Source organism: Ferrovibrio terrae (genome assembly GCF_943371255.1).
GTDB classification, from domain to species: Bacteria; Pseudomonadota; Alphaproteobacteria; order Ferrovibrionales; family Ferrovibrionaceae; genus Ferrovibrio; species Ferrovibrio terrae_B.
The window spans coordinates 1-55398 of record NZ_CALRUC010000012.1 but is presented as its reverse complement, the minus strand read 5'-3'; the positions used below and the strand labels follow the sequence as shown (position 1 = coordinate 55398).

Annotated in this window: 60 protein-coding genes (1 of these 60 only partly in view); 41 read left to right on the top strand and 19 right to left on the bottom strand. The window is 64.2% G+C overall.

Annotated features, from left to right (window positions below; genetic code table 11):
- The 21 genes from rplV to rplQ form a co-directional block, all read left to right on the top strand.
- Positions 1-164, top strand: the 3' portion of a protein-coding gene (rplV, locus tag AAG799_RS04810) for a 50S ribosomal protein L22 (RefSeq protein ID WP_341894665.1). 283 nt of this gene lie to the left of the window's left edge; the window shows 164 of its 447 coding nt (coding positions 284-447); its start codon lies off the left edge, out of view; the stop codon is at positions 162-164.
- Positions 164-868, top strand: a complete 705-nt coding sequence (gene rpsC / locus AAG799_RS04805) for a 30S ribosomal protein S3 (RefSeq protein WP_341894664.1) — start codon at positions 164-166, stop codon at positions 866-868. Before rplV ends, rpsC begins: the two co-directional genes overlap by 1 nt.
- A gap of 17 nt (positions 869-885) precedes the next feature.
- Positions 886-1305, top strand: coding sequence for a 50S ribosomal protein L16 (gene rplP, locus AAG799_RS04800; protein ID WP_341894663.1), 420 nt, complete (start codon positions 886-888; stop codon positions 1303-1305).
- Between the two features lie 3 nt (positions 1306-1308).
- Positions 1309-1509, top strand: a complete 201-nt coding sequence (gene rpmC / locus AAG799_RS04795) for a 50S ribosomal protein L29 (RefSeq protein WP_341894662.1) — start codon at positions 1309-1311, stop codon at positions 1507-1509.
- Positions 1510-1520: 11 nt separating this feature from the next.
- Complete coding sequence (gene rpsQ, locus AAG799_RS04790; RefSeq protein ID WP_341894661.1) at positions 1521-1757, top strand: 30S ribosomal protein S17; 237 nt, start codon at positions 1521-1523, stop codon at positions 1755-1757.
- A gap of 35 nt (positions 1758-1792) precedes the next feature.
- Positions 1793-2161, top strand: a complete 369-nt coding sequence (gene rplN / locus AAG799_RS04785; protein ID WP_144257933.1) for a 50S ribosomal protein L14 — start codon at positions 1793-1795, stop codon at positions 2159-2161.
- Between the two features lie 3 nt (positions 2162-2164).
- A complete protein-coding gene (rplX, locus tag AAG799_RS04780) occupies positions 2165-2488 on the top strand; it encodes a 50S ribosomal protein L24 (protein WP_341894660.1) in 324 nt (107 codons plus the stop codon).
- 11 nt (positions 2489-2499) lie between these two features.
- On the top strand, positions 2500-3045 hold the full coding sequence (gene rplE, locus AAG799_RS04775; RefSeq protein WP_341894659.1) for a 50S ribosomal protein L5: 546 nt from the start codon (positions 2500-2502) through the stop codon (positions 3043-3045).
- Between the two features lie 20 nt (positions 3046-3065).
- Positions 3066-3371 (top strand): 30S ribosomal protein S14, encoded by a 306-nt coding sequence (rpsN, locus tag AAG799_RS04770; protein ID WP_341894658.1) that lies wholly within the window; start codon positions 3066-3068, stop codon positions 3369-3371.
- Between the two features lie 12 nt (positions 3372-3383).
- The gene (rpsH, locus tag AAG799_RS04765) at positions 3384-3779 is read left to right on the top strand and encodes a 30S ribosomal protein S8 (protein ID WP_341894657.1); all 396 of its coding nucleotides are present in this window, start codon (positions 3384-3386) and stop codon (positions 3777-3779) included.
- Positions 3780-3789: 10 nt separating this feature from the next.
- The gene (rplF, locus tag AAG799_RS04760) at positions 3790-4323 is read left to right on the top strand and encodes a 50S ribosomal protein L6 (RefSeq protein WP_341894656.1); all 534 of its coding nucleotides are present in this window, start codon (positions 3790-3792) and stop codon (positions 4321-4323) included.
- Positions 4324-4352: 29 nt separating this feature from the next.
- Positions 4353-4706 carry a 50S ribosomal protein L18 gene (rplR, locus tag AAG799_RS04755; RefSeq protein ID WP_341894669.1) on the top strand — a complete coding sequence of 118 codons (354 nt, stop codon included), beginning with the start codon at positions 4353-4355 and terminating at the stop codon, positions 4704-4706.
- Between the two features lie 16 nt (positions 4707-4722).
- Entirely contained in the window at positions 4723-5298 is a 576-nt protein-coding gene (rpsE, locus tag AAG799_RS04750) for a 30S ribosomal protein S5 (RefSeq protein ID WP_341894655.1), read from the top strand.
- A gap of 5 nt (positions 5299-5303) precedes the next feature.
- Positions 5304-5513, top strand: coding sequence for a 50S ribosomal protein L30 (rpmD, locus tag AAG799_RS04745; protein WP_341894654.1), 210 nt, complete (start codon positions 5304-5306; stop codon positions 5511-5513).
- A gap of 48 nt (positions 5514-5561) precedes the next feature.
- A complete protein-coding gene (gene rplO, locus AAG799_RS04740) occupies positions 5562-6077 on the top strand; it encodes a 50S ribosomal protein L15 (RefSeq protein WP_341894653.1) in 516 nt (171 codons plus the stop codon).
- Positions 6078-6160: 83 nt separating this feature from the next.
- A complete protein-coding gene (gene secY / locus AAG799_RS04735) occupies positions 6161-7507 on the top strand; it encodes a preprotein translocase subunit SecY (RefSeq protein ID WP_341894652.1) in 1347 nt (448 codons plus the stop codon).
- Positions 7507-8157, top strand: coding sequence for an adenylate kinase (locus AAG799_RS04730; protein WP_341894651.1), 651 nt, complete (start codon positions 7507-7509; stop codon positions 8155-8157). Before secY ends, AAG799_RS04730 begins: the two co-directional genes overlap by 1 nt.
- 188 nt (positions 8158-8345) lie before the next feature.
- Positions 8346-8723 carry a 30S ribosomal protein S13 gene (gene rpsM / locus AAG799_RS04725; RefSeq protein ID WP_341894650.1) on the top strand — a complete coding sequence of 126 codons (378 nt, stop codon included), beginning with the start codon at positions 8346-8348 and terminating at the stop codon, positions 8721-8723.
- Between the two features lie 36 nt (positions 8724-8759).
- Positions 8760-9152 (top strand): 30S ribosomal protein S11, encoded by a 393-nt coding sequence (rpsK, locus tag AAG799_RS04720; protein WP_298727782.1) that lies wholly within the window; start codon positions 8760-8762, stop codon positions 9150-9152.
- 144 nt (positions 9153-9296) lie between these two features.
- Positions 9297-10313: a DNA-directed RNA polymerase subunit alpha gene (locus tag AAG799_RS04715; protein WP_341894649.1), complete on the top strand. Its 1017-nt coding sequence runs from the start codon at positions 9297-9299 to the stop codon at positions 10311-10313.
- A 38-nt stretch (positions 10314-10351) separates the two neighbouring features.
- Positions 10352-10774 (top strand): 50S ribosomal protein L17, encoded by a 423-nt coding sequence (rplQ, locus tag AAG799_RS04710; RefSeq protein ID WP_341894648.1) that lies wholly within the window; start codon positions 10352-10354, stop codon positions 10772-10774.
- Positions 10775-10852: 78 nt separating this feature from the next.
- Here the strand turns inward: rplQ and AAG799_RS04705 are convergent, their stop codons facing one another.
- A complete protein-coding gene (locus AAG799_RS04705) occupies positions 10853-11308 on the bottom strand; it encodes a PAS domain-containing protein (protein ID WP_341894647.1) in 456 nt (151 codons plus the stop codon).
- A 125-nt stretch (positions 11309-11433) separates the two neighbouring features.
- Here AAG799_RS04705 and AAG799_RS04700 point away from each other — a divergent pair, with 125 nt between their 5' ends.
- From AAG799_RS04700 to AAG799_RS04680, 5 genes are all read left to right on the top strand, one after another.
- On the top strand, positions 11434-12828 hold the full coding sequence (locus AAG799_RS04700) for a Do family serine endopeptidase (protein WP_341894646.1): 1395 nt from the start codon (positions 11434-11436) through the stop codon (positions 12826-12828).
- A 2-nt stretch (positions 12829-12830) separates the two neighbouring features.
- The gene (locus AAG799_RS04695) at positions 12831-14183 is read left to right on the top strand and encodes a replication-associated recombination protein A (RefSeq protein ID WP_341894645.1); all 1353 of its coding nucleotides are present in this window, start codon (positions 12831-12833) and stop codon (positions 14181-14183) included.
- A gap of 143 nt (positions 14184-14326) precedes the next feature.
- Positions 14327-14701 carry a hypothetical protein gene (locus AAG799_RS04690; protein WP_341894644.1) on the top strand — a complete coding sequence of 125 codons (375 nt, stop codon included), beginning with the start codon at positions 14327-14329 and terminating at the stop codon, positions 14699-14701.
- 31 nt (positions 14702-14732) lie between these two features.
- Positions 14733-15716, top strand: a complete 984-nt coding sequence (locus tag AAG799_RS04685; protein WP_341894643.1) for an RluA family pseudouridine synthase — start codon at positions 14733-14735, stop codon at positions 15714-15716.
- On the top strand, positions 15701-17032 hold the full coding sequence (locus AAG799_RS04680; protein WP_341894642.1) for a DUF3422 domain-containing protein: 1332 nt from the start codon (positions 15701-15703) through the stop codon (positions 17030-17032). Before AAG799_RS04685 ends, AAG799_RS04680 begins: the two co-directional genes overlap by 16 nt.
- Here AAG799_RS04680 and AAG799_RS04675 read toward each other — a convergent pair.
- Entirely contained in the window at positions 17029-17898 is an 870-nt protein-coding gene (locus tag AAG799_RS04675; protein WP_341894641.1) for a LysR family transcriptional regulator, read from the bottom strand. The genes AAG799_RS04680 and AAG799_RS04675 overlap by 4 nt on opposite strands.
- An 81-nt stretch (positions 17899-17979) precedes the next feature.
- On the opposite strand from AAG799_RS04675, the gene AAG799_RS04670 reads away from it, so the two are divergent.
- Positions 17980-18600 carry a cysteine hydrolase family protein gene (locus AAG799_RS04670; protein WP_341894640.1) on the top strand — a complete coding sequence of 207 codons (621 nt, stop codon included), beginning with the start codon at positions 17980-17982 and terminating at the stop codon, positions 18598-18600.
- Here the strand turns inward: AAG799_RS04670 and AAG799_RS04665 are convergent.
- Positions 18575-19384, bottom strand: coding sequence for a hypothetical protein (locus tag AAG799_RS04665; RefSeq protein WP_341894639.1), 810 nt, complete (start codon positions 19382-19384; stop codon positions 18575-18577). The genes AAG799_RS04670 and AAG799_RS04665 overlap by 26 nt on opposite strands.
- Before the next feature lie 10 nt (positions 19385-19394).
- Positions 19395-19898 (bottom strand): preQ(1) synthase, encoded by a 504-nt coding sequence (queF, locus tag AAG799_RS04660; RefSeq protein WP_341894638.1) that lies wholly within the window; start codon positions 19896-19898, stop codon positions 19395-19397.
- A gap of 136 nt (positions 19899-20034) precedes the next feature.
- Between queF and AAG799_RS04655 the strand changes: the two genes are divergently transcribed.
- The 8 genes from AAG799_RS04655 (at position 20035) to AAG799_RS04620 (ending at position 31569) form a co-directional block, all read left to right on the top strand.
- On the top strand, positions 20035-20379 hold the full coding sequence (locus tag AAG799_RS04655) for a hypothetical protein (RefSeq protein ID WP_341894637.1): 345 nt from the start codon (positions 20035-20037) through the stop codon (positions 20377-20379).
- 143 nt (positions 20380-20522) lie between these two features.
- Positions 20523-21245, top strand: a complete 723-nt coding sequence (locus AAG799_RS04650) for an HAD-IA family hydrolase (RefSeq protein ID WP_341894636.1) — start codon at positions 20523-20525, stop codon at positions 21243-21245.
- Positions 21246-21257: 12 nt separating this feature from the next.
- Positions 21258-23330 carry an AsmA family protein gene (locus tag AAG799_RS04645; protein ID WP_341894635.1) on the top strand — a complete coding sequence of 691 codons (2073 nt, stop codon included), beginning with the start codon at positions 21258-21260 and terminating at the stop codon, positions 23328-23330.
- 22 nt (positions 23331-23352) lie between these two features.
- The gene (locus tag AAG799_RS04640; RefSeq protein ID WP_341894634.1) at positions 23353-24054 is read left to right on the top strand and encodes an ATP12 family protein; all 702 of its coding nucleotides are present in this window, start codon (positions 23353-23355) and stop codon (positions 24052-24054) included.
- 114 nt (positions 24055-24168) lie between these two features.
- A complete protein-coding gene (locus AAG799_RS04635; RefSeq protein WP_341894633.1) occupies positions 24169-25404 on the top strand; it encodes a pentapeptide repeat-containing protein in 1236 nt (411 codons plus the stop codon).
- Between the two features lie 159 nt (positions 25405-25563).
- Positions 25564-27096 (top strand): acyl-CoA carboxylase subunit beta, encoded by a 1533-nt coding sequence (locus AAG799_RS04630; protein WP_341894632.1) that lies wholly within the window; start codon positions 25564-25566, stop codon positions 27094-27096.
- 11 nt (positions 27097-27107) lie between these two features.
- Positions 27108-29123 carry an acetyl/propionyl/methylcrotonyl-CoA carboxylase subunit alpha gene (locus AAG799_RS04625; RefSeq protein ID WP_341894631.1) on the top strand — a complete coding sequence of 672 codons (2016 nt, stop codon included), beginning with the start codon at positions 27108-27110 and terminating at the stop codon, positions 29121-29123.
- 208 nt (positions 29124-29331) lie between these two features.
- A complete protein-coding gene (locus tag AAG799_RS04620; RefSeq protein ID WP_341894630.1) occupies positions 29332-31569 on the top strand; it encodes a methyl-accepting chemotaxis protein in 2238 nt (745 codons plus the stop codon).
- 191 nt (positions 31570-31760) lie between these two features.
- Here the strand turns inward: AAG799_RS04620 and recG are convergent, their stop codons facing one another.
- Positions 31761-33872: an ATP-dependent DNA helicase RecG gene (recG, locus tag AAG799_RS04615; RefSeq protein ID WP_341894629.1), complete on the bottom strand. Its 2112-nt coding sequence runs from the start codon at positions 33870-33872 to the stop codon at positions 31761-31763.
- 108 nt (positions 33873-33980) lie between these two features.
- Between recG and AAG799_RS04610 the strand changes: the two genes are divergently transcribed.
- Entirely contained in the window at positions 33981-34247 is a 267-nt protein-coding gene (locus tag AAG799_RS04610) for a succinate dehydrogenase assembly factor 2 (RefSeq protein WP_341894628.1), read from the top strand.
- Positions 34248-34251: 4 nt separating this feature from the next.
- On the top strand, positions 34252-37788 hold the full coding sequence (gene mfd, locus AAG799_RS04605; RefSeq protein ID WP_341894627.1) for a transcription-repair coupling factor: 3537 nt from the start codon (positions 34252-34254) through the stop codon (positions 37786-37788).
- Here mfd and AAG799_RS04600 read toward each other — a convergent pair whose 3' ends face one another.
- Positions 37789-38310 carry a PAS domain-containing protein gene (locus AAG799_RS04600; RefSeq protein WP_341894626.1) on the bottom strand — a complete coding sequence of 174 codons (522 nt, stop codon included), beginning with the start codon at positions 38308-38310 and terminating at the stop codon, positions 37789-37791.
- 3 nt (positions 38311-38313) lie between these two features.
- Positions 38314-38961 (bottom strand): DsbA family oxidoreductase, encoded by a 648-nt coding sequence (locus AAG799_RS04595; RefSeq protein ID WP_341894625.1) that lies wholly within the window; start codon positions 38959-38961, stop codon positions 38314-38316.
- 111 nt (positions 38962-39072) lie between these two features.
- Between AAG799_RS04595 and AAG799_RS04590 the strand changes: the two genes are divergently transcribed.
- From AAG799_RS04590 to kefC, 3 genes are read left to right on the top strand one after another with little or no spacing between them, the layout of a single operon-like run.
- Complete coding sequence (locus AAG799_RS04590; protein WP_341894624.1) at positions 39073-39834, top strand: SDR family oxidoreductase; 762 nt, start codon at positions 39073-39075, stop codon at positions 39832-39834.
- Positions 39835-39856: 22 nt separating this feature from the next.
- Entirely contained in the window at positions 39857-40468 is a 612-nt protein-coding gene (locus tag AAG799_RS04585) for an NAD(P)H-dependent oxidoreductase (RefSeq protein ID WP_341894623.1), read from the top strand.
- Position 40469: 1 nt separating this feature from the next.
- The gene (kefC, locus tag AAG799_RS04580) at positions 40470-42275 is read left to right on the top strand and encodes a glutathione-regulated potassium-efflux system protein KefC (protein WP_341894622.1); all 1806 of its coding nucleotides are present in this window, start codon (positions 40470-40472) and stop codon (positions 42273-42275) included.
- A 16-nt stretch (positions 42276-42291) separates the two neighbouring features.
- On the opposite strand, the gene AAG799_RS04575 is transcribed toward kefC, so the two are convergent.
- The 12 genes from AAG799_RS04575 to AAG799_RS04520 all read right to left on the bottom strand — a co-directional run bounded on the left by AAG799_RS04575 (position 42292) and on the right by AAG799_RS04520 (position 53635).
- Complete coding sequence (locus tag AAG799_RS04575) at positions 42292-42969, bottom strand: hypothetical protein (RefSeq protein WP_341894621.1); 678 nt, start codon at positions 42967-42969, stop codon at positions 42292-42294.
- A 61-nt stretch (positions 42970-43030) separates the two neighbouring features.
- Positions 43031-44548 (bottom strand): AMP-binding protein, encoded by a 1518-nt coding sequence (locus tag AAG799_RS04570; RefSeq protein WP_341894620.1) that lies wholly within the window; start codon positions 44546-44548, stop codon positions 43031-43033.
- Complete coding sequence (locus tag AAG799_RS04565; RefSeq protein ID WP_341894619.1) at positions 44545-45099, bottom strand: ureidoglycolate lyase; 555 nt, start codon at positions 45097-45099, stop codon at positions 44545-44547. Before AAG799_RS04565 ends, AAG799_RS04570 begins: the two co-directional genes overlap by 4 nt.
- Positions 45099-46328 carry an MFS transporter gene (locus AAG799_RS04560; protein ID WP_341894618.1) on the bottom strand — a complete coding sequence of 410 codons (1230 nt, stop codon included), beginning with the start codon at positions 46326-46328 and terminating at the stop codon, positions 45099-45101. Before AAG799_RS04560 ends, AAG799_RS04565 begins: the two co-directional genes overlap by 1 nt.
- A gap of 59 nt (positions 46329-46387) precedes the next feature.
- The gene (locus AAG799_RS04555) at positions 46388-48109 is read right to left on the bottom strand and encodes a RimK-like ATPgrasp N-terminal domain-containing protein (RefSeq protein WP_341894617.1); all 1722 of its coding nucleotides are present in this window, start codon (positions 48107-48109) and stop codon (positions 46388-46390) included.
- A gap of 23 nt (positions 48110-48132) precedes the next feature.
- Entirely contained in the window at positions 48133-48585 is a 453-nt protein-coding gene (locus AAG799_RS04550) for an N-acetyltransferase (protein WP_341894616.1), read from the bottom strand.
- Positions 48585-49460, bottom strand: coding sequence for an MBL fold metallo-hydrolase (locus tag AAG799_RS04545; RefSeq protein ID WP_341894615.1), 876 nt, complete (start codon positions 49458-49460; stop codon positions 48585-48587). Before AAG799_RS04545 ends, AAG799_RS04550 begins: the two co-directional genes overlap by 1 nt.
- Positions 49461-49463: 3 nt before the next feature.
- Positions 49464-50672 carry a gephyrin-like molybdotransferase Glp gene (gene glp / locus AAG799_RS04540; protein WP_341894614.1) on the bottom strand — a complete coding sequence of 403 codons (1209 nt, stop codon included), beginning with the start codon at positions 50670-50672 and terminating at the stop codon, positions 49464-49466.
- Positions 50669-51151, bottom strand: a complete 483-nt coding sequence (gene moaC / locus AAG799_RS04535; RefSeq protein ID WP_341894613.1) for a cyclic pyranopterin monophosphate synthase MoaC — start codon at positions 51149-51151, stop codon at positions 50669-50671. Before moaC ends, glp begins: the two co-directional genes overlap by 4 nt.
- Positions 51148-51954: an indole-3-glycerol phosphate synthase TrpC gene (trpC, locus tag AAG799_RS04530; RefSeq protein WP_341894612.1), complete on the bottom strand. Its 807-nt coding sequence runs from the start codon at positions 51952-51954 to the stop codon at positions 51148-51150. Before trpC ends, moaC begins: the two co-directional genes overlap by 4 nt.
- Complete coding sequence (trpD, locus tag AAG799_RS04525; RefSeq protein ID WP_341894611.1) at positions 51951-53027, bottom strand: anthranilate phosphoribosyltransferase; 1077 nt, start codon at positions 53025-53027, stop codon at positions 51951-51953. The genes trpC and trpD overlap by 4 nt, the downstream gene beginning before the upstream one ends.
- Positions 53024-53635 carry an aminodeoxychorismate/anthranilate synthase component II gene (locus AAG799_RS04520; RefSeq protein WP_341894610.1) on the bottom strand — a complete coding sequence of 204 codons (612 nt, stop codon included), beginning with the start codon at positions 53633-53635 and terminating at the stop codon, positions 53024-53026. The genes trpD and AAG799_RS04520 overlap by 4 nt, the downstream gene beginning before the upstream one ends.
- 176 nt (positions 53636-53811) lie before the next feature.
- On the opposite strand from AAG799_RS04520, the gene AAG799_RS04515 reads away from it, so the two are divergent.
- A partial coding sequence (locus tag AAG799_RS04515) for a HAMP domain-containing protein (RefSeq protein ID WP_341894609.1) occupies positions 53812-55398 on the top strand: 1587 nt, incomplete at its 3' end.

Here is a 55398-nt window from a genome sequence, read left to right as displayed (position 1 = left end):
GGCGTTTCCACGCCCGCGCCCGTGGCCGCGGCGCGCCGATCCTGAAGCCGTTCAGCCACCTCACCATCGTGGTGCGCGAGCGCGAAGAAGAGAAGAAGGCTCCGGCCCAGTCTAAGCCCAAGCGGGCCAAGAAGGCTGAAGTGCAGAGCGGGGAGCAGGCGTAATGGGTCAGAAAGTCAATCCGGTCGGGCTTCGTCTCGGCATCAATCGCACCTGGGATTCCCGCTGGTACGCCAGTGACAAGGAATATGCCGGTCTGCTGCACGAGGATCTGAAGATCCGCGCGTATCTTGAGCAGCGCCTGGCCCAGGCCGGTGTCGCCCGCATCGTCATCGAGCGTCCGGCCAAGAAGGCCCGTATCACCATCCACTCGGCGCGTCCGGGCGTGGTGATCGGCAAGAAGGGCGCCGACATCGAGAAGCTGCGTTCCGATCTGGCCAAGATGACCAAGTCGGAAGTGCACCTGAACATCGTCGAAATCCGCAAGCCGGAACTCGACGCCAAGCTGGTGGCCGAGAATATCGCCCAGCAGCTGGAGCGCCGCGTGGCCTTCCGCCGCGCCATGAAGCGCGCCGTGCAGTCGGCGATGCGTCTGGGCGCCGGCGGCATCCGCATCAACTGCGGTGGCCGTCTCGGCGGTGCCGAAATCGCCCGCGTTGAGTGGTATCGCGAAGGTCGCGTGCCGCTGCATACGCTGCGCGCCGATGTCGACTTTGCCCGCGCTACCGCCAAGACTGCCTATGGCAGCTGCGGCGTGAAGGTGTGGGTGTTCAAGGGCGAGATCATGGCGCATGACCCGATGGCGCAGGACAAGCGCATGGCCGAACAGGTCCAGGGCCATCAGGGCCATCAGGGCCGCCAAGGTTGAGCCGGGAGTAACGAGAGATGTTGCAACCGAAGCGTACCAAGTTCCGTAAGGCCTTTAAGGGTCGTATCAAGGGCGTTGCCAAGGGCGGCACCGACCTTAATTTCGGCGCCTTTGGCCTCAAGGCCCTCGAGCCGGCGCGCGTCACCGCCCGCCAGATCGAAGCCTGCCGCCGTGCGATCACCCGCCACATCAAGCGCCAGGGGCGCATGTGGATCCGCGTGTTCCCGGATGTGCCGGTGTCGAAGAAGCCGGCCGAAGTCCGCATGGGCTCCGGCAAGGGCTCGCCCGAATTGTGGGTGGCCCGCGTCAAGCCCGGCCGCATCATGTTCGAACTCGACGGCATCCCGGCGAATCTCGCCAAGGAAGCCTTCCAGCTCGGCGCTGCCAAGCTGCCGATCAAGACCAAGGTCGTCACCCGCCTGGGTGAGGGAGCTTAAGCCATGAAGAACAGTGAACTGGTCGGTAAGACCAAGGATGAGCTGAATACCAAGCTTGTCGACCTGAAGAAGGAGCAGTTCAATCTGCGCTTCCAGAAGGCGACGGGTCAGCTGGAGAACACCGCGCGCGTGAAGCAAGTGCGCCGCGACGTCGCCCGAGTGCGCACCGCCCTGCATAAGCAGGCCGGCGCCAAGAAGGCGTAAGGAGAGAAAAGATGCCGAAGCGCGTATTGCAGGGCGTCGTGGTGAGCAACAAGGGCAACAAGACCGTCGTCGTCAAGGTTGAGCGGCGGATCATGGACCCGGTGTACAAGAAGTTCATCCGCCGTTCGAAGAATTACCACGCCCATGACGAGACCAATTCTCGGAAAGAGGGCGAGGTTGTGTCGATTCAGGAATCGAAGCCGATCTCCAAGCTTAAGCGCTGGATCGTCGTCGAAAACGCTTCCTGAACCGCACCAAGATAGTTTAGCGAGGTACAGGTCCAATGATCCAAGTGGAAACCAATCTCGACGTCGCCGACAATTCGGGCGCACGCCGAGTCCAGTGCATCAAGGTGCTGGGTGGCGCGAAGCGCCGGACTGCCCAGGTCGGCGATGTGATCGTCGTGTCCGTCAAGGACGCGATCCCGCGCGGCAAGGTCAAGAAGGGCGACGTGCATCGTGCCGTCATCGTCCGCACGGCGAAGGAAATCCGCCGCGCCGATGGCAGTGCCATCCGCTTCGACCGCAATGCCGCTGTCCTGATCAACAAGCAGGAAGAGCCGATCGGCACCCGTATCTTCGGGCCGGTCACCCGCGAGCTGCGCGGCAAGGGCCATATGAAGATCATTTCGCTGGCGCCGGAGGTGCTCTGAGCCATGGCTGAAGCTATGAAGATCAAGAAAGGCGACAAGGTTGTCGTCATCACTGGTCGCTCCAAGGGTGTGACCGGCGAAGTGCTGAGCGTGAGCCGCGAGAGCAATCGCGTGACCGTGCAGGGCGCCAACAAGGTGATCAAGCATGTCAAGCCGAGCCGCACTGCGGCCGGTGGCATCGAGCAGCGCGAAGCCCCGCTGCATGTTTCCAACGTGATGCTCGCCGACCCCAAGGACGGCAAGCCGACCCGCGTTGGCGTCAAGTTCCTCGAAGATGGCCGCAAGGTGCGCGTTGCAAAGCGCTCCGGCGAAGTCATCGATCGCTGATGGAGGCTGAGATGGCCAATCCGCGCATGAAAGACATCTACGAACAGCAGGTCCGCAAGCAGCTGACCGAGAAGTTCGGCTACAAGAATTCCATGGAAGTGCCGAAGATCACCAAGATCGTCGTCAACATGGGTGTGGGCGAGGCTGCCCAGGACTCGAAGAAGCTGACCGCCGCGGCCTCCGAAATGGCTGCGATCACCGGCCAGAAGCCGATCCTGACCAAGTCGCGCAAGGCGATCGCGAACTTCAAGCTTCGCGAAGGCCAGGGCGTCGGCTGCAAGGTGACGCTGCGTCGCGAGCACATGTATGAATTCCTGGACCGCCTGATCAACATCGCCCTGCCGCGCGTGCGCGACTTCCGCGGTGTGAACGGCAAGAGCTTCGATGGCCGCGGCAACTACGCGCTCGGCCTGAAGGAGCAGTTCATCTTCCCGGAAATCGACTACGACAAGGTCGATTCAACCCGCGGCATGGACATCATCATCTGCACCACGGCGAAGACGGACGAGGAAGCCAAGGCCCTGCTGGCCGGTTTCCGCATGCCGTTCCAGAACTGAGCCGAGAAGGGACACCGGATATGGCTAAGACCAGTGCTGTTGAGAAGAATGAGCGTCGCCGCAGGATGTCGGTGCAGTTCGCCGCCAAGCGCGCGAAGCTGAAGGCGACGATCAAGAACAAGACGATCACCCCGGAAGAGCGTTTCGAGGCGGCCCTGAAGCTGGCCGAACTGCCGCGCAACTCCGCAAAGATCCGTGTGCGCAACCGTTGCGAACTGACCGGCCGTCCGCGCGCCGTTTATCGCAAGCTGAAGTTGTCGCGCAACATGCTCCGTGAACTGGCCTCGAGCGGCCAGATCCCGGGCATGACCAAGTCGAGCTGGTAAGGAGAGCAACAGATGGCTCTGACCGATCCCCTGGGCGATATGCTTGCCCGTATCCGTAACGGGCAGCAGGCGGGTAAGGCGGCAATCGCTTCCCCGGCTTCGAAGCTGCGTATGAACGTGCTCGAAGTGCTGAAGAAGGAAGGCTATATCCGCGGCTACGAGCTGCAGGAAGATGGCAACAAGCGCAACCTGCGCATCGAGCTGAAGTATTTCGAAGGCGAGCCGGTCATCAAGACCATCGATCGCGTTTCGAAGCCCGGCCGTCGCGTGTATTCGGCAATCAAGGACCTCGGCAAGGTGCGTGGCGGTCTCGGGATCTCGATCCTGTCCACCCCGCGCGGCGTGATGTCCGACACTGAGGCTCGCGCTGCCAATGTCGGCGGCGAAGTCCTCTGCCGCGTGTTCTAAGGAGCTGATCATGTCGCGTATCGGCAAGCATCCGGTTCCCGTGCCGCAGGGCGTGCAGGTCCAGTTGGCCGGCCAGACCCTGACGGCAAAGGGCCCGAAGGGTGAGCTGAAGCTCACCATCGTTGAAGATCTCGACGTCACGCTGGTTGACGGCAAGATCACCGTCAAGCCGCGTCAGGTCACCCGCCGCGCCCGCTCCATGTGGGGCATGCAGCGCACGCTGGTGAACAACCTGGTCAAGGGCGTCAAGGACGGCTTCAACGAAGAGCTGGAAATCAACGGCGTCGGTCTGCGTGCGGCGATGCAGGGCAAGAACCTGCAGCTGAACATGGGCTTCAGCCACGAAGTCATCTATCCGATCCCGGCCGGCATCGAAATCAAGGTGGAAAAGCCCACCTCGATCAAGATCTCGGGTGCGGACAAGCAGTTGGTCGGCAAGGTCGCAGCGGACATCCGCGGCATCAAGCCCCCGGAGCCCTACAAGGGCAAGGGCATCAAGTATGTTGATGAGACCATCCTGCGCAAGGAAGGCAAGAAGAAGTAAGGGATGCCGCTATGAGCCTGAAGACTCGCCTGAACGCGCTGAACGAGCGCCGCAAGCAGCGCAACCGCACCAAGATCATTGCGGCAGCGCATGGTCGTCCGCGCCTGAGCGTGCATCGCTCCTCGCGCTACATCTACGCCCAGGTGATCGACGACGTGAAGGGGGTGACTGTCGCCGCCGCCTCGTCGCTCGAAGCTGGCCTGCGCGGTTCGCTGAAGACCGGTGCCGACAGCAAGGCGGCCTCCGAGGTCGGCAAGCTGATCGCCGAGCGTGCCAAGGCCGCCGGCATCACCGATGTCACCTTCGACCGCGGCGCCTATCTCTATCACGGCCGCATCAAGGCGCTCGCTGACGCGGCGCGTGAAGCCGGTCTGAAATTCTAAGAAAGGTTTGGGTACAATGGCTGCTACTCAACGGGGTGAACGGGGCGAGCGTGATCGTGGCGACCGCGGTGGTGATCGCGAGCGCGGCGAGAACGAACTCGTCGACAAGCTCGTAAGCATCAATCGCGTTGCCAAGGTGGTGAAGGGCGGCCGTCGTTTCGGCTTTGCCGCTCTCGTCGTCGTCGGCGACCAGAAGGGCCGCGTCGGTTACGGTTCGGGCAAGGCCCGTGAAGTGCCGGAAGCGATCCGCAAGGCGACCGAGCATGCCAAGCGCAACATGATCCGCGTCAACCTGCGCGAAGGCCGCACGCTGCATCACGACATCGAGGGCCGTCATGGCGCCGGTAAGGTCGTTCTGCGCACGGCTCCGGCCGGTACCGGCATCATCGCCGGCGGCCCGATGCGCGCCGTGTTCGAGACGCTCGGCGTTGCCGACGTGGTGACCAAGTCGCTCGGTTCGTCGAATCCGCATAACATGGTGAAGGCGACCTTCGAGGCTCTCAAGGGCCTGAACGCCCCGCGCCATATCGCGTCAAAGCGCGGCAAGAAGGTCTCCGACCTGCTCGGCCGCCGTACCGAGACCGAGGAGTAATCTCCATGGCTGCTGCTAAGAAGACGGCCAAGCCGGCCGGCAAGACCGTGAAGGTCACCTGGGTGCGTTCGGCCAACAAGCGCACTGCCGATCAGCAGGGCACGCTGGTCGGTCTGGGCCTGCGCAAGCTGCATCAGACCCGCGAGCTGGAGGATACCCCCTCGGTGCGCGGCATGATCGCCAAGGTGCAGCATCTGCTGCAGGTCGAAGGCTAAGGATCACAGGACTGGCTTCAGGCCGGTCCGAGCGGAAGGGTTAGGAACATGCGTCTCAATCAGATTGCCGACAACGAGGGCGCCCGCAAGAACCGGATGCGCGTCGGTCGCGGCATCGGCTCGGGCAAGGGCAAGACCTCGGGCCGCGGCGTCAAGGGTCAGAAGGCCCGCACCGGCGTCAGCATCAGTGGCTTCGAAGGCGGTCAGACCCCGATCTATCGTCGTCTGCCGAAGCGTGGCTTCAATCCGTTGAACCCGGTCCATTTCGAGACCGTGAACATCGGTCGCCTGCAGTCAGCCATCGACAAGAAGAAGATCGATGCCACCAAGCCGATCGACGAAGCGGCGCTGAAGGCTGCGGGCCTGTGCTCGCGCAAGGCCGGCGGCGTGCGTCTGCTCGGCACCGGCGAGCTGAAGGCCAAGGTCACCATCACCGTCAGCGGCGCCTCGGGCACCGCCAAGGCGGCGGTCGAGAAGGCTGGCGGCAGCATCACTGTGCTGATCGCCCCGAAGGCCGAAGCCGAGCCGAAGGCCGAGAAGAAGGCCAAGGGCAAGAAGAAGTAAGACAGACCTTTCAGGTCACAACGGCGGGGCGCGAGCCCCGTCGTCCGTATCAGGTTCACGCGGTCGGATTTTAGGGCTCGCATATGGCATCGGCAGCGGAACGCATGGCAGGCAGCCTCAATCTTGGGGCATTTGCCAAAGCGACCGAATTGAAGAAGCGCATCTGGTTCACGATCGGCGCGCTGATCGTGTACCGGCTTGGCACCTATATTCCGCTGCCTGGCATCGATCCGCAGATCATGGCCGATATCTTCCGCCAGCAGTCCGGCGGCATCCTCGGCATGTTCAACGTGTTTGCCGGTGGCGCGCTCGAGCGCATGACCATCTTCGCGCTCAACATCATGCCGTATATCTCGGCCTCCATTATCGTGCAGCTGCTGACTGCGGTAACCCCGCAGCTGGAAGCGCTGAAGAAGGAAGGCGAGTCCGGCCGCAAGAAGCTGAACCAGTATACCCGCTACGGTACCGTTTTCCTGGCGCTGATCCAGTCCTACGGCATTGCCGTCGGCCTTGAAGGCATGGCCGGTACACGCGGCGGCGCCGTGCTCGATCCGGGCATGTTCTTCCGTCTCACCACCGTGGTCACGCTGACCGGCGGCACGCTGTTCCTGATGTGGCTGGGCGAGCAGATCACCCAGCGCGGCGTTGGCCAGGGCATCTCGCTGATCATCTTCGCCGGTATCATCGCGGAACTGCCGCGGGCTTTCGCGGCCACGATGGAACTCGGCCGCACCGGCGCGCTCAGCACCTTCTTCATCCTGTTCCTGCTGGTCCTGATCGTCGGCGTCATTACCTTCATCGTGTTCATGGAGCGCGCCCAGCGCCGCATCCTGGTGCAGTATCCCAAGCGACAGCAGGGCGCCCGCATGTTCGGCGGTGAAAGCTCGCATCTGCCGCTCAAGCTGAATACGTCCGGCGTCATCCCGCCGATCTTTGCCTCGTCGCTGCTGCTGATGCCGGCGACGGTTGCCCAGTTCACCGCTGGTGCGGGCGCGCCGGGCTGGGTCACCACCGTGACCACGCTGCTGGGCCATGGTCAGCCGCTGTATATGGCGACCTATGTCGCATTGATCGTATTCTTCTGCTTCTTCTATACCTCGGTCGTGTTCAATCCGAACGAGACTGCGGATAACCTGAAGAAGTATGGCGGCTTTGTGCCGGGCATCCGTCCGGGCCAGCGTACCGCCGAGTATTTCGATTATGTGCTGACGCGCCTTACTGTCGTCGGTGCCGCCTATATCGCCGGCGTCTGTCTGCTGCCGGAGTTCCTGATTTCCCAGTACTCGGTCCCGTTCTACTTCGGCGGCACCTCGCTGCTGATCGTGGTCAGCGTGACCATGGATACCGTTGCCCAGATCCAGTCGCATCTGCTGGCACACCAGTATGAGGGCCTCATCAAGAAGGCCAAGCTGAGGGGAGCGCGGAAATAATGAGACTCATTCTGCTCGGACCGCCCGGCGCCGGCAAAGGCACCCAGGCCCAGCGCCTGACAGCCAAGCATGGCCTGGTCCAGCTTTCGACCGGCGACATGCTGCGTGCCGCCGTCAAGGCCGGCACCGCCACCGGTCTCAAGGCCAAGGCCGTGATGGACAGCGGCGCCCTGGTCTCCGACGAGATCGTGGTCGGCATCATCGCCGAACGCATCGATCAGCCGGACTGCCGCAAGGGCTTCATCCTGGACGGCTTCCCGCGCACCACCAAGCAGGCGGAAGCGCTGGACAAGATGCTGGCCGAACGCAAGCTCAAGCTCGATACCGTGATCGAGATGCAGGTCGATGACGGCATCCTGGTTGAGCGTATTACCGGCCGATTCACCTGTGCCAAGTGCGGCGCGGGCTATCATGACAAGTTCCAGCCGACCAAGCAGGCAGGCGTCTGCGACCGCTGTGGCTCGACCGAATTCACCCGCCGTGCGGATGACAAGGCCGAAACCGTGGTTCCGCGTCTGAAGGCCTACCACGAGCAGACGGCACCGCTTCTCCCGTATTACGAGGGGCGGGGCATCCTGCGGAAGGTGGATGGGATGGCTGAAATCGACGAAGTGACGCAGCAAATCGAGGCCGTTTTGGCTTCGCTTTAAGCCCACTTAAGTAGTTGACTGAGTGAAGGAAGTTTCTATAATCGCGCCCCTTGGCAACGGGCGCGAGCGAAAATTAAGGCTGCGAATCCCGACGTAAGTCATTGACTGCGTTGGTTTTCTGTATGTCTTAACTGTGCCAAGGTGAACGCTCCGGTCGTGCCGGAGCGGGTGATTCGAGGAGAAAAAGCGTGGCGCGTATTGCTGGCGTGAACATTCCGACCAACAAGCGGGTCGAGATCGCACTGACCTACATCTACGGTATTGGCCGGGTGAAGGCGAAAGAGATTTGCGAAAAGGTGGGCCTCCCGTCGGAGCGCCGGGTCAATCAGTTGACCGACGCCGAGGTTCTGCAGATCCGTGAGACCATCGACCGCGATTACAAGGTTGAAGGCGACCTGCGCCGTGAGATCGCCATGGACATCAAGCGCCTGATGGATCTGGGCTGCTATCGTGGCCTGCGTCATCGCAAGGGTCTGCCGGTCCGTGGCCAGCGTACCCATACCAACGCCCGTACCCGCAAGGGCAAGGCGGTCGCCATCGCCGGCAAGAAGAAGGCCGCGCGCTAAACCGTTAGCCCCCGTTTTAAGGACTGCAGGATACTCATGGTCAAGGACAAGGCCGCGCGCCCCCGGCGCAAGGAAAAGAAGAACATCACATCTGCCGTTGCGCATGTGAATGCTTCGTTCAACAACACGATGATCACCATCACCGACGCCCAGGGCAACACCATTGCCTGGTCGTCGGCTGGCAGCCAGGGCTTCAAGGGTTCGCGCAAGTCGACCCCGTATGCCGCCCAGGTCGCCGCTGATGTTGCCGGCCGTCGCGCTGCCGAACATGGCGTGCGCACGCTGGAAGTCGAAGTGAAGGGCCCGGGTTCGGGCCGCGAGTCGGCGCTGCGCGCTCTGCAGGCTGTCGGGTTCGTCATCACCAGCATCCGCGACGTCACGCCGATCCCGCACAACGGCTGCCGCCCGCCGAAGCGTCGCCGCATCTAAACGGTCCGCGTCGGATTTAGGTCCGGCGCAGAACAAAGAACATGAGGCCGGCCGCTACCCACTTACTGGGGCGGCCGTTGCCGCACCCGAGGTGGTCTAGGCGGAGAGTTGCTTAGTTCCCGCCGCAACCGAACGAGGTTACAGGTGATCCAGAAGAATTGGACCGATCTGATTAAGCCGAACAAGCTGGTGATCGAGCCGGGCGCCGTGCCGGGCCGGACTGCCACCATTGTCGCCGAACCGCTGGAGCGCGGCTTCGGTCTTACCCTGGGCAACGCGCTGCGTCGCGTGCTGCTGTCGTCGCTGCAGGGCGCCGCCGTCACGTCCATCAAGATCGATGGCGTGCTGCATGAATTCTCGTCGATCCCGGGCGTGCGTGAAGACGTCACCGACATCGTCCTGAACATCAAGTCGATGGCGCTCAAGATGCACGGCGAAGGCCCCAAGCGCATGCATCTGAATGCGCAGGGTCCGTGCGAAGTCACCGCCAAGATGATCGAGACCGGCCATGACATCGAAGTCATGGATCCGAATCACGTGCTCTGCACGCTCGATGCCGGCGCCACCATCCGCATGGAACTGACCGTCGAAACCGGCAAGGGCTATGTGCCGGCCTCGGCCAACCGTCCGGAAGATGCGCCGATCGGCCTGATCCCGGTCGATGCGCTGTACAGCCCGGTGCGCAAGGTCTCCTACAAGGTCGAGAACACCCGTGAGGGCCAGATTCTCGACTATGACAAGCTGACCATGCAGCTCGAGACCAACGGCGCGATCAAGCCGGAAGACGCGGTGGCCTACGCCGCCCGTATCCTGCAGGATCAGCTGCAGCTCTTCATCAACTTCGAAGAGCCGAAGGCCGAGAGCCGCGAGAAGATCACCAGCGAGCCGGAATTCAATCCGAACCTGCTGCGTCGCGTCGACGAGCTGGAACTGTCGGTGCGTTCGGCCAACTGCCTGAAGAACGACAACATCGTCTATATCGGTGATCTGATCCAGAAGACCGAGGCGGAGATGCTGCGGACGCCGAATTTCGGCCGCAAGTCGCTTAACGAGATCAAGGAAGTTCTGGCTCAGATGGGTCTGCATCTCGGTATGCATGTCCCCAACTGGCCGCCGGAGAATATCGAGGAACTGGCGAAGAAGCTGCAGGATCAGTACTGATCCTGCCCGCCTAAAGAAGAAGATCGAGGAGAGTCCCTATGCGCCACCGTAATGCCGGCCGCAAACTCAATAAGACCAGCGCTCATCGTCGCGCCATGTTCGGTAACATGGCTGCTTCGCTGATCAAGCATGAGCAGATCACGACCACGCTGCCCAAGGCCAAAGAGCTGAAGCCGCTGATCGACAAGCTGATCACGCTCGGCAAGCGCGGTGATCTGCATGCGCGTCGCCAGGCGCTGTCCTTCCTGCCGGAGAAGGCAGCGGTGGACAAGCTGTTCTCCACGCTCAACACCCGCTATGCCGACCGCAAGGGCGGCTACAGCCGCGTGCTGAAGGCCGGCTTCCGCTATGGCGATGCCGCGCCGATGGCCGTGGTCGAGCTGGTGGATCGCGATCCCGCCGCCAAGGGCCTGGATTCGGGCCCGGTGCAGGAAGCCGCCGAGGCCGAAGCGGCAGCCTGATCGGCTGACGTCACCATCCTTTGAAACGGCGGTCCGGTTTCCGGGCCGCCGTTTTCATTTGAGTGCCGGATTTGCGTGTCAGTCCGTCTCGGTCTGCGGCGTGAACACCACGCCGATCAGCAGCATCTCCACCGTGGCATGCCCGAGCGGCAGCACCAGCGACTGATGAGAGACATACTGCTCGCCGACCAGGCCGCGGCGCTGGATCAGGGCCGGCTGATGGCTTTCCATCACGCTGATATAGGTCTGGCGGGCCATGGCGGCCAGTTCAGGCCAGGGATGCTGGTCCAGGTATTTGCCGGTCATGTCGAAGCCCTGGCGCTGGGCGATATCGGTACCGAACAGGCGGTAGCGGAAGCGCAGGGGTGCCGGCTCGATATCCACCAGCAGCAGGCTGCCGATCACGAAGCGCAGGTCGAGCGGATCGATATCCTCGCGCCCCGGATAGGGGCGGCCGGCCCGTTTGGTGTCCCAGTAGCTGTGCAGCTGTCTCAGAGTCGGCTTGTCGAGTTCCATGGTAGGGAGAATCGCCACCAAGGCGTGAATACGGAGTTAATCCGTTCGCCAACACAGGCTCCCCATTGAAAACACTTTGCAAACATCCCTATCTAACCGGAACCATGATACGCCCCTCAGCCTCCCGCGGATTCCTCGCACTGGTGCTCACCACCTTGGTGGCGCTGGTTCCCTTCATCGCCTCGGCCCAGCAGACCCAGAACCGCCTGCCGGCCAGCCGCACCGAGATCCAGCTCAGCTTTGCGCCGCTGGTGCAGCATGCGGCGCCGGCGGTGGTCAATGTCTACACGCGACGGGTGGAGAAGGTGGCGCAGCCGCGCTCGCCGCTGTTCGACGATCCGTTCTTCCGCCGCTTTTTCGGTGACCAGGCGCCCTTCGGTCCGCCGCGTGAGCGCGTCGCCCAGTCGCTGGGCTCCGGCGTCATCGTCGATGCCGAGGGCGTCATCGTCACCAACAACCATGTGATCGACGGCGCCACCGAGATCGTTGTCGCGCTGAGCGACCGGCGCGAATTCGAGGCCAGGGTGATTGCCGCCGATCCGCGTTCGGATCTCGCCGTGCTGCGTATCGATACCCGCGGCGAGACATTGCCGTATCTGGAATTCCGCGATTCCGACGAGCTGCAGGTCGGCGATCTGGTGCTGGCCATCGGCAATCCCTTTGGCGTCGGCCAGACCGTGACCCAGGGGATCATCTCGGCTGTCGGTCGCGCCATCTCCGACGACCTGACCGCGCAGTCTTTCATTCAGACCGATGCGGCGATCAACCCGGGCAATTCCGGCGGCGCGCTGCTGGGCATGGATGGCAAGCTGGCCGGCATCAACACGGCGATCTTCTCGCGCTCTGGCGGCTCGATCGGCATCGGCTTCGCCATCCCGGCCAATCTGGTGTCCTCGACCGTCGCCAGCGCCATGGCGGGCAAGGGCATCCGGCGGCCGTGGTTCGGCGCCAGTGGCGAAGTGGTGACCAGCGAGATCGCCCAGGGGCTCGGCATGCCGCGGCCCAATGGCGTGCTGGTCGGGGAAGTGTATCGCGGCGGTCCGGCTGATCGGGCCGGCCTGAAGGCAGGCGATGTGGTGCTGGCGATCGATGGCCGCGAGGTCAACGATCCGCAGGCGCTGCGCTTCCGCATCGCCACCCGCAAGCTGGGTGAGACGGCCGCCCTGGATGTGCAGCGGCGCGGCCAGCGCGTGGCGCTGAAAATCGCCCTGCAGGATGCGCCCGAACTGCCGCCGCGCGATCTGACCCGGCTGAGCGGCAACCAGCCGCTTGCCGGCGCCACCGTCGGCAATCTGTCGCCGGCTTTCGCCGAGGAGCTGGGCGTCGATACGCTGATGCGCGGCGTCATCGTCACCGAGATCGTGCCGGGCTCGCCGGCCAACCGGCTGCGCGTGCGGCCGGGCGATGTGATCGTCAAAATCAACGACCGCGATGTGTCCGATGCGAAGGGCTTGCAGGGCCTGTTGCAGGGCAGCAGCCAGTGGACCGTGGTGCTGCGGCGGAACAAGCAGCTGCTGTCCTTCTCGGTGCGGGGCTGAGCATGGCCAAGCGGGGCGATCCTGCAGCGGGGGGCACCGGCGAAAGCCTGTTCGTTGCCGCCGGCATGGATGCCTCAGCCGTGGCGCCGCTGGCCGACCGCCTGCGGCCGCGCACGCTCGCAGACATCATCGGCCAGGATCATCTGCTGCAGGGCGAGGGGCCGCTGGCCCGCATGGTGCAGGCGAAAAAGCTCGCCAGCCTGATCCTCTGGGGCCCGCCGGGCACCGGTAAGACCTCGATTGCCCGCCTGCTGGCCGATGCGACCGGACTGGAATTCGCGCCGCTCTCGGCGGTGTTTTCCGGCGTCGCCGATCTGCGCAAGGTATTCGAGACCGCGCGCGCGCGTCGTGCTACCGGCAAGGCGACGCTGCTGTTCGTCGATGAAATCCATCGCTTCAACCGCGCGCAGCAGGATGGCTTCCTGCCCTATGTGGAAGACGGCACCGTGGTGCTGGTCGGCGCCACCACCGAGAATCCCAGCTTCGCGCTCAACTCGGCGCTGCTCTCGCGCTCTTCCGTCGTGGTGCTGCACCGGCTTGATGATGCGGCGCTCGAATCCCTGCTGCAGCGCGCCGAAACCATCGAGAACCGCGCCCTGCCGTTGAGCGTCGAGGCCCGCGCCGCCCTGCGCGCCATGGCCGATGGCGATGGCCGCTATCTGCTCAACATGGCCGAGCAGATCTATACCCTGCCGGCCGACACCGTGCCGCTCGATCCCGCGCGGCTGGCCGAAACCCTGCAGAAACGCGCGCCGCTTTACGACAAGACCCAGGACGAGCATTACAACCTGATCTCCGCACTGCATAAGTCGCTGCGCGGCTCCGATGTCGATGCCGCGCTCTACTGGATGGCGCGCATGCTGGTGGGTGGCGAAGACCCGCTCTACATCCTGCGCCGGCTGGTGCGCTTTGCCGCCGAGGATATCGGCATGGCCGATCCGAACGCGCTGCTGCAGGCACTGGCCGCCAAGGACATGTATGATTTCCTCGGTTCGCCCGAAGGCGAGCTCGGCCTGGTGCAGGCGGTGATCTATCTCGGCACCGCGCCGAAATCGAATGCCGCCTACAAGGCCGAGAGCGGCGCCAAGCGTGCTGCCCGCGAACACGGCTCGCTGATGCCGCCGATGCATATTCTCAATGCGCCGACCAAGATGATGAAGCAGATGGGCTACAACGCCGGCTATGCTTACGACCACGACACGGCCGAAGGCTTTTCCGGGCAGAACTATTTCCCTGACGGCATGGAACGGCAGACTTTTTATCGCCCGGTCGAGCGCGGCTTTGAGCGCGACATCATCAAGCGACTCGACTACTGGCAGAAGCTGCGCAGCCGTCGTCAGGATGACGAAGCCTGAACGTAGAACCGGCTCGCTTTACTCGCGGCACGGGCAACGTTAACCAAGCTCTTACGCTGACCCGTCAATAATTATGGTATAAACTCAAAACAATGGCACAGCCTCTCAGCAGATCGTCGGCCAAGACGCCATTGGCCTCATTCATGGAGCGCTTCTCCGTGTTGCAGAAGCTGAGTGTCGTTGGCTTGCTTGCCCTGCTGCTACTGGTCGCAGCGGGACTCTACAGTTTTATGGTTCTCGCGCCGAAGGAACAGGTTTTCTACACGCCGGGCAGCGTGCCGAAGCGCGAAGACTGCTTCTATGCCAAGCTGGCGCAGTACAAGAACGTGACAAAGCAGATTCTGTTCAGCGCGGCGCAGGAATGCGAGCTTGAGGTGCAGTCGATCGAAGGCCATGAGAATATGCGCCAGGAATGGATCGACCGTCAGGCGGAGAAGGCCCGCGAGCGCGCCGCCAACCCGCCGCCGGTCCAGGAAGAACCCAAGGAACAGGACCGCGTGCGCCGTGTCTGGCGCTGACAGGTCCGTCATCACACCGTAGAGTATCCCCATGTCTCAGGTTACCACCCGTACCGTCGGTGCCGACGAAGCCGACCTGCGCCTTGACCGCTGGTTCAAGCGCCATTTCCCCTGGCTCGGCCATGCCAAGCTGGAAAAGTTGCTGCGCACCGGCCAGGTCCGCATCGATGGCGGCCGTGCCAAGGCGGCGACCCGGCTCGAGGTCGGCCAGGCGATCCGCATTCCGCCGCTCGGTGATCCGCCCAAGGACGATGAGCCCCGTGTCTCCAAGCCGGCCAAGGCCAGCCCGGAGCGCATTGCCGAGCTGGAAGCCGCCGTCCTGCACAAGGACGACGCCGTCATCGTGCTGAACAAGCCGGCCGGCCTGGCCACCCAGGGCGGTACCGGCCTGACCGAGCATCTGGATGGCCTGCTCGGCTTCCTGAAATTCGGCAATGCCGAACGGCCGCGCCTGGTGCATCGCCTGGACAAGGACACCTCCGGCGTGCTGCTGCTGGCGCGCACTGCCTCGGCCGCGGCGAAACTGGCCGAGGCCCTGCGCAAGCGCGATGCGCACAAGCTCTACTGGGCGCTGGTGATGGGCGTGCCGATCCAGCGCATGGGCAAGATCGAGCTGGCGCTGTCCAAGCTGCCCGGTGCCGCCGGCGAACGCATGGTGGCGGATGAGGAAGATGGCAAGAATGCCGTCACGCTCTATCGCACCATCGAAACAGCCGGCCGCCGCGCTGCCTGGCTCGGCATGGCGCCGCTCACCGGGCGCACGCATCAGCTGCGCGTGCATGCCGCCGCCATCGGAACGCCGATTGTCGGCGACGGCAAATACGGCGGTGCCGAAGCTTTCCTCACCGGTGGCGTCAGCCGCAAGCTGCATCTGCATGCGCGCGGCATCAAGCTGGCGCATCCCGATGGCGGCAAGCTGGAAATCCGCGCGCCGCTGCCGCCGCATATGGCCGCCACCTGGGACTTCCTCGGTCTCACGCTCGACAAGAGCGCCGACGCATGGCTGGAAGAATAACCCCGCCGCCATTGTTGCCCGACGATCTGCGGGGCCGCGCGCACCCGCTGCGCGCCGGCTTGGCTGCCGAGGTGCATGCTCGGCCGCCGCTGCCGCTCGCGGCGCCGGCCCGCGTGCTGCATCTCGCCATGATGCTGAAACCGGAAGATGGCGCCGCCGAACATGCCCATCTCGCGGCCCTGTGCCGCAGCTGCGGCATGGCCGAGCCCGAGCTGGGCACCAAGCATGTCGCCGTTGCCCTGTCGGGGGCCGGACACCTGATCTGGGAGCGGCGCACCGAATTCTCGACCTACACGCTGTATCTGCCGCGCAGCGCCGGCACGCCGCTGGATCGTCCCGCCACGGACCTGCCGCTGCCGGCCGGCTGGCTCGATGCGCTGCCGGGCAGGCTGATGGTGGCGGCCGATGTCACCGTGTTGGATGCCGGCGAGGCCGTGCCGGGGCAGGCGGAACTGGAAAGCATTTTCGATGGCCCGACCATGGTGGCGAGCCGGGTGGCCAGCGATCACGCCACGGTCTGGACCGATTTCCATCTGGGCGCCGATGATGCCGTGCGCTTCGTGCTGCATGGCGGCGCGCTTACCGATGCCCAGCGGGGCCGCATCGTCATGCGCCTGCTGGATATCGAGACCTATCGCATGATGGCGCTGCTGGCACTGCCGCTGGCGCAGCAGGTGGCGCCGCGCATTACTGCGCTGGAGCAGGGGCTGGCGAAACTGTCCGGCCGCATGGTCGATGTCGAGCATGAAAGCGAGCAGAGCCTGCTGCTCGAACTGGCCGGGCTCGCCGCCGAGGTCGAGACCCTGGCGGTGGAAACGCCCTATCGCTTCGGCGCCGGGCGGGCCTATCACGCGCTGGTCGAACGCCGCATCGCCGAGCTGCGCGAGACCCGCATCGAAGGCATGCCCACCATCGGCGAATTCATGGAGCGGCGGCTTTCACCGGCGATGCGCACCTGCATCACCATGGCCGAACGGATCGAGGGCCTCTCCCGTCGTGCCACCCGCATGGCCAACCTGCTGCGCACCCGCGTCGATGTCGCGCTGGAGCGGCAGAATGTCGGTCTGCTCGATACGATGAACCAGCGCTCGCGGCTGCAGCTGCGCCTGCAGGAAACCGTCGAGGGCCTGTCGGTCGCTGCCATCACCTATTATGTGGTCGGCCTGGTCGGCTATGCGGCGCAGGCGCTGCATGCGGTCGGCCTGCCGGTCGACAAGGAAATCGCCATCGGCGTGGCAATCCCGGTGGTAGCGCTGCTGGTCTGGTGGGGCCTGCGGCGTTTCCGCCGCTCGCTGCAGAAGGAAGGCCTGCACTAGGCGGGTTGACGCAGCGCGCGCTTGATCCCGTCTGCCAGGTAATCCGCCACCGCGCGCACGCGTGGCGTGTTGCGCAGATCGCGATGCAGCACCAGCCATAATTCCCGCGTCACCGGCGGCTTGCCCGGCTCGGCCACCAGTTCGGGATACTGCCCCGCGATATATTCCGGCAGCAGCACGGCACAGGCGCCGGCGCGGGCGGCGGCCACCAGCGGCAGCATGCTGTTGCTGCGGATCATCTGCTTCAGCCCTGACTTTTTCAGCCACAGCGATTCCGGCAGATCGGCCAGGCTTTCATCGAAGGCCGCGACAGCAGTGCGGTCCGGTGCCGCCGGATTGCGGAACAGCCGGTAGGGCACGGCGCCCAGGCGGCTGGCATAGAGTTCGCCGGTCTTGGGCCGGGCCCAGCGGATCGCGATATCGGCCTCGCGCCGCGCCAGGCTGAGCGAGCGATGCTCGACAGCGATCTCGATCTGCAGCGCCGGCCAGCGCTGTCGCAGGCCGGTCAGCTGTGGCGCAATCGTGTGGCTGGCAACGCCCTCGGTGCAGGTGATGCGCACGGTGCCGGAAATCTGTTCGCCGCGACTGGCATCGCCCAGACGACCGAGCCGCAGCAGCGGCGCCTCGATCTGTTCGGCGGCGGCCAGCACCGGGGCAGCGGCCGGGGTCAGCACATAGCCGCGCGCCCGGCGCTCGAACAGCGTCAGTTCCAGCGTTTCCTCCAGCGCGGCGATGCGCCGAGACACCGTTGCGTGATTGACCTTCAGAAAACGGGCCGTGGCCGACAGGCTGCCATGACGGGCCAGGGCCAGCACATAGCGCAGGTCGTTCCAGTCGAGATCATCTGTGCGTTTTTGCAAAGCCATGGCGCGATCTTATGGAATATGCACAGAGGGCGCCAGCGGCTAAACCGGTACCTGTACGGTGTCCTGTCTGGAGTATGCAAAATGACCCGCCCGAAGACCCTGCTCGAAATGGCCGGTGCCGCCGGCATCCCGGTGGCCTGGGAAAAGTCCACCCTTCTGCTGGTCGATCACCAGAATGAATATCTCGCCGATGGCGGCCTGCCGCTCACCGGCATGGACGCGGCAGTGGCCGAGATCGGCAGGCTGCTGGCGGCAGCGCGCGCCAATGGCGCGCCGGTCGTGCATGTGCGCCATCACGGCCGCCCGGGCGGCGCGCTGTTCAACCCCGAGGGTCCGAAGGCTGATTTCATTGCCGGCGTACAGCCGAAGGATGGCGAGCGCATCGTCACCAAGGGTCTGCCCAACAGCTTTGCCAAGACCGATCTGGATGCGGTGCTGAAGGATCTGGGCCGCAGCGATCTGATCATCGCCGGTTTCCAGACCCATATGTGCATCAGCGCCACGGCGCGCAGCGCCATCGATCATGGCTATCGCGGTGTGGTGGTGGCCTCGGCCTGTGCCGATCGCGATCTGCCCGATCCGACCGGGGCCGGCACGATTGCGGCGACCGAGATGCACCGCATTACGCTGGCGGCGCTGAATGACCGCTTTGCGCTGGTGATCCCGGATGCGGCGGCTATCGCGGCGCGGGCAGCGGCGTAGCGTTCACGCCGCCGCGCGGCGCGGCATCCATCGCAGGCACCGGCATCACGCCGCCACCGGTGGCGGATGGCCGCGCCCGTGTACGGCGGTCGGCCGGCAGCGTGTCCCACACGCGGTCGGCCTCGGCCACGTTCAGCTTCTGATCACCCGGCCGGCAGGCGCGGCTGCGATACAGCACGCTGCGGCCGGGGAAGAAGCACCATGAGGCCTCGGCCAGCTGCGCGCGCTGTAGCAGCTCGGCCTCGTCGCTGTTGATCCAGCGGCTGCCCGGCGGGCAGCTGGGCGCCTCGAAGACATGGCCTGAACTGTCGTTGTAGCAGAGCGCGAAAATGCCTTCGCCGACGCGCGCTTCGTTGCTGCGATAGGGCTGGCTGGGCGTGCCACCGGGGCCCGATGGCGGGGTGTTGGATTGCGGCACGGCGCCCACTGCGCCGGCCGTGGCCGGTGCCACGCTGCGGGACGGTGCCGCTGCGATCTCCGGTGCGCCACGGCCGGCGACCGGCGCACGCTGGGTGGAGGCCTGGAACTGCTGTGTGGCCTGATCGATGCCGATGGCGGCATAGCCGGGCGCACAGCGACCGGTCTGGCTGGTGTAGAGCAGGCCGGTCTCGGCACTGAAACACGGCGTGCCGGCGCTGCTGCTGGTATCCACCGGCCGCTGGCGCGCATCGCTGCCGCCGCCGAAGGTGCGGTACAGGCTTTTGTTGAGGTCGCGCACGCTGGTCTCGACGCCGCAGCCGGTCAGACCGGCGAGCAGCAGCAGAGCGAACGCAACGCGGGTCATGGTGATGATGTTATCCGCGGCCGCGATAGGAAGCGACGCCCTGGTCCGGCAGCCACAGGTCTGCCGGCGGCTTGCCGGTCTGATAGAACACATCGATCGGCATGCCGCCGCGCGGATACCAGTAGCCACCGATGCGCAGCCAGCGCGGCTGCATCGCGGCGACCAGGCGCTTGGCGATGCTCACCGTGCAGTCTTCGTGGAAGGCGCCGTGATTGCGGAAGCTGTTGAGGAACAGCTTCAGCGATTTCGATTCAACGATCTGCCGGTTAGGCACATAGTCGATCACCAGATGGGCGAAATCGGGCTGGCCGGTCATCGGGCACAGGCTGGTGAATTCCGGCTGGGTGAAGCGGATCAGGTAGGTGACGCCCGGCTGCGGGTTGGCCACGGTTTCCAGCACGGCCTCGTCGGGGCTGGCCGGCTGCCTGGTCGCATGGCCGAGCTGGGTGAGGCCGGCGGCCGAGGCCGCGCGTCGGGTCAGGGCGGGAGCGGGGGTCTTTTTCGGCTTTTTCATAGGTTCCTATCTGCCACAACAATACCTTGATTGCATCCCTGTGCCGCCACGATCCGGCATCAGTGTTTCACCTGTGCCGGCCATGAGGCATCCGGGCGGATGCACCGGCCAGCACTTTTGCCCCAGGAGGCATACAATGACTCTGCGTTTCAAAACTCTTGCTACCGCCATCACCGTTGCCAGCGCGCTGGCGCTCGGCGCCACCGGTGGTGCCTTTGCCCAGACCGCCAGCCCGGCGACCCCCGCGACCCCGGCCCAGCCGAGCGTGTCCGGTGCCGCCACGCCGGCCACGCCGGCGACGCCCACGGTAGGCCAGACCAAGAAGGCCGAGCACAACAAGGCGGATGCGTCCAAGGTCGATGCCAAGAAGGCCGAAACCAAGGCCGATCTGAAGAAAGCCGATGCCAAGAAGGACCAGGCCAAGAAAGATGTGGCCAAGAAGGATGAGAAGGCCCGCGACGCCAAGAAGGCGATCAACTGACGCCGTGGCGTCAGATCAGAATACACCGGGGCCCCCGTTACAGGACGGGGGCCTTTTTTCTTGGTTCCTGGAGGAATTCGAAGTCTAAATTTCCACCCCTGAGAGTGGTTGAGGCGCCGGGCCGGCCGTGCGATTCTGCCGCCATGACACGCCCTGTTTCCGTATCCGGTGCCGGTTTCGAGCCGCCCAGACTGGTGATCTTCGACTGCGACGGCACTCTGGTCGACAGCCAGCACCACATCGTCAGCGCCATGCACAGCGCCTTTGCCGCCAACGGCCTCGGCCTGCCCGAGCCCGACAGCGTCCGCCGCACGGTGGGGCTGCCGCTGGAGGTGGCGATCGAGCGCCTGCTGCTGCCCTTCGGGCTGAACGCCCTCGGAGCGGTTGTCGAGGCTTACAAGGTGGCGGCGGTGGCCCAGCGGCTTGAGCCCGACCATGAGGAGCCGCTGTTCCCCGGCCTGGTGCCGGTGCTGGACCGGCTGGAAGCCGGCGGCTTCCTGCTCGGTGTCGCCACCGGCAAGGCGCGGCGCGGTCTGAATTTTACATTGGCGACACATGGCCTGACCGAACGTTTCGTTACCCTGCAGACCTGCGATGTGGTTCCCGCCGGCAAGCCCGCACCCGACATGGTGTTGCAGGCCATGGCGGAAACCGGGGCCGTGGCGGCCTCGACAATCGTGGTCGGCGATACCACTTACGACATGGAGATGGCGCGCAATGCCGGCGTTCCGGCCATCGGCGTGGCCTGGGGCTACCATGACGAACAGATTCTGCTCAAAGCCGGGGCAGTAAAGATAATCAAAGACTTCGGAGAACTTCCGGATCTGGCGGTCGAACTGACGGCCCGGTCTTCTTCAGCTGCCTGAGGGAGGTGCCGCATGCGTATCGTGAAATGGGGTCTGGCGATCCTTGTACTGTTGATCGCGGCGGCCGTGGTCGCGGTGCTGACTGTGGATGTGAACCGCTTCAAGCCGCAGATCGTCGCCGCCGTGGAAGAGGCGACCGGCCGCAAGCTCGACATCGCCGAGAATATGAAACTCAGCTTTTGGCCGCTCGGCATCGGCGTGAAGCGGGTCAGCTTCGCCAATGCCGCCTGGGGCACCCGGCCGCAGATGGCCACCATCGGCGAGTTCACCGCGCAGGTGGACTTGATCGCCCTGATCGGCGGTCAGGTGAAGATCGACAGCCTGGTGCTGAATGATGTCGACCTCCTGCTGGAGAAGGATCGCCAGGGGCGGGCCAACTGGGATTTCGCCGGCCAGAAGCCGGCCCCGCATCAACAGCCCCAGACACCGGCACCGGCCGCGCAATCGGGCAGCGGCAGTATCCCCACCATCGAGAATGTCTCGCTGAAGAATGTGAAGCTGGCCTTCCGCGATGCCCAGACCGGTGCCCACAACGATGTGACGCTGGCGGAATTCACCGTGAAGCAGGCCAGCGGGGGTCAGCTTGTCACCAAGCTGGTCGCCACCGTGGACGGCAATGCCATCACGGCGGATGGCACGCTGGGCAGTCTGGAGGAACTGATGGCGCCGAGCCGGCCCTGGCCGGTGAAGATGACGGTTACCCTGCCGGGCGCCAAGGCCAGTGTGGAGGGCAGCATCGCGCAGCCTATGCAGGCCAAGGGACTGGCACTGAAGCTGAGCGCCGAGGCGCCTGACCTGGCCAAGCTGGCCGCGCTGGCGGGTGCCACCGCGCCGGCGGTGCCAATGAGCCTGCAGGCCGAGGTGAAGGATCTCGGGTCGCAGCGCTATGGCCTGAGCAACATCGCCATGAAGATCGCCGACAGTGACCTGGGCGGCAGCGGCGAGATCTCTCTGGCCGGCGCGAAACCGGCGGTGAAATTCGATCTGGCATCGAAGAGCATGGATGTCACCCAGCTGATGCCGAAGGATGGTGCAGCCAAGCCGACCGCTACCGGCGGCGCGCCGGCCGCTGCAAAACCGGCGGCGGCGCCGAAATCCGACGGCCGCCTGTTCAGTGCCGACCCGCTGCCGCTGGATGGCCTAAATGCCGCCGATGCGGTGGTGGCTTACAAGGCCGAGCGGTTCAAGGCGCCGATGCTGGAGGCGCAGGGTCTGGCCGTCAATCTGACGCTGAAGGATGGCGTGCTGAATCTCAAACCCGCCATCGCCAATCTCGCCAGCGGCACCCTCAGCGGCGACATCACCGTCAATGGCAAGGCGAAGTCCATGACCGCCAAGCTGGATGGCAAGGGCGTGGTGCTGAGCGACTATCTGCAGAAGAACGGCATCACCGATGTCGTGCGCCGCGGCGGGCCGACCGATCTGGTGCTCGATGTCAGCAGCAGTGCCACTTCCATCCGTCAGATGATGGCGGGCCTGAATGGCAAGCTGGTGCTGAAGGTGGGCGAGGGCGAGCTGAAAGAGGAATATGTGCGCGCCGCGCTGCCGCGTCTGGCCGATGCCGTGGGGGCGCTCAGTCGCGCCACGGCCAAGACCAAGCTGCATTGCGTGGTCAGCGGCCTCGATTTCAAGAATGGCATCATGACGCCCAAGGCGATCCTGGCCGAGACCGGCAGCATGACCATGACCGGCGACGGCACGGCCAATCTGGGCACCGAGCAGCTCGACCTGCGGCTGGTACCGTCCTCGCGCGATACCGGCCTGGCTGCGGCGCTGCCGCCGGTGCGGGTGCGCGGCAGCTTTGCCGATCCGAGCTTCACGCCCGATACGGCGGCGCTGGCCAAGGGGATGATCGGGGCCGCTGCCGGCTTTGCGGCGCTGGGTCCGCTGGCGCTGTTGTCGCCGGCGCTGGGATCTGGCGGCGACGATGCCGCCACCGCCTGTGCCAAGGCCGTCGCTCTGGCCGAGGGCCGGCCGGTGCCGCAGTCTTCGGCCAAGCCGGCAGCAGACAGCGCCCAGCCGCAGCAGGAACAGAAGCCGCTCGACAATCTGCGGCGCGGGCTGGGCAACTTGCTGGGCCGCTGACCCGCCGCTATAAGCCGGCGTCATGAAGCGTTTCTACAAGACCGCCACGGCGGAGCCCGATGGCGATGGTGCCGTGATCCGTCTCGACGGCCGTCTGCTGAAGACGCCGGCCAAGGCCGAGATGCGCCTGCCCACACTCGCACTGGCGGAAGCCATCGCGGTGGAGTGGGCGGCCCAGCAGGACGAGATCCGGCCCAGCACCATGCCGCTGATGCAGCTGGCCGCCACGGCAATCGACCGCGTCAGTCTCGATCCGCGCTATGCCACCGACGATGTGGTGCGCTACGGCGGCACCGATCTGCTGTCCTACCGCGCCACCGAGCCGGCGGCCCTGGCCGAGCGTCAGGCGGCGGAATGGCAACCGCTGCTCGACTGGTTCCGCGACCGCTACGATGTGCAGCTCAACGTCACCAGCGGCATCATGGCGGTGGCGCAGCCGGCGGAATTGCCGGCGCGGCTGGAGCGCATCTGCGCCGGCCTGGACCCCTACAGGCTGACGGCCCTGCATTGGGCGACCACCAACACCGGCTCGGTTGTGCTGGGGCTGGCCCTGCTGGACGGAAGGCTGGATGCCGAGGTGGGCCATCGCATGGCCCTGATCGACGAACTGCACCAGGCGGAGCGCTGGGGCGAGGATGCCGAGGCGGCAGCCCGGCGCACCGGATTGCTCGCCGATCTGCAGGCCATCAGGCGATTTCTCGGATTGTTACGCACCAGTAACTAGGCATGCCGCCGCTGGCTGCAAACATGATTCGTCAGCGAAGCTTTACTACCCTGCTGCGAATCCGCTGCTATACTCCCTGTATACGGAGACTCAATGTCGGCCGGGGGGTCCGACATGGCAGCGATAGACACACCCAAGCGACAGCGGCCGAAGGTTGGCTACGGCGAGCTGTTGGCCACCATTGCCGACCATGAAAAATACCGCCAGCGGTTGCCCGGTGGTAAGCGGGCTATTTTCCAGTTCCGCGACCTGTCGCATCTGACCATGGCGGGTTCCGATCTCTCGGGTGCCGACTTCACCGGCTGCAACCTGCAATCAGCCAATTTCTCCGATACCAACCTGAGCAATGCCGTGCTCTACGGCGCCGATCTGCGCGGCGCGGTGATGCATGGCGCGCGGCTGGACCGCGCCGACCTGCGTGGCGCCAGCCTGCGTGGCGCCGACCTGACCGGTGCGCGGCTGCAGGATGCCGACATGCGCGATGGTGTGATTGCCGAGCGCGATATCAGCGGCAACATGCAGCTGAAGAAACCCGATCACGACGCCGTCGATCTCGGTGGCGCGCGCCTGGTGGCTGCCGATCTCACCGGCGCCAACATGACCGGCGTGGCGGCCGGGCGCACCGACTTCACCGATGCGGTGCTGGTCAACTGCGTGCTGACCCGCGCCAACCTGACGGCGGCGCGGCTCGAAGGCGCCAATCTCTCCGGTGCCGATCTCAGCGGCGCCAACCTCAAGGACGCCCAGATGCGCGGCGCCGTGCTGGTCGGCGTCAAATTCGAGAACACCATGATGACCGGCGCCGATGTGCAGGGCGTGCTGGACGACAAGCTGCGTGGCCGCCCGCTCGCCGAACTCGGCGTGCCGATCGAGGAAGCCTTCCGTCTGTATCGCCTGTGGGTCGAAACCGGCGGCCGTCAGGGCCGGCTGTTCGATTTCAGCCGGCTAGACCTGCGCCTGATCGGTGCGCGGCCCGGCCTGGTGCTGACCGGCGCGACCATGGACGGAGCGGTGCTGCAGGGCCTCAATCTGGAACGCGCCTCGCTGCAGGGCGCCAAGCTGGCCGATGCCGATCTGCGTGACTGCAATCTCTGCGGCGCCGATCTGCGCGGCGCCAATCTCTCCGGCGCCCAGCTCACCCGCGCTGATCTGCGCGATGCCGATCTGGGCCCGCTGATCCTGGGCGGCGACCGCTCTTTCCCGGCCAACCTGATGCGCAGTCTGCTGCGCAGTACCGATCTGCGTGGTGCCCGGCTGAAGCAGGCCTGGCTGGATGAGGCCGATATGTCGCGCGCCCTGCTGGAAGGCGCCGACCTGACCGAGGCGCGCATGCCGCAGCGACAGGTCTGACCGGCGCGGGTTATCCTCAGCCAGCTTATATATCAGCCCCGATAAATCCTCCTTATCGCAGGACTTTTTGCACTGCAGCGCAAGCTATTTTGCCGCGCCGCGCGATATGCTATGGCGGTTGTCACGGCCCAGTCATAGAGCGCCAATACGGGGAGTTTCATGCAGGACATTATCCGGCAGTTGGAAGAGAAGCGCGCCCAGGCCCGCGCAGGCGGCGGCAAGAAGCGTATCGAGGCCCAGCACGCCAAGGGCAAACTGACCGCACGCGAACGGCTTGAGCTGCTGCTCGATCCCGGCTCCTTCGAGGAGTGGGACATGTTCGTTGAACATGACTGCACCGATTTCGGCATGGCCGAGCAGAAGGTGGCCGGCGATGGCGTCGTCACCGGCTACGGCACCATCCATGGCCGCCCCACCTTCGTGTTCAGCCAGGATTTCACCGTGTTCGGCGGTTCGCTGTCGGCCAGCCATGCCGGCAAGATCTGCAAGATCATGGATACGGCGATGAAGGCCGGCGCACCGGTGATCGGCCTCAACGATTCAGGCGGCGCCCGCATCCAGGAAGGCGTCGACAGCCTCGCCGGCTATGCCGAGGTGTTTCAGCGTAACGTGCTGGCATCGGGCGTGGTGCCGCAGATTTCCGTCATCATGGGCCCCTGCGCCGGCGGCGCGGTGTATTCGCCGGCGATGACCGACTTCATCTTTATGGTGAAGGATTCGAGCTACATGTTCGTCACCGGCCCTGATGTGGTGAAGACGGTGACGCAGGAGGTGGTGACGCAGGAACAGCTCGGCGGCGCCATCACACATACGACGAAGTCTTCCGTTGCCGACAACGCCTTTGAGAATGACGTCGAGGCATTGGCGCAGACCCGCCGCCTGTTCGACTTCCTGCCGTTGAACAACCGCGAGAAGGCACCGCATCGCGAGACCTGGGATCCGGTCAACCGCCAGGAAGCCTCGCTCGATACCCTGGTGCCGCCCAATCCGAACAAGCCCTATGACATGAAGGAGCTGATCGAGAAGGTGGTCGACGAGGGCGACTTCTTCGAGATTCAGCCAAACTACGCCAGGAACATCCTCACCGGTTTCGCCCGCATCGGCGGCCAGACCGTGGGCATCGTCGCCAACCAGCCGATGGTGCTGGCCGGTTGCCTGGATATTGACAGCTCGCGCAAGGGCGCGCGTTTCGTGCGCTTCTGCGACTGCTACGACATTCCGATCGTCACCTTCGTCGATGTGCCCGGCTTCCTGCCCGGCACGGCGCAGGAATACGGCGGCATCATCAAGCACGGCGCCAAGCTTTTGTTCGCCTATGCCGAGGCGACGACGCCGAAGGTCACCGTTATCACGCGCAAGGCCTATGGCGGCGCCTATGACGTGATGGCCTCCAAGCATCTGCGCGGCGACGTCAATTACGCCTGGCCTTCGGCCGAAATCGCGGTGATGGGTCCCAAGGGCGCGGTGGAGATCATCTTCCGCGGCGAAATCGGCGATGCCGACAAGATCGCGGCCCGCACCGAGGAATACCGCCAGAAGTTCGCCAATCCCTTCGTCGCCGGCCATCGCGGCTTCATCGACGATGTGATCATGCCGCACAATACGCGCTTCCGGATTGCCCGCTCGCTCGCCATGCTGCGCGACAAGAAGCTGGAAAATCCCTGGAAGAAGCACGACAACATTCCGTTGTGAGATCAGAGATCATGGCTAATAAATTGTTCGACAAGATCCTGATCGCCAACCGTGGCGAGATTGCCTGCCGCGTCATCAAGACCTGCCGCAGGCTCGGCATCAAGACCGTGGCGGTCTATTCCGATGCCGATGACGGCGCGCTGCATATGCGCATGGCCGATGAAGCGGTGCATATCGGCCCGCCGGCGGCGGCCGAAAGCTATCTGGTGATCGAGAAGATCGTTGCTGCCTGCAAAAAGACCGGCGCCCAGGCCGTGCATCCGGGCTATGGCTTCCTGTCCGAGAATCGCAAGTTTGCCGCGGCGCTGAAAGAGGCGGGTATCGCCTTCATCGGCCCCAATCCCGATGCGATCTACGCCATGGGCGACAAGATCGAGTCCAAGAAGCTGGCGCAGAAGGCGGGCGTCTCCACGGTGCCGGGTTATCTGGGCGCCATTGCCTCGACCGACGAGGCCGTGAAGATCGCCACCGAGATCGGTTTCCCGGTGATGATCAAGGCCTCCGCCGGCGGTGGCGGCAAGGGCATGCGCATCGCGCGCTCGGCCGATGAAGTGGCGCAGGGCTTTTCTTCGGCGACCAACGAGGCGAAAAACTCGTTCGGCGATGATCGCGTCTTCATCGAGAAATACATCGAGCAGCCGCGCCATATCGAAATCCAGGTGCTGGGCGACAAGCACGGCAACGTGATTTTCCTGCATGAGCGCGAATGCTCGATCCAGCGCCGTCACCAGAAAGTGGTCGAGGAAGCGCCGAGTCCGTTCCTGGATGAGAAGACCCGCAAGGCGATGGGCGAACAGGCCGTCGCGCTGTCCAAGACCGTGAACTACGACAGCGCCGGCACGGTGGAATTCATCGTCGGGCCCGACCGCAGCTTCTATTTCCTGGAGATGAACACCCGCCTGCAGGTGGAGCATCCGGTCACCGAACTGATCACCGGCATCGATCTGGTCGAACAGATGATCCGTGTCGCCGCCGGTGAGACTCTCAGCATCAAACAGCAGGATGTGAAACTGGATGGCTGGGCCGTCGAGGTTCGCATCTATGCCGAAGATCCGCTGCGCGGCTTCCTGCCCAGCACCGGCCGCCTGGCGCGCTGGCGCACTGCCGATGAATCCGCCGTCATCCGCAACGATACCGGCGTGGTGGAAGGCAGCGAGATCAGCATGTTCTACGATCCGATGATTTCCAAGCTGTGTTCCTATGGCAAGGATCGCGCCGAGGCGATCTCCACGTTGTCGGCGGCGCTGGACGAAACCTGGATCGCCGGCATCGGCCATAACGTCAATTTCCTCTCTGCCGTGCTGGATCACCCGCGCTTCCGCTCGGGCAATATCTCGACCAACTTCATCGCCGAGGAATGGCCGAACGGCTATGGCGGCACCGTGCTGCCGGAGGAGCGCCAAAATGCGGCACTCGCCGTGGCGACGCTGATCCATATCCGCAACGAGCTGCGCGCCCGTCATCTGGGCGGCAAGCTCGGCCTGCCGGAATGGGAACCCGATGCCGACTGGATCGCCACGCTGAACAAGACCGAATACAAGCTCAGCGTCAGCGATGCCGAGGGCGGCTGCGATGTCAAAGTCGGCCAAGAAGGCGGTAAGGCGGGCAAGGCGCTGAAGGTGCGCAGTGCCTGGAAGCCGGGCCAGCCCTTCTTCCGCGGCACCGTGAATGGTGCCACCGTGGTGGCGCGCGTAACGCCGCGCCCCGACGGTGCCCGCATCGTGCATGGCGGCGCCGAACTCGATATCGCCGTGCGCACGCCGGCGGCCGCCGCGCTGGCGCGGCTGATGCCCGAAAAGCTGCCGCCCGACATGTCGAAATATCTGCTCTGCCCGATGCCGGGCCTGGTGGTGTCGATTGCCGTGGCCGAGGGCGAGCCGGTCAAGGCCGGTCAGGCGCTGGCCGTGGTGGAAGCCATGAAGATGGAGAATGTGCTGCGTGCCGAACGCGACGGCACGGTGAAGAAGGTCAACGCCAAGAAGGGCGACAGCCTCGCCGTCGATCAGGTGATCCTGGAATTCGCGTGATGCTGCCCTGCGGCGACCCCACCGGTTCCGGCTAGACTTCGACCTGTCGTCGTAACAGATCGATCCATATTCAACTCAGTCAAAAGCCCGCTGATCTCAGCGGGCTTTTTTCTTGTGTATAGCTCGACAAATCTTGCAGATGTCACCGCGCTGTCATCGGCGGTCGCTAGGGCTTGGATCATAAAAAAACGACAGCCCGGACCAGAGTATGCGTATCTCCATTGCCCATCGCATCGGTGCCATCATCCTGGGTGCCATTCTTGCCATCGCCGTTGCGGTTGCGGCGGCCTTTTACGAGCGTCGCGCCGTGGCCGAGGTGGAACAGCGCGTGCAGGCTGCCAGCACATTGCAAATCACGGCTGAACGCCTGGATAAGCGCTTTCTCGCCCTGCAGCAGATGGTCGAGCGCCTGGTCGCCGGTCAGGATGCGGGCCTGGCCGATCTGCTGGTCCAGCAGGGCGCTGGCATCGCCGACGCCCTCATCCAGGCGCGCAACGGCAATCACGGCGAGATCGCCGCGCGGTTTGCCGAATTGCAGGACAGGGCGGCTCCGCTGCAGGATATCAACCGCCGCCTGATCGAGACCCGGAAGACGGTCGGCTTCGACAACAACAGCGGCGCCCGCGGCCAGTTGCTGAAGGCCGGCCGGGCATTCCAGGACAAGCTGGAAGACATCCGTGGCAAGGCCATGGGCATGACCTTCGATATCGCCAACCAGCTGACCATCACCATGCTGCAGATGCGCGGCTTCGAGGTCGCCTATGCGCTCAGTGGCGACCGGCAGGCCTTTGAGGCCGATCTGGAGCGCGCATCGGGTGAATTTCTCACCACGCTGAAATCCGCACCGTTCTTCGACACGGTCAAGCAGGAGGTGCGCGATCTGCAGGCGACCTACCGGGCGGCGGCGCAGGATTATGCGGTTGCCAACGATGACCTGATTGCCGCCGAGATCGAAGCGCGGCGGGTTCGCGATGCGATGGCGCCGCTGCTGGCGGCACTGGTGCAGCATGCCGCAGCCACGGAAATCACCGAGCGCGCCCAGGCAGAAGCCACACATGGCCAGATTGCCCTGATCTCGACCGGCATGACAGCGGCCATGGTGCTGGTGATCCTGATTGCTAGCGTGATTGTGGCGCGCGGCATTCTGCAGCCCATTCAGCGCATGACCGAGGCGATGAAAGGCCTTGCTGAAGGCCAGCTCGATATCGCCAGTCCCGATGCGGTGCGCCAGGACGAGATCGGCGCCATGGCGCGGGCCTATGAAGTGTTTCGCAGCCATGAAGCCGAGCGCCGCGCGATGGCGGCCGATGAGCAGCGTCGCGAACGCGCCCATATGGCCGAGCAGCAGGCGCAGCGTGCGCGCGAAGGCGCCATGGCGGCCGAGATCGCCGCCCTGTCACGCGCGGTTTCAGCCGGTGATCTGCAGCGGCGGCTTGATCTGGATGGCAAGGATGGCGATTTCCGCGAGGTCAGCCTGAGCATCAATCAGTTGACCGATACCTTGGCTGCCGTGATCGGGGAACTGTCCAGTGTGCTGCATGCTTTGGCCGAGGGCGAAGTCGGACGCAGCATGCATGGTGAGTATCGCGGTATTTTTGCCGAGCTGAAGCAGTCGGTGAATGGCCTGGCCCATCGCATGCAGGACTTTGCCGGCCGGCTGGGCACGGCAACCCATGCCGTGCGCGATGCCTCGGGCGAGATTTCATCCGGCGCCGAGGATCTGGCCCATCGCACCGAGGGGCAGGCGGCGGCGCTGGAGGAAACCGCGGCCGCCATGCACCAGGTGACGGCAACGGTGAAGCAGAATGCGGAGAATGCCCAGGATGCCGACCGGCTGGCCAATGCGGCACGCGTGAACGCCGAGCGTGGCGGCGAGGTGGTGGCCCAGGTGGTCGAGGCGATGGACCGCATCGAGCAGGGTGCCCGCAAGATTTCCGAGATCATGGCGTTGATCGACGAGATCGCCTTCCAGACCAATCTGCTGGCGCTGAATGCCGCTGTGGAAGCGGCGCGTGCCGGCGATGCCGGCAAGGGCTTTGCCGTGGTGGCGCAGGAGGTGCGGGCACTGGCGCAGCGCTCGGCCAATGCCTCGCGCGAGACTAAGGCGCTGATCTCGCGTTCCAATGCCGAAGTGAAAAGCGGTGCCGATCTGGCCCATGAAGCCGGCGCCAGTCTGGGCGATATCGTGCAGTCGATCCGCCAGGTTTCCGCCATCGTGGCCGAGATCGCCGGCGCCAGCCGCGAACAGGCCAAGGGGCTTGACCAGATCAACGATGCCATCGCCGGCATGGATGACATGACCCAGCGCAATGCTGCGCTGGTCGAGGAGACCCATGCCTCGGCCCGCGCCCTCAGCAGCCAGGCGCAGGAGCTGGCCGAACTGGTCGGCTTCTTCCGCCTGTCGGCGCGGAGCAATGTGATCCCGCTGCCGCTGGCGGCGGAGTAGGCGCGGGTCTTGGCTTTTGCTCCCGGGCTGCCTATCTGAAGCAGAGCGGGAAGCTGTGCCGCAGCGCGGTTTTTCCGGATGGGATCGCATCGGATCGAACGGGATTCCATCGGATCGCATTGGCATCCAATGGGATCGCATTGGCTCCAATTGGCCGGCAACAGGCCTCGCTTGGCACTGAACAGGCGCGATTAGCCCGACTGCAGATACTGGATCGCGGCGTCGCGCTCAAAGAGATAAAGCAGCGTCAGCAAGGCTTTACCGCGCTCGCTGGCCAGTTTGGGGTCGCGTTCCAGGATCAGCCGGGCATCGTCGCGCGCCGCCACCAGCAGCTCGGCATGGGCGGCGAGGTCGGCAACGCGGAAATCCGGCAGGCCACTCTGGCGCGTGCCCAGCACCTCGCCGGCGCCGCGCAGGCGCAAATCTTCCTCGGCGATGCGGAAGCCGTCATCGGTCTCGCGGATGATCTTCAAGCGGGATTTGGCCGTCTCGCCCAGCGGCCCGGAATAGACCAGCAGGCAGGCGCCGGGCTTGCCGCCACGGCCGACCCGGCCGCGCAGCTGGTGCAGCTGCGCCAGGCCGAAACGCTCGGCATGCTCGATCACGATCAGCGTGGCATTGGGCACGTCGACGCCGACTTCGATCACCGTGGTGGCAACCAGCAGCTTGGCGCGGCCGGCGCTGAAGTCCTCCATCGCGGCATCTTTTTCGCCCGGTGTCATCTTGCCGTGCACCAGCCCGATGCTGCCTTCGCCCAGCTCGGGCTCCAGTGCCAGCTTCAGCGCCGAATGCCGTTCGGCGGCGGCGGCAAGGTCGAGCTGTTCGTTTTCCTCAACCAGCGGGCAGACCCAATAGACCTGCTCGCCGGCCTTGATCTTGCGCGTCACCGCCGAAACCACGTCGAGATAGCGGTCGGACGCAATCGTGCGGGTGTCGACCGGGCTGCGGCCGGGCGGCTTTTCCGTCAGCAGTGAAATATCCATGTCGCCATAGGCGGTCAGCGACAGCGTGCGCGGGATCGGCGTTGCCGTCATCACCAGGATGTCCACGCCGCCTTTATCCCTTTGCCCCTTGGCGGCCAGACCCAGCCGCTGGCTGACGCCGAAGCGGTGCTGTTCATCGATCACCGCCAGCGCCAGGTCGCGGAACACTACATCGTCCTGGAACAGCGCATGGGTGCCGATCAGGATATCGACCTCGCCATCGGCCAGCCGCTGCAGCAGGGCGGCACGCGCCTTGCCCTTGTCACGGCCGGTCAGCAGCGCGACACGCACGCCAAGCTGGCTGCAATAGGGCTCCAGCGTTTCGGCATGCTGGCGGGCGAGGATTTCGGTCGGCGCCATCAATGCCGCCTGCGCGCCGCCCTCGACGCAGAGCAGCAGCGCGTTGAGCGCGACCATGGTTTTGCCGCTGCCCACATCGCCCTGCAGCAGCCGCAGCATGCGGCGCTCGCTCGCCATGTCGCCAGCGATTTCGGCATTGGCCTGCCGCTGCGCATTGGTCAGCGGCCAGGGCAGCAGCTTTTCCAGCGCATCGCGCAGCCGGCCGTCGCCGGTGATGGTGCGGCCGGTCTGGCGTTTCAGCCGGCGGCGCACCAGCAGCAGGGCGAGCTGGTTCGACAGCAGCTCGTCGAACGCCAGCCGCTGCCGTGCCGGCGTGTCTTTCTCCAGGTCGGCCATGCTTTCCGGCCGGTGCGCGGTCAGCAGCGCCTCGCGCCAGCCGGGCCAGCCCTCGCGCTTCTGATAGGCCGGATCGAGCCATTCCGGCAAGTCCATCGTCTTGGCCAACGCGCCATCGATGATCTTGCCCAGCGTGCGCGGCGCCACGCCTGCGGTGAGCGGATAGACCGGTTCGACGGCGGCCATCTGTTCGATCTCTTCCAGCGTGCCGAAGCGGTCCGGGTGCGTCATCTGAACCTGGCCGTCGAACAGTTCGACCGTGCCGCTGACCACGCGGATTTCGCCCTCGGGCAGGCTGCGCTTGAGGAAGTCTTCGCGGCCGTTGAAGAACACCAGCGTCAGCCTGCCGCTGCCGTCATGGCAAAGAATCTTGTAGGGCAGGCGCGGCGTGCGCGGCGGGATATGGCGCTCTATGGTCACCTGCAATGTGGCGATGCGTCCCGGCTCGGCCTCGGCCACCGCGGGGCGGTAACGCCGGTCGATCAGGCCGCTGGGCAGATGCCACCACAGGTCCAGGACTCTGCCGCCGCCGACCAGCTTTTCCACCAGTGGCGCCAGCTTGGGACCGCAGCCTTTCAGGCTGGTGATCGGGGCGAAGGCGGGAAACAGCGATTCCGGGCGCATGGGGTCGGGAAATTTCCGGGTAAACCTTGAGAATCCGAGGGTTCGCGTACTATATCCTGCCCTAGTTCCGGAAACACCCCCAGTACGCTCAGGTAGGGCACCCCAGAGATGGCCGAGGATATCGAGATCCGCCGCAAGCGGCTGCTGCATCGCAGCCTGTATACCGGCATGAAGGAGGTCGACATCCTGCTGGGCAGTTTTGCCCGCCGGCATCTGCAGACCTTCACCGATGTCGAACTCGACCAGTATGAAGCCCTGCTGGAGAATTACGACGACCCGCAGATTTATGCCTGGGCGATCGGCCGCGATCCGGTGCCGCCGCATCTGGATACCGGGGTGATGAAGCTGCTGAAGGCTTACAAATTACAGTTCTGATGCCATGACATTCGTGCTGCCGGATATCCTGACCCGGCCGGGCCGCTGGGCATTGGCCGGCAGCCCGGAAGGGCAGGATGCGCGCCTGCTGGTGGCCCTGGCTGCCCGGCAGAAGGGCCGTGGCGTGCTGCATGTCTGCCGCGACGATGCCCGCATGGCGACGCTGGAAGCGGCGCTGAAATTCTTCGCCCCCGAACTTCCCGTCCTGACCCTGCCGGCCTGGGACTGCCAGCCCTACGACCGCGTCTCGCCCAATGCCGAGATCGCTGCCCGGCGCATGGATACGCTCAATCGCCTGGCGGGCGAACGGCCGGATGTGCCCTGGCTGCTGCTGACCACGGTGAATGCCGCGCTCCAGCGCCTGCCGCAACCGGGCTGGTTCGCCGGGACCGGCTTCCGTGCCGCCAAGGGCGGTCGCATCAAGCCGGAAACCCTGATTTCCTATCTGAGCCGTAACGGCTATAGCCGCGTTTCCACGGTGAACGAGCCTGGCGAATATGCCGTGCGCGGCGGCCTGGTCGATCTGTTTCCGCCGGGGACCGATGCGCCGTATCGCCTGGATTTCTTCGGCGACGAGGTGGAAAACATCCGCCGCTTCGATCCGGCCACCCAGCGTACCATTGATGCCGTAACCGAACTCTCGCTCACGGCCATGAGCGAGGTGCCGATGGATGAGGAGTCCATTGCGCGCTTCCGTGGCGGCTATCGCGAGCTGTTCGGCGCCATCACCAAGGAAGACCCGCTGTATGAGGCGGTGTCGGCCGGCCGGCGCCAGATCGGCATGGAACACTGGCTGCCGCTGTTTTTCGAAAAGCTGGCCACCGTGCTGGATTATGTGCCGCAGGCCAGCGTGACGCTGGATCACCTGAGCGGCGATGCGACCGACGAGCGCTTCAAGGCGATTGCGGATCATTACGACGCCCGCAAATCGGCGATGAAGCGCGGGCTGGAAGAGGGCGGCTCGCCCTATAAACCGTTGCCGCCCGACCGGCTGTATCTGACGGCGGGCGAATGGAATTCACGGCTGGAAAAATTTGCCGTCGGCCAGCTTTATCCGTTTGACGCCGTCGGCGGCCCGGATGTGAAGGTGGTCGATATTGGTGGCCGGCCGGGCCGCGACTTCGCGCCCGAACGGACCCAGGCGGCACAGGCGGCGGAAAAGACAACGGCCGTGGTCAGCGTCTATGACGCGCTGGGCGGTCACTTGGCCAAGCAGGTGAGCCAGGGCCGGCGGGTATTGTTCGCCACGTTCTCGGCGGGTGCGCGTGATCGTCTCGCACTGGTATTGAAGGATCACGGTCTGCCGGCGCCGCAGCCGATCGAGGCGGCGAGTGATATCGAGACAGTCGCGAAGGCCACGCCGGCCATTGCCGTGCTGCCGATCGAGCATGGCTTCGAGGCTGCCGACCTGTATGTGGTGGCTGAACAGGACATCCTCGGCGACCGACTGGTACGGCCACGCCAGAAGAAGCGCCGCGCCGAGAACTTTATTGCCGAGGCCAGCGCCCTGCAGCCGGGCGATTATGTCGTGCATATCGATCACGGCATCGGCCAGTACAAGGATCTGGTGACGCTGGATGTGGCCGGCGCGCCGCATGATTGCCTACTGCTGCATTACGATGGCGGCGACCGGCTGTATCTCCCGGTCGAGAATATCGAGATGCTGTCGCGCTACGGTTCGCCCGAAGCCGAGGTGACGCTCGACAAGCTCGGCGGTGTTGGCTGGCAGAACCGCAAGGCGCGCATGAAGCAGCGCCTGAAGGACATGGCCGGCGAGTTGATGAAGATCGCGGCCGAGCGCGAGTTGCGGCAGGGCGAACGGGTGATCCCGCAGGAAGGCCTGTACGAGGAATTCTGCGCCCGCTTCCCCTATGACGAGACCGACGATCAGGCCCGCGCCATCGAGGAAACGCTGGACGACCTGTCCAGCGGCAAACCGATGGATCGCCTGATCTGCGGCGATGTCGGTTTTGGCAAGACGGAAGTGGCGTTACGCGCGGCCTTTGCTGCCGCAATGTCAGGCCAGCAGGTGGTTCTGGTCTGCCCCACCACGCTGCTGTGCCGACAACATTATAGAACCTTCTTCGAGCGCTTCCGTGGTCTGCCGCTGCGGATCGAGCAACTGTCGCGCATGGTCACGGCGAAATCGGCCACCGAAACCAAAAAAGGCCTGGCCGACGGCACCGTGGATATTGTCATTGGCACGCATGCGGTGCTGTCGAAAAACATCGACTTCAAGCGGCTCGGCCTGCTGATCATCGACGAGGAGCAGCATTTTGGCGTCAAGCACAAGGAGCGCTTGAAGCAGCTGAAGGCCGAAGTTCATGTGCTGACCATGTCGGCTACGCCGATCCCGCGTACCCTACAGCTGGCGCTCTCTGGCGTGCGTGAACTCAGCCTGATCGCCACGCCGCCGGTCGACCGCCTGGCCGTGCGTACCTTTGTCACGCCGTTTGATACGGTGGTGATCCGCGAGGCGCTGTTGCGCGAGCATTTCCGTGGCGGCCAGAGTTTCTTTGTCTGCCCGCGCATCGAGTATCTCGACACCGCGATGGCCTTCATCCGCGACCATGTACCGGAACTGAAAGCCGTGGTGGCGCATGGCCAGATGGCGCCGACCGATCTGGACGATGTGATGAATGCCTTCTACGACCGGCGCTACGATGTGCTGGTGGCGACCAATATCGTGGAAAGCGGCCTGGATATCCCGTCCGCCAATACGCTGGTGGTCTATCGCGCCGACCTGTTCGGTCTGGCGCAGATGTATCAGCTGCGTGGCCGTGTCGGCCGGTCCAAGCTGCGCGCCTATTCCTATTTCACCTACCAGGGCGGCCGGCTGCTGAACACTTCGGCCGAGCAGCGCCTGCGCGTCTTGCAGAGTCTCGACACGCTGGGCGCCGGCTTCACCCTGGCGTCGCATGATCTTGATCTTCGTGGCGCCGGCAATCTGCTGGGAGAGGAGCAGTCCGGTCATATCCGCGAGGTTGGCTTCGAGCTGTATCAGGAGATGCTGCAGGAGGCGATTGTGGCGGCACGGGCGTCTGCGCGCGGGGATACCAGCGCGCTGGCCGAGAAGTGGTCGCCGCAGATCCAGATCGGCACGGCTGTGCTGATCCCCGATACCTATGTGGCCGACCTGAATCTGCGCATGCAGCTCTATCGCCGTGTTGCGGATCTGGATGGCCGGGCGGATATCGATGCCTTTGCCGCCGAGATGATCGACCGCTTCGGGCCGTTGCCGGAAGAGGTGCATCACCTGCTGGATATCGTCGCGATCAAGAAGTTCTGCATCGAGGCGAATATCCTGAAGATCGAGGCCGGACCGAAAGGCGCGACGCTCAGCTTCCGCGATAATAAATTCGCAGACCCGGCCGGTCTGGTGCTGTTCATCCAGTCGGAACGGGGCGCCAAGCTGCGGCCCGATCACAAGGTGGTGCTGATGCGCGACTGGCCGGAGCCGACGGATCGCCTGAAAGGCGTGCTGCATGCGGCCTTGCGGTTGGCCGAGATCGCAGGCAAAGCGAAGAAAAAAGTCGCCTAGTCAGGCGCGTCCGGAAGCTTCGGACTTGTAGGGCGGGAAGCTCTGCCCGGCGCCGATATAGGCGACATTGCCATCGGCATCGAACAACGGCACGGCCACCACTTCCAGCAGCCAGTCCAGGCCCATCGTGCGGGCCTGCACATGGCCGTAGACCGGCATCGCGGCGTGATGGACCATGGTGGCGCCTTTCAGCAGAAAGGGCCGCCAGGCCGGATCGGGATGTTCGTCGAGCCAGTGCCCGGTCAGTTCATGTCCCAGGCGCTGCACGATATCGGTGCCGACCAGGCGATAGCGGAAGCGCAGCGGGTCGGATTGCACTTCCAGCAGGGATAACGAACCGAGCAGGAAGCGCAGACGCAAGGGATCGAGGAAATCCTTGCCTGGCATCTGGCCATTTGCCCGGGCATCAAACCACAACTGCAGAAACTGCTGGACATTGGAGTCCTGCACCTCGTCTGCCTGTTTGATGAAGCCGAGGCTGGGCGCACTCTGCGGGATTATGGCTGGGCTGATGGCCTGCACGGATCAGGCCTCGATCGCCTGTGCGGGTTCGGCTGAAATCTTGTCGATCACATCCAGCAGCACATCGGGCGTCTGCGCGCCGGAAACACCATATTTGCGTTCGAAGATGAAAAAGGGCACGCCGGTGATCCCGAGTTCCCGCGCCATCCTGTCTTCGTCCTGGATCACGTCGGCATCGCGGCCTTCGTCCAGCAGTGTCTTGACCAGGGCGCCATCCATGCCTTCGGCGGCTGCGGCATCGGCCAGCACTTGATGATCGCCGATATCATGGCCTTCAATGAAATAGAGATTGAACAGACGCTCTTTCAGCTCGGATTGCACACCGGTCGTCAGTGCCCAGCGCAGCACGCTATGCGCAGCCAGGGTATTGGGCGTGCGCTTGATGCCATCGAAGTTGAAGGCGATGCCTTCCTTGGCACCCTCGGCCGAAACCCGGGCGTAGATTTCCTTTGCCCGGGCCGGGCCGCCGAATTTGGCTTCCAGATAACTTTTACGGTCGGCACCCTCGCGCGGCATGTCCGGATTGAGCTGGAACGGCCGCCAGCCGATCTCGAACTCCATGTCCGGCCGCTGGGCCAGAGCCTGTTCGAGGCGGCGTTTGCCAATGAAGCACCAGGGGCAGATGACGTCGGAAACAATTTCTATGCGCATGGCGTAACGGTAGCGCAGGCCTGGCGATCAGGCCAGCCCCGGGTGACGGGGCCTTGACCGAATTGCGCCGGGCGCCCAGCATCCAAGTTACGGAAAATCAGGGAGGATTCGATGAGCATGGGGATCAGCCTCAAGGGCAAAGTGGCGGTGGTAACCGGGGCCAGCAGTGGTCTGGGCGAGCGATTTGCCGAACTTCTGAGCAGTGCCGGGGCGGCGGTGGCGCTGGCCGCGCGCCGGACCGACCGGCTCAAGACCCTGGCGGACCGGATCACGGCCAATGGGGGCACCGCCATCACGGTGAAGCTCGACGTGAATGATTATGACAATATCCAGGGTGCCTTCGCCGAGATCGCGGGCAGGCTCGGCGGCGTGGATATCCTGATCAACAATTCAGGGGTGAGCAAGCAGGCCCGCATCACCGATGTGACCCCGGATGACTACGACTTCACCATGAACACCAATACCAAGGGTGCCTTCTTTGTCGCGCAGGCGGCGGCGAAGGACATGATCGCGCGCAAGGCAGAAGGCCGTATCATCAATATCGCCTCGGTGGCGGGCCTCAAGGTGCTGAGCCAGCTGTCGGTCTACTGCATGTCGAAGGCGGCTGTGGTGCAGATGACCAAGGCGATGGCGCTGGAATGGGCACGCTATGGCATCAACACCAACGCGATCTGCCCCGGCTATATCGAGACCGAGATCAACCGGGATTACTGGGCCACGCCGGGCGGCCAGAAACTGATCGAGATGCTGCCGCGCCGCCGGGTGGGCGACGCCAAGGATCTGGATGGCCTGATCATGCTGTTGGCCTCCAGCGAGGCGCGGTTCATCAACGGAGCGATCATTGCGGCGGATGACGGTCTGACGGTAACCTAAAGCTGCACAGAAAGAGGATTGCGTGACCGCAGCGATGGAGACGGAAAAGCCAAAAATCCTGGTGCTGTTCGCGCACCCGTATCCGCACCTGTCGCGCGTCAACCGCGCCATGGCTGACGCGGTGCGCGATCTGCCGCATGTCACCTTCCACGATCTCTATGAGACCTATCCGGACTTCTTCATCCATGTGAAGCATGAGCAGGGGTTGCTGCTCGACCATGACGTGGTGGTGATGCAGCATCCGTTCTACTGGTATTCCTGCCCGTCGCTGCTGAAGGAATGGATGGATGCGGTGCTGGAATATGGCTGGGCCTATGGTACCGGCGGCGAGGCGCTGCAGGGCAAGGAACTGGCCCAGGCGGTCTCGACCGGTGGGCCCGACGAAGCCTATCGCGCCGAAGGCTATAACGGCATCACCATGGCGGAACTGCTGCGGCCTTTCGAGCGCTCGGCCGCGCTCTGCGGCATGACCTATCGCGAACCGTTCCTGTTACAGGGTGCCCGGCTGAAAAAACCGGATGAAGTCTCGGCACATGCCGCCGCCTACCGGCAATGGCTGATCGATTACCCGCATCCGAAGAATTGCATCGGCTGTGAAGCGCCGGCCGTGCCGGCCAGCGACCGGGTCGGCTGACATGGATGGCCTGCTTCTCAATGGTGTGATCTATCTGGCGGCGGCGGTGATCGCGGTGCCGATCGCCAAGCGGCTCGGGCTGGGCTCTGTGCTGGGTTACCTGATCGCCGGCATCGTGATCGGCCCCTGGGGCCTGAAGCTGATTGTCGATGTCGAGGCCATCCTGCATTTCTCCGAATTCGGCGTCGTGCTGCTGCTGTTCGTCATCGGACTGGAACTCAATCCGCGCCGGCTGTGGCAGATGCGCTGGCCGATCATTGGCCTTGGTGGCGGGCAGGTGATTGGCACCACGGTGCTGCTCGGTACGGTGGGCATTCTGATCGGCTGGCCCTGGCAGGTCGCACTGGCGGCGGGCCTTGGCCTGTCGCTGTCATCCACTGCCATTGCCTTGCAGCCGCTGACAGAGCGCAACCTGCTGACCACGCCGGGCGGCCGGTCGGCTTTCTCGATCCTGCTGTTCCAGGATATCGCGGTAATCCCGATGCTGGCGCTGCTGCCACTGCTGGCCGTTGCGCCGGCGGTGACCGGACAGAGCGAAGGCTGGATCGGCGCGGCCAAGGCCGTGGCCGCCATCGGCATCATCATCTTCGGCGGTCGCTTCCTGACCCGGCCGCTGTTCCGCATCGTGGCCGATACCGGCCTGCGTGAAGTGTTCACCGCTGTCGCATTGCTGCTGGTCTTTGGCATCGCCCTGCTGATGCAGCTGGCCGGCCTGTCGATGGCCCTGGGTGCCTTCCTGGCCGGCGTGCTGCTGGCGGAATCGGAATACCGCCACGAACTGGAAACCGACATCGAACCCTTCAAGGGGCTTCTGCTCGGCCTGTTCTTCACTGCCGTCGGCATGTCGGTGGATTTCGGCCTGCTGCTCAGCCATCCGGTGAAAGTGTTGGCCATGGTGCTGGGACTGATCGCTGTGAAGGCTGTCGTGTTGCTGGCGATTGCCCGTATCGCCCGCCTGCAGTGGAGCCAGACCTGGCTGTTTGTCTTCCTGCTGGCCCAGGGCGGCGAGTTCGCCTTTGTGCTGTTCGGCTCCGCGGCCAGCTTCGGCATCATGGATGCGGATACGGTGGCGCTGCTGACGGTGGTGGTGGCCCTGTCGATGGCGACCGCACCGCTGCTGGTGGTGCTGAACGACAAGCTGATCGAACCGCGCTTCGTGCGGGGCGACGACCGGCCGCATGATGTGCCGGAAGACGAGGGCAACCCGGTGATCGTCGCCGGCTTTGGTCGTTTCGGCCAGATCGTCGTGCGTCTGCTCTATGCCAACCGCATCGGCGTCACGGTGCTGGATCATGATTCCGAGATCATCGATACTCTGCGCCGCTTCGACTTCAAGGTTTTCTATGGCGATGCCACCCGGCTCGACCTGCTGGAAGCCGCCGGTGCGGCCAAGGCGAAGGTGCTGGTGGTGGCGGTCGACAGCCAGGAAGCCTCGCTGCAGCTGGTCGACCTGGCGCAGAAGCATTTTCCCCAGCTCAAGATCGTGGCACGGGCCCGTGACCTGCCGCATGCGATGGAACTGCTGAATCGCAAGGTGCCGGTGATCGAACGCGAAACCTTCCGCTCGGCCTTATGGCTGGGCGAGGAAACCCTGAAGGCACTCGGTCAGACGGCCTATGCGGCGCGGCAGAAGACCCTGACCTTCAAGCAGCATAACGAGGCCCTGCTGCAGCAGCTGCACGCCCATTGGGGCGACGACATCGACAAGCGCATCACGCTGCAGCGGCAGGCGCGGGCTAGATTGCAACAGAATCTGGAAGCCGACGAGAAGGCACAGGAGTCGGCGCGCGGCCTCGGTTGGGATTAATCGGGCTGGGATTAACTTACGACAGCCCCATGCGGCGCAGCATCTGCTGGCTTTCCGCCACCACGGTGCTGGGGCCGAAGGTGATGCGGCCGCTGAACATGCTGGTCATCTTGTTCATCAGCGTGCTGTAACGGTTCCACAGCGCCGTGCGCTCACCATCGGTCTTGGCGGCATTCCAGTCTTTCACATAGGCGGCACCGGCCTGCATCAGGGTCAGCTGGTCATTCTGTGCGGCGACATTGCGATAGGCCTGGGCGAGCACCGGATCGTCGGCGAAAATCTTGGCAATCTCGGCTGCCTTGGGATGGCTGTTATCGACGATGATGCGGCCATCGACACCGGTGCTCAGTTCGACCGGCATGTTCGGGTCGATGCCAAAAGCGGCCAGGCGCTGCTTGAACTGCCCGGCAAATTCTGCCGTGCCTTTCTGGACCTCGGCGGCAAGTTTCTCTAGGCGGACGCTTTTGGTATCGGGGTCGTAAGCGGTGCCGAATAGAACCTTGGTAAGCTGCTCCGGGGTCGGGGAACGGCCAGGCGCGACACTTGGGAGCGTGCCGGCTGACTGCTTTTCTTCAAGGTAATCCGCGAATTTCGCCGCGGCGATGGTCGCCGGCGTATTGCTGGCGACGGTCTGGTGGGCGTTCATCAGATCGCCGAAGACAGACGTGGACGCGGCAGTGGACATGGCACTCATGACAAACCCCATCGGTTGCTCTGATGGGGAAATTGCAAGGGTGGTGCCACATTATTTCAGGCTAGTTTGCCGCCAGTTTTTTGCGCTGCACCTTGCCATTGGCGGTGCGCGGCAATGCCGGGACGAAGCGCCATTCGCGCGGACATTTATAGGCGGCCAGTCGCGCCTCGGTGAAGGCCGAGAGCGCAGCGGGATCGGCGCTCATGCCCTCCCGCAGCACAATAAAGGCGGCCACGACCGAGACATCGGCGCGAACCTTCAGTTCAGTGACCGCGACTTCCGCCACGGCGGGATGTTCGGCCACGGCCATTTCGACCTCGACGGGCGAAACGCGATAGCCCATGGCATTCATCACATCGTCGTTGCGGCCATGATGCCAGACATAGCCATCGGCATCGAAACTGGCGAGATCGCCGCCGCAGAACCACTCGCCGCGATAGACCAGCGCTTCTTCCTCCGGACGATGCCAGTAGCCCAGCATCATCGACGGATCGCTGCGATGCACCGCCAGCAGGCCGATCTCACCCTGCGGCAGCGGCGTGGTGCTGTCGGTATCGGGCGACAGGATGGCGATGCGGCGGCCGGGCTGCGGCTTGCCGGGGCAGCCGGGCTTGATGGTCATGCCGGGGCCGGTGGAGATGTAGGTGGAAATCTCCGACATGCCGAGGGCTTCGTAGAGCGGCTTGCCGGTGCGGGTCTGCCATTCCTCCAGCAGTGTCTGCGCCAGAGCCTCACCGGCAGTGGCGCCATGGCGCAGAGCCGAGAGGTCATGGGCGTCAAGGTCGCAGTATTTCAGGATCTGGCGATACAGCGTTGGTACCGCGGCGAAGATGGTGGCACGATGGCGTGCCATCAGCTGCGGCCAGACCTGGATGTCGCGATGGCCGTTATACAGCACGGTGGTGGCGCCGACCGCCCAGGGATCGACCAGGCCGACACCCAGCGTATAGGTCCAGTTGAAGGCACCGGCATGCAGCATGACATCACTGTCCTGCAGGCCGAGCCAGCCCTTATGCATCGGGCGGCGCCCCCAGGCGGCGCGATGCGCATGCAGCACGCCCTTCGGCCGGCCGGTGGTGCCCGATGTGTAGACCAGATAGGCCGGGTCATCGGCGGCGGTATCGGCGTAATCGGCCAGCGGCGCGGTCTGCTTCAGGGCCTGCAGTTTTACCGGATCGAGCAGCAGCACGCCGGTGGGCAGTGCGAGGCTGGTGGCCAGTTCGGCGCTGGCGGCAACCGCGGCGGCGCCGGAATTTTCCAGCAGATAGGCCGCCTCGGCGGCGGTGAGCTGAGCGCTGGACGGCAGTGCCACAAAACCGGCGGCCATGGTGGCGAAATAGGTCAGCGCGTAATCGGCATCGTTGGCCATGCGGATCATGATGCGGCTGCCGGGCGCCAGGCCCAGGCCACGCAGGCCGGCCGCGAGCCGCCGCACGGCAAGATCGGCCTCGGCGAAGGTCATGCGGAATTCACCAGCTTCGCCGACCAGGATCATCGCAGTCTTGTCGGGCCGCAGGCGGGCATTCCCGGCCAGACAATAGCGCGCGATGTTGAAACGGGCAGGGAGGGTGTCGGTCATCGGCTGAGGCGGAGTCTATCGATATCGAGAAGGCGGGTTTCGGTGGCAGGAGCATCACGGGTGAGGTGATCCACAAGATCGGCTGTCGTTGAACGGCGCGTGAGCATCAGGCATGTCGCATCCGAACCCGTGGTTCGCGTTGCATGCCAGATATTCGGTTGCATGCAAATACCCACGCCCGGTGAAAGCATGAATGCCTTGACCGTTGCAAGATCCGGCTTTCCAGCCGCATCGCTGAGCGCGACAACCTGGATGATGCTGCCGACCAGGGGAACGACCGCTTGCTGGGTGAGGCGGTGCAATTCGAGCCGGTCCACCGTGCGATCGGAGACGTTATACGTCACCCACAGCACTTCATGTTCGCCACCCATGCCGGGGTCGAAGATATGCTCATGCCAGAAGCCGTTGCAGGCAGTGCCGTAGGCGACGGCGGATTCCGTGACAGGAAACGGTTTGCCCAGCATCCAGCCAAAAGGCGCAAAGGCTTCTGGCGTGATGGCATCCACACTGATCGGCTTCCCCGACGACACGATATTGGCTTCTCCTGGCATCAGGCGGTCTGGTGCGGTTTGGCATCCGGCGTGCGCAGATAATATATCAGCGCAGACAGCAGGATCACGAACTGCACCCCGAAGATGATGCGATAGTCCAGTTCGGTTGGCACGGTGCCTTTCGGTGCCATATGGGTCATCAGTGAGCCCGTGAGGAACTGCTGGAATGCGCCGCCGCCCATGGTGCCGATATTGAGCGTGGTGATGCCGCGACCGATCAGCGCCGCCGGGAAGACCGAGCGGGCATGTGCGAAGATCATCACGATGCAGCCATTCATCACGCCCATGAAACAGAACAGCGCCGTGATGATGAAAACACTGAGGCCGGGGACCAGCACGATCACCAGGAGACAGACCAGCTGGCTGCCAAGTCCGACCGCCAGCAGCCATTTTCGGGTGTTGAACACGCGGTCGAGCGGGCCCCAGATGAAATATCCTGCCGCGGCGCCCACGGCCATGAAGATCAGGACATTGCCGCGGGCCGTCGCATCCAGTCCATGCACATCATGCAGATAGGGTCCGCCCCAGAGACCGAGAATGGTGATGAAGGTGGCATAGGCCGAGAAGATGATGGCGAAGAGATTGGGGAAGGCGGGATGGCGGATCACCGCACCGACGCCCCGCAATGTTTCAGCCAGGGTTTCGTTGGCACCGCTGCGTGCCTTGTCAGGGTCCGGGTGATCCTCGATCGCCCAGTATGAGAGTGCAATCAGGCAGACGGTGATGACTGCGGTGACATAGAAGGCGCCACGCCAGCCATAGGCTTCAGCGAACCAGGCCAGCGGTGCGGTCGATGCGATCACACCGAGGTTGCCGACGGCGATCAGGATACTGGACATCGTGGCGAAGCGGTCGGGCGGAAACCAGCGCGAGAACAGCACCATCGGGCCGGTCAGCAGCGCTGCACAGCCGAAGCCGAGCACGATGCGGGCCAGGCTGAGTTCAAGCAGGTTGCGGCCAAGCGCAAACGCCAGGGTGCCGATAAAGGCGATCACCAGGGTGACCAGGATGGTGCGGCGCGGGCCCCAGCGGTCGAGCGCGATGCCCACCGGAAACTGGCTGACCGAGAAGGTCAGGAAGAATGCACCCGTGAGGATGCCAAGGTCCGCCGGGGTCAGCGCCAGCTCTGTCATCAGGTCTGGCCCGATGACGGCATTGGCCGAGCGGTAGAACTGGCTGATCGTGTAGCTCAGGCAGGCGCAAAGCAGAATGCGCCAGGCGACGGGCATCTTGGCCTCTTTATCGGGGTCTCGGGCGGGACGGGAAACGCAACAGAGACAGGATTACATCATTTCTGGGTGAAGGTCAGTGGCAGCGGCGGGGCATCTGCCGGATCTTCGGCGGGAACGGCATGGGGACGGGCATTGCCCAGCACGGCGGCAATCACCTGGCTGGACACCTCGGCGGCAACCTTGGCGGAAATCTCGCTGGCGACCTTCGCCGCCACCTGAGCCGCAATCTGGGCCGGGGAAGGCGGGCTGCCGTTACCATTCACGGGCAGGCTGAATCCGGCCGCAACGGCCTGCAGGCCGGCAGAGGTCTGGTCGCTGCTGCCGGGGCGCTCTTCCAGCCGGCGGATGAATTCCTGGATGATGCGGCGGTACAGTTCGTCCTTGAGAACGGCATCCTCTTCGCCCTGGTTGATCGAAGGGTTGTCGTTCACTTCGATCACCACAACGCCTTTTGGCGTCTGCTTGAGATCGACGCCATAGAAGCCGTTACCGATCAGGCCGGCGGCCTTGAGGGCGATATCGACCACCTCCGGCGGGGCGGCTTCAACCGGCAGGGTACGGAAACCGCCTTCGGTGAAGCGCCCGCCATCGCCGTGCTTGACCACCTGCCAGTGGCCGCGCGACATGAAATACTGGCAGGCATAGATCGGTTGCCCGCGCAGAATGCCGATGCGCCAGTCGAAATCGGTATAGAGATATTCCTGCGCCAGGATCACATCGGACTCGCGCAGCAGGCGGGTGGCGGCCTCTTCCAGCTGCTCACGGTTCTCGGCCTTGACGATGCCGCGCGAGAACGAGCCATCGGGAATCTTCAGGATGATCGGGTAGGGGATTTCCTGGTCGATCGCGTCAACGCCGCGATTGTCTAGCACCACCGTTTTCGGCGTCGGAATCTTGTTCGCCTTCAGCAGCTCGGCCAGATACACCTTGTTGGTGCAGCGCAGGATCGAGGTGGGGTCGTCGATCACCGCCATGCCTTCGTTTTCCGCCTTCTTGGCAAAGCGGTAGGTATGGTGGTCCAGCGCCGTGGTTTCGCGGATGAACAGGGCGTCGTATTCCGCCAGTTCGGCATAATCCTTCTTTTCCACCAGCTCGACCTCGACGCCCATCTGTTCGCCGATGCGGACGAACTTCTGCAATGTGCGGCGGTCGGATGGCGGCAGGGCTTCGGAGGGATTGTGCAGGATCGCCAGGCTGTATTTCGCGGCAGGTTTGGCCTTGGGCGTGCGCCAGCTGGACCGGGTGTAGGATTCCAGGGTGTGCTCGAAGAAGGATTCCTGTTCCGGCTTGAGATCGCTCAAGGCCATGGGCCGGATCGAGGCAATATGCCAGCCATCTTCTGGTGAGACGCTGAGCTTGAGCATCGGGCAGCGGAATTCGTCGAACACCCGACGGGCCAGGTCGGGGAAGCGCAGATCGTCGGTGCGGCCGAAAAACACATGCATCGTGAAGGGCGCGGTCGGCAGCATCACCAGCTTCTTCACCTGCTGCCGCAGTAATTCGTCCAGTTCGGGCAGGGCATGGCTGTAGATGCTGCGCTGGCGCAGATCCAGGATGGTCTTGACCGAGGGGATCACCTTCTGGCTGCGTGCTTCGGCCAGCAAAGAGCAGTAATAGCCGTAGCCGAGATAAGAATAGTCGTTGCTGAGGTTGATGATCTTGGCGCGCTTGTCCAGCACCAGTTCCGGCCGCGTAATGAACTCGCGGTTGTTCAGAACCAGGCAGCCCGGATTGCGGTAACGGAAGTGGGTCTTGCGCTCAACGACGATGATATGCATGGCGGCGGGAAGCGGCTCCCGGCTCAGGACAGCGGCTTCTCCAGCCGCAAAGCATCCGAGCCATCCTCGTAATACCGGTTGATCCGTTCCCTGATTCCATAGCCGCTTTTACGATAGAGCGCGAGCGCAGATTTGTTGCGGACGTTCACTTCGAGGCGCAGTGCTGTCGCACCACGTTTCCGGGCCGTTTTCTCGCAGGCATCCAGCAGGGCTGCGCCAAGGCCGCGCCCACGCGCTTCCGGGGCCACGGCAATCGTATACAAGCGGGTGGCACTGCTATTGCTGCGAAAAAACAGGGCCGCGGCGGCCAGCAGCGACCCGCGCGCACCGCTCACCAGCAGAATTGCCCGCGGATTGTGCAATGCTGCGGCATAGCTGCGTCGCGACATCCGGTCGCCACGAAAGCAGCGGTTTTCCAGATCGACCAGGGCATCGAGATCGTCAGGTCTGGCGACTCGGATGGCGGGAGCCGGCATCAGCCAAGCGGCAGGGCGATGACGCCACCGGCATGGCTGACCGTGCGGGAGGTGGTGTCAAACGCCATCAGGTCCTCGCCGACAAGCACCGGACCGGCATAGTCGGCCCGAACCTCAGCCAGCAGAGCAGCGTGGTCAAAAACCACCGGTACGAAATGATTGAGGATCAGGCAGCGGGCATGGGCCTGGGTCGCGACCTTGCCGACTTCGGTGGACAGGGTGTGATAGCTGGCGACATTGGCCAGGGTTTCCGGCGACCGGCCGGGCATGGCCAGCATCTCGCGATGGATGAAGCATTCATGCACGATCGCGTCGGCGTCCTTGGCCACCTGGATCAGTTCAGGGCAGAAGGCGGTGTCGCCGCTGAAGGCGACCTTGTGCCGGCCATCGGTGAAGACATAGCCAAACGCGGCCTTGACCGGCTGGTGCCGCACGGCCACGGCAATCACGGTCAGGTCACCGTCCCGGATGATGGTGCCGGGCTCGATCTCGGTGATGTCCAGCTCCAGCGCCGAGGTGGACGAGCGCTTCTCATGGGCAATGCGCTGATCCAGTTCCGGTTTCCACAGGGCCATCAGGCCTTTCAGATACTGCCGGGTGCCAACCGGGCCGTAGATGCGCTGCGGCCGGTCGCGGCCCTGATGCCAGCTGGAGATGATCAGCTGGAACAGGTCGATGATATGGTCGGAATGCAAATGGGTCAGCAGTACGACGTCGATCTGTTTGCCGGCTGTGCCGGCGCCCAGCAGCCGCTGGGTGACGCCCGAGCCACAGTCGATCAGGAACTGCCGCTCGCCCCAGCGCAGCAGGCTGGCCGGGCCATAACGGTTGGTCGAGACCTGGGGGCAGCCGGTGCCGAGCAGGGTGATGCGCATGGGTCAGCGCAGCCGCAGGATCGGCACGGGTGCGCCGGCCGGCAGGGCCGACGCTTGCGGCGGGCGCACGATCAAACAATCGGCATCGCTCAGGCGGCGCAGCATCGAGCTGTCCTGGCGCCCGAAGGCGGTGGCGACCATACGACCATCATCATGCCGGACCAGCGTGGCGCGCAGATAGTCCTCGCGCCTGTCATTCTCGCTCAGTGCCTCGCCGCTCACCGCCATCTCGAAGCGGATCTCCCAGTCGAGACCCAGCATGCCGTTCAGTGCCGGCACAACGAAGTTATGGCCACAGACCAGGGCCGAAACCGGGTTGCCGGGCAGGCCGAGCAGGGGGATGGAAATACCATGACCGAGATCAGCCCGGCCGAACATCAGCGGCTTGCCCGGCCGCATGGCGATGTTCCAGAAGTCGATGCCGGCTCCGCCGCCGCCGAGGATTTTGTGGATCAGGTCATGCTCGCCGACGCTGGCGCCGCCCAGCGTCAGCAGCAGGTCGCAGCCGGCGGCAGCAGCGGCCTTGGCGCGCAGATCAGCTTCTGTGTCACGGGCGATGCCGAGGTCGATGGCGCAGCCGCCATTGGCTTCGATCAGTGCGGCCAGGCCGATATTGTTGGAGCTGACAATCTGGTTCGGGCCGATCGGCTCGCCCGGCCGGGCCAGTTCGTCGCCGGTGGCGAGCACGGCGATGCGGGGTTTGCGACGCACCTGCAGCCAGGGAATGTTCATGGCTGCCGCCAGCGCCACATCGGCAGGGCTGAGCCTGCGGCCGGCCTGCAGCAGCACCTGACCCTCTGTGAAATCGAGGCCAGCCTTGCGGATCCACTGGCCCGGCTTCGGGGCCTCGCGCACGGTCAGCATATCGCCGGCCAGATCGGCGTCTTCCTGAATCACGATGGCGTCGGCGCCATCGGGCAGCGGCGCGCCGGTGAAAATACGCACGCATTGGCCGGGACCGACGGTGCCATCATGGCGGCCACCGGCGGCGGCATGGCCGACTGGCTTCAGCCTGGCAGGGATAGTGCCAAGATCGGCCTGGCGACAGGCCCAGCCATCCATGGCGCTGACATCAAATGGCGGCTGGGTGCGGCGGGCCGCCGCATCTTCGGCCAGCACGCGGCCGGAAGCGGCGCTCATGGCCACGGTCTCTGCCGGCATCAGCGGCAGGGCGGTGACAATGCGGCGACGGGCCTCCGTGACTGGAATCATGATGCGTTGAAGTCGCCTGACTTGCCGCCGGATTTGTGCAGCAGCCGGATATCGGTGATCTGCATGCCGCGATCCACCGCCTTGGTCATGTCGTAGATGGTCAGCGCGGCGACGCTGGCAGCCGTCAGCGCTTCCATCTCGACACCGGTGCGGCCTTTCAGCTTGCAGGTGGCGACAATATCGATGGCATTGGCCGCTGTATCCGGAGTCAGCTCCACCGTTACCTGGCTGAGTGCCAGCGGGTGGCAGAGCGGAATGAGGTCTGAGGTTTTCTTTGCCGCCATGATGCCGGCAATGCGTGCTGTTGCCAGCACATCGCCCTTGGCGGCCTGGCCCGAGAGAATGAGATCAAGCGTCGCCTTCTGCATCAGCACGCGGGCACCGGCCCGGGCGACGCGCTCGGTCTCGGCCTTGTCCGAGACATCGACCATATGGGCCTCACCGGCCGCATTCAGATGCGTGAGTTTGCCGCTGCTCATGCCGCCAGTTCCTTGCCGGTCAGCAGCAGGCGCGTGGCGGACTCCACATCAGCCTGACGCATCAGGCTCTCGCCGACCAGGAAGCAGCACGCACCGCATTTTGCCATGCGATCGAGATCGGCCTTGGTATAGAGGCCGGATTCTGACACCAGCATCTTGCCTGATGGCACACGCGCGGCCAGCATTTCTGTGGTCGCGATATCGACAGAGAGAGTTTTCAGGTTGCGGTTGTTGATGCCCAGCAACGGTGTTTTCAGCTTCACGGCACGATCGAGTTCAGCGCCGTCATGCACTTCCACCAGCACATCGAGGCCATAGTCGATGGCGGCAGCTTCCAGTTCGGCGGCCTGGGCATCGCTCAAGGAGGCCATGATCAGCAGGATGCAGTCGGCACCCAGTGCGCGCGCTTCGATCACCTGATAGGGATCAAGCATGAAATCCTTGCGGATGATCGGCAGGGTGGTGACGGCGCGCACCTGACGCAGATAGTCGTCGTGGCCCTGGAAATAAGGCTCGTCGGTCAGCACCGAAAGACAGGTGGCGCCGCCGGCGGCATAGGCGCGGGCCAGTGCCGGCGGATCGAAGTCGGCGCGGATCAGGCCTTTGGAGGGCGAGGCCTTTTTGATCTCGGCGATCAGGCCGTAGCGGCCATTTGCCACCGTGGTTTGCAGGGCACGGATGAATCCGCGCGGTGCCGGCGTGGCACGGGCCCGCTGCTCCAGGGTGGCGGGAGGCACAGCCGTCTTGCAGCGTGCGATATGGTCGCGCTTGTCGGCGTTGATCTTGGTCAGAACGTCGCTCATGACGCCTTCTTCTTGACGGGCTTTTCCTCGACCGGCACGGGCGGCGGCGGTTCGTGGGTGATTTCGATCAGGCGCGAGAGTGCAGCGCTTGCCTTGCCGCTGTCGATCGCCTGCGCGGCCATGCCGGCGCCATCGCGCAGGTCTTTGGCCTTGCCCGCAATCAGCAGCGCGGCAGCGGTGTTGAGCAGTACGATGTCGCGGAAGGCACCGGGTGTGCCGTTCAGCACACCGCGCAAGGCCACCGCATTGGCGGTCGGCTCGTCACCCTTCAGATCTTCCAGCCGTGCCTTCGGCAGGCCGGCATCTTCCGGCGTGATCTCGAAATGACGCAGCTTGCCGCCGTCCATTTCGGAAACGTAGGTCGGTCCCGTGGTGGTGATCTCGTCGAGACCGTCGGAGCCATGCACGACCCAGACTTTCTCTGCGCCCAGCTTGCCCATTACTTCGGCCAGCGGCTGCACCCACTGGCGGTCGAACACGCCGATCAGCTGGCGTTTCACCAGCGCCGGGTTGCTGAGAGGGCCCAGCAGGTTGAAGATCGTGCGGGTGCCGAGTTCGACACGGGTGGGGCCTACATGGCGCATGGCGCCATGATGCCGCGGCGCCATCAGGAAACCTACGCCGGCTTCTACAATCGCTTTTTCAATCAGGCGGAAATCGCAGTCGATATTGACGCCGAGTGCGGTCAGCACATCGGCCGCCCCGGTCTTGGATGAGACCGCGCGGTTGCCGTGCTTGGCGACCGGCACGCCACAGCCGGCCAGTACGAAGGCCGAGCAGGTCGAGACATTCCAGGTGCCCTTCACGTCGCCGCCGGTGCCGACGATGTCAATGGCGTCAGCCGGTGCTTTCACGCCGTTGACCTTGGCACGCATGGTCATGGCGCCGCCGGTGATCTCGTCGACGCTTTCGCCGCGCACGCGCAGTGCCATCAGGAAGGCGCCCATCTGTGACGGCGTGGCATTGCCCGACATCATCACGTCAAAGGCGGTGCAGGCATCATCGATGCCCAGCCGTGCACCGCTGGCGACCAGCCCCAGCAGTCGCTTGAATTCCGTTACATCCGCACTCATGCCGCCTGTCCGCGCCCCGAAATATCACCCACCGGAAGGCCGCAATAGCGCACAAAATTCGCCAGCATCGCAAGTCCGTGTTCTGAGGCGATGCTTTCTGGATGGAACTGTACGCCATGGATCGGCAGGTCACGGTGGGCCAGGCCCATGATGACACCATCCTCGGAGCGGGCGGTGACCGTCAGGCTGTTGGGCAGGGTGGCCGGATCGACCGCCAGCGAGTGATAGCGGGTGGCCAGGAAGTCCTGCGGCAGGCCGGCAAAGATGCTCTCGCCGGTATGGTGCATGCGGCTGAGTTTGCCATGCAGGGGCTGAGGGGCCCGCACGACCTTGCCGCCGAACGCCTGGCCGATGGCCTGATGGCCCAGGCAGACACCGAACAGCGGCAGCCGGCTCTCGGCGGCCTTGTCGATCATGGCGAGGCAGATGCCGGCCCGGTCCGGATCGCAGGGGCCGGGCGACAGCACCACCCCGGCGGGCTTCAGGGCCAGAATGGCCTCTGGTGTGGTCTCGTCATTGCGAAACACCCGCACCGGAGCGCCGACCTGGCCGAAATAGTGAACCAGGTTCCAGGTGAAACTGTCGTAATTGTCGATCAGGACCAGCATGGGCGCGTTTTCCTCAAGTGGCGCAGCCTAGCATACCCGGCCGCGCCAATGCCACGGCCCGACACCCGTGTTGCTAGTATCCCAAGTTCCAGTTTCTTTTGTAGAATCAATGGTATTGCGGGTAACGGAAAAACCCAGAACAATCGCCTCTGAGCAGAATCGAGAGGGGAAGTGCAATGTCCGGTGCGCCGGTGACGACCAAGCGGCAGGGGGGGATTCGGCAACGACTTTACCTTGCAGTAGGAGCAATTGCCTCGTTTGCCCTGATCTCGGCGGCCACAGGCTGGTTTTCGCTGTCCCGTCTGGACAGCGCAATCACCACAGTCACCGACGAGGGGGTGTCCTCGGTTGTTGCGGCCCTGGCCCTGGCCGAACGGGTCGCCGATCTGGCTGGCGCTGCCCCGGATCTGGTCTCGGCCACCAACGAGGCCGAGGTCAAGGTCACTGCAGCCGGCATCAAGGAACGCGAAGCCGATATCCGCAGCGTTCTGGATCTGGTTGCCGCGCGGGTAACCGGTGAGAAGCTGGATGCCATCAAGAAGGAAACCGATGGGCTGCTGGCCAACATCAACCGCTTGCAGCAGCTGGTGTCGGCCCGCATCCAGACCAGCGAGCAGCGCTTCCAGGAAACCCAGGCCCTGTCCAAGGCGCATGAAACCTTCCTGCAGTTTGCCAACCCGCTGATCGACGACGCCGTGGTCGATCTCAATGGCAGCATGACCAGCGTGACGCGCAGCGGCGATCTCGCCCGGATCGAGCGCTCGCTGACCCGCATGGCCAACAACGATCTTGCCCTGGTGCAGGCCACAGCCACGCTGATCGGCGAGGTCAACAATGCGGTGGGCCAGCTTGCCGTGGGCGCGCAGGCGGCCAGCCGGGCTGAGTTGGCAGCCATTACCAAGCGGTTTGAAACCACGTCGGAGCGCGTGAGCAAGGCGCTTGTCATCGTTGAAAAGATCAATCCGCATCCTGAACTGATCAAGGCAACAAAAGCGGTGCTGGCTTACGGCGATACCGGGACCGGCGTGCTGAGTTTTCGCGAGCAGGAAATTGATTCGCTTGAGTATTCGCTCTCTACACTGAAGACCAGCCGCGATGCGGCCAAGCGTTTGGGGGCACTGTCACAGGGCGTTGTCGAGGATGCCAATATCGGCGTTGCTGCGGCAACCAACCAGGCCAAGAGCGTCAGCATGGTCGGCATGTCGACCTTGGCGATTGTCGCCATTGCCAGCCTCGTAGCGGCTTTCCTGGTCGGCTGGCTGTATATCGGCCGGCGCATTGCCGATCCATTGGCCATTATGACAACCGCCATGCAGCGTCTGGCCAATCGCGAATGGGCCACGGAAGTGCCCGAACGCGAGCGTGGCGATGAAATCGGTGCCATGGCGCGCGCCGTGCAGGTGTTCAAGGAAAACGGCCTGGAAAACGAACAGTTGCAGATCGAGGTGGAGCGCAACCGTCAGAGTGCGGAGGAGCAGCGCAAGGCGCAGGAACAGTTGCTTGATCGCGCCGTGGGCGAGGCCGTCAGCGCTGCAGCTGGTGGTGATCTCTCCGCCCGTATTGATACCAGCCAGCTGGATGGCATGACCGCGCGTCTGGGCGAGCGCATGAACAGTCTGATTGGCACGGTCGATGCGGTCTTTATCAGTCTGGGTGATGCGCTGGGCGCGTTGGCGCGTGGTGATTTCACGCATCGCATTGACGCCAGCTACGAGGGTGTGTTCGACCGCTTGAAACAGGATGCCAATCGCAGCGCGCAGCAG

Coding starts and splice junctions, on each gene's coding strand:
- rpsC (WP_341894664.1), top strand. CDS start 164: ATGGGTCAGAAAGTCAATCCGGTCGGGCTTCGTCTCGGCATCAATCGC.
- rplP (WP_341894663.1), top strand. CDS start 886: ATGTTGCAACCGAAGCGTACCAAGTTCCGTAAGGCCTTTAAGGGTCGT.
- rpmC (WP_341894662.1), top strand. CDS start 1,309: ATGAAGAACAGTGAACTGGTCGGTAAGACCAAGGATGAGCTGAATACC.
- rpsQ (WP_341894661.1), top strand. CDS start 1,521: ATGCCGAAGCGCGTATTGCAGGGCGTCGTGGTGAGCAACAAGGGCAAC.
- rplN (WP_144257933.1), top strand. CDS start 1,793: ATGATCCAAGTGGAAACCAATCTCGACGTCGCCGACAATTCGGGCGCA.
- rplX (WP_341894660.1), top strand. CDS start 2,165: ATGGCTGAAGCTATGAAGATCAAGAAAGGCGACAAGGTTGTCGTCATC.
- rplE (WP_341894659.1), top strand. CDS start 2,500: ATGGCCAATCCGCGCATGAAAGACATCTACGAACAGCAGGTCCGCAAG.
- rpsN (WP_341894658.1), top strand. CDS start 3,066: ATGGCTAAGACCAGTGCTGTTGAGAAGAATGAGCGTCGCCGCAGGATG.
- rpsH (WP_341894657.1), top strand. CDS start 3,384: ATGGCTCTGACCGATCCCCTGGGCGATATGCTTGCCCGTATCCGTAAC.
- rplF (WP_341894656.1), top strand. CDS start 3,790: ATGTCGCGTATCGGCAAGCATCCGGTTCCCGTGCCGCAGGGCGTGCAG.
- rpsE (WP_341894655.1), top strand. CDS start 4,723: ATGGCTGCTACTCAACGGGGTGAACGGGGCGAGCGTGATCGTGGCGAC.
- rpmD (WP_341894654.1), top strand. CDS start 5,304: ATGGCTGCTGCTAAGAAGACGGCCAAGCCGGCCGGCAAGACCGTGAAG.
- rplO (WP_341894653.1), top strand. CDS start 5,562: ATGCGTCTCAATCAGATTGCCGACAACGAGGGCGCCCGCAAGAACCGG.
- secY (WP_341894652.1), top strand. CDS start 6,161: ATGGCATCGGCAGCGGAACGCATGGCAGGCAGCCTCAATCTTGGGGCA.
- AAG799_RS04730 (WP_341894651.1), top strand. CDS start 7,507: ATGAGACTCATTCTGCTCGGACCGCCCGGCGCCGGCAAAGGCACCCAG.
- rpsK (WP_298727782.1), top strand. CDS start 8,760: ATGGTCAAGGACAAGGCCGCGCGCCCCCGGCGCAAGGAAAAGAAGAAC.
- rplQ (WP_341894648.1), top strand. CDS start 10,352: ATGCGCCACCGTAATGCCGGCCGCAAACTCAATAAGACCAGCGCTCAT.
- AAG799_RS04695 (WP_341894645.1), top strand. CDS start 12,831: ATGGCCAAGCGGGGCGATCCTGCAGCGGGGGGCACCGGCGAAAGCCTG.
- AAG799_RS04690 (WP_341894644.1), top strand. CDS start 14,327: ATGGAGCGCTTCTCCGTGTTGCAGAAGCTGAGTGTCGTTGGCTTGCTT.
- AAG799_RS04685 (WP_341894643.1), top strand. CDS start 14,733: ATGTCTCAGGTTACCACCCGTACCGTCGGTGCCGACGAAGCCGACCTG.
- AAG799_RS04680 (WP_341894642.1), top strand. CDS start 15,701: ATGGCTGGAAGAATAACCCCGCCGCCATTGTTGCCCGACGATCTGCGG.
- AAG799_RS04675 (WP_341894641.1), bottom strand. CDS start 17,898: ATGGCTTTGCAAAAACGCACAGATGATCTCGACTGGAACGACCTGCGC.
- AAG799_RS04670 (WP_341894640.1), top strand. CDS start 17,980: ATGACCCGCCCGAAGACCCTGCTCGAAATGGCCGGTGCCGCCGGCATC.
- AAG799_RS04665 (WP_341894639.1), bottom strand. CDS start 19,384: ATGACCCGCGTTGCGTTCGCTCTGCTGCTGCTCGCCGGTCTGACCGGC.
- queF (WP_341894638.1), bottom strand. CDS start 19,898: ATGAAAAAGCCGAAAAAGACCCCCGCTCCCGCCCTGACCCGACGCGCG.
- AAG799_RS04655 (WP_341894637.1), top strand. CDS start 20,035: ATGACTCTGCGTTTCAAAACTCTTGCTACCGCCATCACCGTTGCCAGC.
- AAG799_RS04650 (WP_341894636.1), top strand. CDS start 20,523: ATGACACGCCCTGTTTCCGTATCCGGTGCCGGTTTCGAGCCGCCCAGA.
- AAG799_RS04645 (WP_341894635.1), top strand. CDS start 21,258: ATGCGTATCGTGAAATGGGGTCTGGCGATCCTTGTACTGTTGATCGCG.
- AAG799_RS04640 (WP_341894634.1), top strand. CDS start 23,353: ATGAAGCGTTTCTACAAGACCGCCACGGCGGAGCCCGATGGCGATGGT.
- AAG799_RS04635 (WP_341894633.1), top strand. CDS start 24,169: ATGGCAGCGATAGACACACCCAAGCGACAGCGGCCGAAGGTTGGCTAC.
- AAG799_RS04630 (WP_341894632.1), top strand. CDS start 25,564: ATGCAGGACATTATCCGGCAGTTGGAAGAGAAGCGCGCCCAGGCCCGC.
- AAG799_RS04625 (WP_341894631.1), top strand. CDS start 27,108: ATGGCTAATAAATTGTTCGACAAGATCCTGATCGCCAACCGTGGCGAG.
- AAG799_RS04620 (WP_341894630.1), top strand. CDS start 29,332: ATGCGTATCTCCATTGCCCATCGCATCGGTGCCATCATCCTGGGTGCC.
- recG (WP_341894629.1), bottom strand. CDS start 33,872: ATGCGCCCGGAATCGCTGTTTCCCGCCTTCGCCCCGATCACCAGCCTG.
- AAG799_RS04610 (WP_341894628.1), top strand. CDS start 33,981: ATGGCCGAGGATATCGAGATCCGCCGCAAGCGGCTGCTGCATCGCAGC.
- mfd (WP_341894627.1), top strand. CDS start 34,252: ATGACATTCGTGCTGCCGGATATCCTGACCCGGCCGGGCCGCTGGGCA.
- AAG799_RS04595 (WP_341894625.1), bottom strand. CDS start 38,961: ATGCGCATAGAAATTGTTTCCGACGTCATCTGCCCCTGGTGCTTCATT.
- AAG799_RS04590 (WP_341894624.1), top strand. CDS start 39,073: ATGAGCATGGGGATCAGCCTCAAGGGCAAAGTGGCGGTGGTAACCGGG.
- kefC (WP_341894622.1), top strand. CDS start 40,470: ATGGATGGCCTGCTTCTCAATGGTGTGATCTATCTGGCGGCGGCGGTG.
- AAG799_RS04575 (WP_341894621.1), bottom strand. CDS start 42,969: ATGAGTGCCATGTCCACTGCCGCGTCCACGTCTGTCTTCGGCGATCTG.
- AAG799_RS04570 (WP_341894620.1), bottom strand. CDS start 44,548: ATGACCGACACCCTCCCTGCCCGTTTCAACATCGCGCGCTATTGTCTG.
- AAG799_RS04565 (WP_341894619.1), bottom strand. CDS start 45,099: ATGCCAGGAGAAGCCAATATCGTGTCGTCGGGGAAGCCGATCAGTGTG.
- AAG799_RS04560 (WP_341894618.1), bottom strand. CDS start 46,328: ATGCCCGTCGCCTGGCGCATTCTGCTTTGCGCCTGCCTGAGCTACACG.
- AAG799_RS04555 (WP_341894617.1), bottom strand. CDS start 48,109: ATGCATATCATCGTCGTTGAGCGCAAGACCCACTTCCGTTACCGCAAT.
- AAG799_RS04550 (WP_341894616.1), bottom strand. CDS start 48,585: ATGCCGGCTCCCGCCATCCGAGTCGCCAGACCTGACGATCTCGATGCC.
- AAG799_RS04545 (WP_341894615.1), bottom strand. CDS start 49,460: ATGCGCATCACCCTGCTCGGCACCGGCTGCCCCCAGGTCTCGACCAAC.
- glp (WP_341894614.1), bottom strand. CDS start 50,672: ATGATTCCAGTCACGGAGGCCCGTCGCCGCATTGTCACCGCCCTGCCG.
- moaC (WP_341894613.1), bottom strand. CDS start 51,151: ATGAGCAGCGGCAAACTCACGCATCTGAATGCGGCCGGTGAGGCCCAT.
- trpC (WP_341894612.1), bottom strand. CDS start 51,954: ATGAGCGACGTTCTGACCAAGATCAACGCCGACAAGCGCGACCATATC.
- trpD (WP_341894611.1), bottom strand. CDS start 53,027: ATGAGTGCGGATGTAACGGAATTCAAGCGACTGCTGGGGCTGGTCGCC.
- AAG799_RS04520 (WP_341894610.1), bottom strand. CDS start 53,635: ATGCTGGTCCTGATCGACAATTACGACAGTTTCACCTGGAACCTGGTT.